This is a genomic window from Streptomyces sp. NRRL S-31, from assembly GCF_000718775.1.
Classification (GTDB): Bacteria; Actinomycetota; Actinomycetes; order Streptomycetales; family Streptomycetaceae; genus Streptomyces.
In genome coordinates this window covers 1-48311 of sequence record NZ_JOCB01000062.1, presented here as the reverse complement: position 1 = coordinate 48311, position 48311 = coordinate 1, and the positions used below count along the sequence as shown (strand labels likewise).

45 protein-coding genes and 2 pseudogenes are annotated in these 48311 nt (G+C 73.3%); 25 read left to right on the top strand and 22 right to left on the bottom strand.

The window, feature by feature from the left end; all coding sequences use genetic code 11:
- From IF37_RS45255 to IF37_RS0123670, 3 genes and pseudogenes are all read right to left on the bottom strand, one after another.
- Window positions 1–230 (bottom strand): annotated as a pseudogene (locus IF37_RS45255) (hypothetical protein); the annotation flags it as partial.
- Window positions 231–442: 212 nt separating this feature from the next.
- Complete coding sequence (locus IF37_RS0123675; protein ID WP_030745898.1) at window positions 443–895, bottom strand: DUF5709 domain-containing protein; 453 nt, start codon at window positions 893–895, stop codon at window positions 443–445.
- 419 nt (window positions 896–1314) lie between these two features.
- The gene (locus tag IF37_RS0123670) at window positions 1315–2064 is read right to left on the bottom strand and encodes a lytic polysaccharide monooxygenase (protein WP_030745895.1); all 750 of its coding nucleotides are present in this window, start codon (window positions 2062–2064) and stop codon (window positions 1315–1317) included.
- 624 nt (window positions 2065–2688) lie between these two features.
- On the opposite strand from IF37_RS0123670, the gene IF37_RS0123665 reads away from it, so the two are divergent.
- From IF37_RS0123665 to IF37_RS44550, 5 genes are all read left to right on the top strand, one after another.
- Window positions 2689–3117, top strand: coding sequence for a DoxX family protein (locus IF37_RS0123665; protein ID WP_030745893.1), 429 nt, complete (start codon window positions 2689–2691; stop codon window positions 3115–3117).
- Between the two features lie 263 nt (window positions 3118–3380).
- Window positions 3381–4904, top strand: a complete 1524-nt coding sequence (locus IF37_RS0123660) for a glycosyl hydrolase family 18 protein (RefSeq protein WP_030745890.1) — start codon at window positions 3381–3383, stop codon at window positions 4902–4904.
- A gap of 155 nt (window positions 4905–5059) precedes the next feature.
- Window positions 5060–5608 (top strand): putative immunity protein, encoded by a 549-nt coding sequence (locus IF37_RS0123655; protein ID WP_030745887.1) that lies wholly within the window; start codon window positions 5060–5062, stop codon window positions 5606–5608.
- 191 nt (window positions 5609–5799) lie between these two features.
- Entirely contained in the window at window positions 5800–6942 is a 1143-nt protein-coding gene (locus IF37_RS0123650; RefSeq protein WP_052845327.1) for an MFS transporter, read from the top strand.
- A gap of 184 nt (window positions 6943–7126) precedes the next feature.
- Window positions 7127–7282 (top strand): hypothetical protein, encoded by a 156-nt coding sequence (locus IF37_RS44550; RefSeq protein ID WP_158727378.1) that lies wholly within the window; start codon window positions 7127–7129, stop codon window positions 7280–7282.
- Window positions 7283–7617: 335 nt separating this feature from the next.
- Here the strand turns inward: IF37_RS44550 and IF37_RS0123640 are convergent, their stop codons facing one another.
- The gene (locus IF37_RS0123640) at window positions 7618–8106 is read right to left on the bottom strand and encodes an ATP-binding protein (RefSeq protein WP_037856942.1); all 489 of its coding nucleotides are present in this window, start codon (window positions 8104–8106) and stop codon (window positions 7618–7620) included.
- Window positions 8107–8265: 159 nt separating this feature from the next.
- On the opposite strand from IF37_RS0123640, the gene IF37_RS39630 reads away from it, so the two are divergent.
- Together IF37_RS39630 and IF37_RS0123630 are read left to right on the top strand one after the other, a co-directional pair.
- Window positions 8266–8643 (top strand): STAS domain-containing protein, encoded by a 378-nt coding sequence (locus IF37_RS39630; protein ID WP_106981837.1) that lies wholly within the window; start codon window positions 8266–8268, stop codon window positions 8641–8643.
- Window positions 8644–8732: 89 nt separating this feature from the next.
- Window positions 8733–9473, top strand: coding sequence for a class I SAM-dependent methyltransferase (locus IF37_RS0123630; RefSeq protein WP_030745875.1), 741 nt, complete (start codon window positions 8733–8735; stop codon window positions 9471–9473).
- 43 nt (window positions 9474–9516) lie between these two features.
- On the opposite strand, the gene IF37_RS0123625 is transcribed toward IF37_RS0123630, so the two are convergent.
- The 7 genes from IF37_RS0123625 to IF37_RS0123595 all read right to left on the bottom strand — a co-directional run bounded on the left by IF37_RS0123625 (window position 9517) and on the right by IF37_RS0123595 (window position 17524).
- Window positions 9517–10386: a LysR family transcriptional regulator gene (locus IF37_RS0123625; protein ID WP_030745871.1), complete on the bottom strand. Its 870-nt coding sequence runs from the start codon at window positions 10384–10386 to the stop codon at window positions 9517–9519.
- Between the two features lie 204 nt (window positions 10387–10590).
- Window positions 10591–11760: an XdhC family protein gene (locus tag IF37_RS0123620; protein WP_030745868.1), complete on the bottom strand. Its 1170-nt coding sequence runs from the start codon at window positions 11758–11760 to the stop codon at window positions 10591–10593.
- Between the two features lie 62 nt (window positions 11761–11822).
- Complete coding sequence (locus tag IF37_RS0123615; RefSeq protein WP_030745866.1) at window positions 11823–12815, bottom strand: amidohydrolase family protein; 993 nt, start codon at window positions 12813–12815, stop codon at window positions 11823–11825.
- A gap of 56 nt (window positions 12816–12871) precedes the next feature.
- A complete protein-coding gene (locus IF37_RS0123610; RefSeq protein ID WP_030745864.1) occupies window positions 12872–13354 on the bottom strand; it encodes a (2Fe-2S)-binding protein in 483 nt (160 codons plus the stop codon).
- Window positions 13351–14283 (bottom strand): xanthine dehydrogenase family protein subunit M, encoded by a 933-nt coding sequence (locus tag IF37_RS0123605; RefSeq protein WP_030745862.1) that lies wholly within the window; start codon window positions 14281–14283, stop codon window positions 13351–13353. The genes IF37_RS0123610 and IF37_RS0123605 overlap by 4 nt, the downstream gene beginning before the upstream one ends.
- Complete coding sequence (locus tag IF37_RS0123600; protein ID WP_173456968.1) at window positions 14280–16556, bottom strand: xanthine dehydrogenase family protein molybdopterin-binding subunit; 2277 nt, start codon at window positions 16554–16556, stop codon at window positions 14280–14282. The genes IF37_RS0123605 and IF37_RS0123600 overlap by 4 nt, the downstream gene beginning before the upstream one ends.
- A 131-nt stretch (window positions 16557–16687) precedes the next feature.
- Complete coding sequence (locus tag IF37_RS0123595) at window positions 16688–17524, bottom strand: alpha/beta fold hydrolase (protein ID WP_030745856.1); 837 nt, start codon at window positions 17522–17524, stop codon at window positions 16688–16690.
- Window positions 17525–18029: 505 nt separating this feature from the next.
- On the opposite strand from IF37_RS0123595, the gene IF37_RS0123590 reads away from it, so the two are divergent.
- Complete coding sequence (locus IF37_RS0123590; RefSeq protein WP_030745853.1) at window positions 18030–19274, top strand: MFS transporter; 1245 nt, start codon at window positions 18030–18032, stop codon at window positions 19272–19274.
- Between the two features lie 134 nt (window positions 19275–19408).
- Complete coding sequence (locus IF37_RS0123585) at window positions 19409–20323, top strand: GNAT family N-acetyltransferase (protein WP_030745850.1); 915 nt, start codon at window positions 19409–19411, stop codon at window positions 20321–20323.
- 61 nt (window positions 20324–20384) lie between these two features.
- Here IF37_RS0123585 and IF37_RS0123580 read toward each other — a convergent pair whose 3' ends face one another.
- The 7 genes from IF37_RS0123580 to IF37_RS0123550 all read right to left on the bottom strand — a co-directional run bounded on the left by IF37_RS0123580 (window position 20385) and on the right by IF37_RS0123550 (window position 27093).
- Window positions 20385–20681 (bottom strand): hypothetical protein, encoded by a 297-nt coding sequence (locus IF37_RS0123580; protein ID WP_030745847.1) that lies wholly within the window; start codon window positions 20679–20681, stop codon window positions 20385–20387.
- A gap of 138 nt (window positions 20682–20819) precedes the next feature.
- Window positions 20820–22010: a hypothetical protein gene (locus IF37_RS43760; protein WP_030745844.1), complete on the bottom strand. Its 1191-nt coding sequence runs from the start codon at window positions 22008–22010 to the stop codon at window positions 20820–20822.
- Entirely contained in the window at window positions 22000–23247 is a 1248-nt protein-coding gene (locus tag IF37_RS39625; protein WP_037856935.1) for a hypothetical protein, read from the bottom strand. The genes IF37_RS43760 and IF37_RS39625 overlap by 11 nt, the downstream gene beginning before the upstream one ends.
- Window positions 23244–25571 carry a radical SAM protein gene (locus IF37_RS0123565; RefSeq protein WP_079165847.1) on the bottom strand — a complete coding sequence of 776 codons (2328 nt, stop codon included), beginning with the start codon at window positions 25569–25571 and terminating at the stop codon, window positions 23244–23246. The genes IF37_RS39625 and IF37_RS0123565 overlap by 4 nt, the downstream gene beginning before the upstream one ends.
- Before the next feature lie 77 nt (window positions 25572–25648).
- Window positions 25649–25804 carry a hypothetical protein gene (locus tag IF37_RS44545; protein WP_158727377.1) on the bottom strand — a complete coding sequence of 52 codons (156 nt, stop codon included), beginning with the start codon at window positions 25802–25804 and terminating at the stop codon, window positions 25649–25651.
- Window positions 25801–26130, bottom strand: coding sequence for a PqqD family peptide modification chaperone (locus IF37_RS0123555; protein ID WP_158727376.1), 330 nt, complete (start codon window positions 26128–26130; stop codon window positions 25801–25803). The genes IF37_RS44545 and IF37_RS0123555 overlap by 4 nt, the downstream gene beginning before the upstream one ends.
- Before the next feature lie 3 nt (window positions 26131–26133).
- A complete protein-coding gene (locus IF37_RS0123550) occupies window positions 26134–27093 on the bottom strand; it encodes a radical SAM protein (protein WP_052845322.1) in 960 nt (319 codons plus the stop codon).
- 260 nt (window positions 27094–27353) lie between these two features.
- Between IF37_RS0123550 and IF37_RS0123545 the strand changes: the two genes are divergently transcribed.
- From IF37_RS0123545 to IF37_RS0123505, 9 genes are all read left to right on the top strand, one after another.
- Window positions 27354–28766 (top strand): bifunctional GNAT family N-acetyltransferase/class I SAM-dependent methyltransferase, encoded by a 1413-nt coding sequence (locus tag IF37_RS0123545; RefSeq protein ID WP_158727375.1) that lies wholly within the window; start codon window positions 27354–27356, stop codon window positions 28764–28766.
- Window positions 28767–29097: 331 nt separating this feature from the next.
- Complete coding sequence (locus IF37_RS0123540; protein ID WP_253915829.1) at window positions 29098–30372, top strand: geranylgeranyl reductase family protein; 1275 nt, start codon at window positions 29098–29100, stop codon at window positions 30370–30372.
- A gap of 76 nt (window positions 30373–30448) precedes the next feature.
- A complete protein-coding gene (locus tag IF37_RS0123535; protein WP_253915828.1) occupies window positions 30449–31165 on the top strand; it encodes a hypothetical protein in 717 nt (238 codons plus the stop codon).
- Window positions 31166–31556: 391 nt separating this feature from the next.
- Window positions 31557–32405 (top strand): STAS domain-containing protein, encoded by an 849-nt coding sequence (locus IF37_RS0123530; RefSeq protein ID WP_030745825.1) that lies wholly within the window; start codon window positions 31557–31559, stop codon window positions 32403–32405.
- Window positions 32402–32770, top strand: a complete 369-nt coding sequence (locus tag IF37_RS0123525; protein WP_030745822.1) for an STAS domain-containing protein — start codon at window positions 32402–32404, stop codon at window positions 32768–32770. Before IF37_RS0123530 ends, IF37_RS0123525 begins: the two co-directional genes overlap by 4 nt.
- A complete protein-coding gene (locus IF37_RS0123520) occupies window positions 32767–33186 on the top strand; it encodes an anti-sigma regulatory factor (RefSeq protein WP_030745819.1) in 420 nt (139 codons plus the stop codon). The genes IF37_RS0123525 and IF37_RS0123520 overlap by 4 nt, the downstream gene beginning before the upstream one ends.
- A complete protein-coding gene (locus tag IF37_RS0123515) occupies window positions 33174–34232 on the top strand; it encodes an ATP-binding protein (RefSeq protein WP_030745816.1) in 1059 nt (352 codons plus the stop codon). The genes IF37_RS0123520 and IF37_RS0123515 overlap by 13 nt, the downstream gene beginning before the upstream one ends.
- Before the next feature lie 10 nt (window positions 34233–34242).
- The gene (locus IF37_RS0123510) at window positions 34243–36120 is read left to right on the top strand and encodes an ATP-binding protein (RefSeq protein ID WP_030745813.1); all 1878 of its coding nucleotides are present in this window, start codon (window positions 34243–34245) and stop codon (window positions 36118–36120) included.
- On the top strand, window positions 36117–37733 hold the full coding sequence (locus tag IF37_RS0123505; RefSeq protein WP_030745810.1) for a fused response regulator/phosphatase: 1617 nt from the start codon (window positions 36117–36119) through the stop codon (window positions 37731–37733). The genes IF37_RS0123510 and IF37_RS0123505 overlap by 4 nt, the downstream gene beginning before the upstream one ends.
- Before the next feature lie 156 nt (window positions 37734–37889).
- Here the strand turns inward: IF37_RS0123505 and IF37_RS0123500 are convergent, their stop codons facing one another.
- On the bottom strand, window positions 37890–38216 hold the full coding sequence (locus tag IF37_RS0123500; RefSeq protein ID WP_030745798.1) for a hypothetical protein: 327 nt from the start codon (window positions 38214–38216) through the stop codon (window positions 37890–37892).
- Between the two features lie 303 nt (window positions 38217–38519).
- Here IF37_RS0123500 and IF37_RS0123495 point away from each other — a divergent pair, with 303 nt between their 5' ends.
- Complete coding sequence (locus IF37_RS0123495) at window positions 38520–39500, top strand: helix-turn-helix transcriptional regulator (RefSeq protein WP_037856934.1); 981 nt, start codon at window positions 38520–38522, stop codon at window positions 39498–39500.
- Here IF37_RS0123495 and IF37_RS42400 read toward each other — a convergent pair.
- Window positions 39484–40006 (bottom strand): annotated as a pseudogene (locus tag IF37_RS42400) (hypothetical protein). The gene IF37_RS0123495 and the pseudogene IF37_RS42400 overlap by 17 nt on opposite strands.
- Window positions 40007–40256: 250 nt before the next feature.
- Between IF37_RS42400 and IF37_RS0123480 the strand changes: the two are divergent.
- On the top strand, window positions 40257–40841 hold the full coding sequence (locus IF37_RS0123480; protein WP_030745793.1) for a sigma-70 family RNA polymerase sigma factor: 585 nt from the start codon (window positions 40257–40259) through the stop codon (window positions 40839–40841).
- On the top strand, window positions 40838–41587 hold the full coding sequence (locus tag IF37_RS0123475; RefSeq protein ID WP_030745790.1) for an anti-sigma factor: 750 nt from the start codon (window positions 40838–40840) through the stop codon (window positions 41585–41587). The genes IF37_RS0123480 and IF37_RS0123475 overlap by 4 nt, the downstream gene beginning before the upstream one ends.
- 73 nt (window positions 41588–41660) lie before the next feature.
- On the opposite strand, the gene IF37_RS0123470 is transcribed toward IF37_RS0123475, so the two are convergent.
- Both IF37_RS0123470 and IF37_RS0123465 read right to left on the bottom strand, forming a co-directional pair.
- Window positions 41661–42311 (bottom strand): fasciclin domain-containing protein, encoded by a 651-nt coding sequence (locus tag IF37_RS0123470; protein WP_030745787.1) that lies wholly within the window; start codon window positions 42309–42311, stop codon window positions 41661–41663.
- 98 nt (window positions 42312–42409) lie between these two features.
- Window positions 42410–44041, bottom strand: a complete 1632-nt coding sequence (locus IF37_RS0123465; RefSeq protein WP_052845320.1) for a molybdopterin-dependent oxidoreductase — start codon at window positions 44039–44041, stop codon at window positions 42410–42412.
- 420 nt (window positions 44042–44461) lie between these two features.
- Here IF37_RS0123465 and IF37_RS0123460 point away from each other — a divergent pair, with 420 nt between their 5' ends.
- From IF37_RS0123460 to IF37_RS39620, 4 genes are all read left to right on the top strand, one after another.
- The gene (locus IF37_RS0123460) at window positions 44462–44803 is read left to right on the top strand and encodes a CU044_2847 family protein (RefSeq protein WP_030745780.1); all 342 of its coding nucleotides are present in this window, start codon (window positions 44462–44464) and stop codon (window positions 44801–44803) included.
- Window positions 44800–46899: a trypsin-like peptidase domain-containing protein gene (locus IF37_RS0123455; protein ID WP_030745777.1), complete on the top strand. Its 2100-nt coding sequence runs from the start codon at window positions 44800–44802 to the stop codon at window positions 46897–46899. The genes IF37_RS0123460 and IF37_RS0123455 overlap by 4 nt, the downstream gene beginning before the upstream one ends.
- A 165-nt stretch (window positions 46900–47064) precedes the next feature.
- On the top strand, window positions 47065–48099 hold the full coding sequence (locus tag IF37_RS0123450; protein WP_030745775.1) for a MoxR family ATPase: 1035 nt from the start codon (window positions 47065–47067) through the stop codon (window positions 48097–48099).
- Window positions 48100–48104: 5 nt separating this feature from the next.
- The coding region (locus IF37_RS39620) for a hypothetical protein (RefSeq protein WP_216725853.1) at window positions 48105–48311 on the top strand (207 nt) is incomplete at its 3' end.

The following is a 48311-nucleotide window of genomic DNA, read 5'->3' as shown; positions in this document are numbered from 1 at the left end:
GCGCCGGTCGTGGCGAGACCCGTCAGGGCGAGGGAGCGCAGGCGGGCGAGGCGGCGGGTGGCGGTGAACGCGAGCATGGGGAAGGAACTCTCCTGGAGGACGTCGTTCGAGGCGCCGGCCGGATGTCCCGGTCGCGGCCCGCAGGGCGTCGCGGTCGAGGCCCTGTCTGCACGACGCCGCAGGAACGGTCCGGTGGTCCACACCGGGCTGTGCCCTGCGGCGTACGGCAACGACCACCATGGTTAGCGGCCCACCGAAAGCGGGGCAAGAGTGTGACCTACTACCCCAGGTAGGAGAAAATGCGCCAAACGGGCATATCGGGGCTTTCCCTGCTGGTCGGGGCCGTACACACCTACGAACCCGCCCAGGACGTGACACGCGCCCTATGGGGCACGTCACCCGTCCCGGTGCGACAGCGGCCCGTCTCGCGGGCGCGCGGACCTCAGTAGGACTCGGAGTCGGGGATCACGTGCATCGCCGCTTCCTCCGCCGAGGCCCCGGCTCCGTCCAGTCCCATGTCGGACGCGAACAGGTCGGACTCGGTGTTCTCGTGACTGCCTTCGTCCGGCGCCACGAGCCGGCCGGCGCGCTCGTCGCCCACCTCGTAGTCGATCAGCTCGCCGTCCGTGCCCCAGGTGTCGCCGAGCCCGTCGCCCTCCGGGACACCTATGTCGGGCACCTCCTCCGCGAGGCGCTCGTCCAGGCTTTCCCCTCGCCACCGCTCCGACGCCGTGACACCGGTGTGCTCAACGCCCCACGGTCTCTCCGGGGGCGAGTAGCCCTCGTCCAGAGCCTCGTCGCCGCCCCGGTAGTCCAGGGTGTCCGACGCGTCCAGCAGGCCGACGTCGTCCTGCACATCGGACCCGTCCGGCTGGTAGACGTCGTCACCCATCATCTCAGCAGTCAACTGCGCTCCATCGTCATCCGCCTGGAGGAATGGGGGCTGTCATCCCTCACCGCATCTTCGCCCCGCACCGGTGTCCTCTCGGAAGCGGTGACGCGTCCATATAACCCGCCCGGTGCCGCCGGTCAGCAGCACCCGGCACGATCTTGCACTTCTGGGCTACGGCAGGGCGCTTGCGGGACATCCCGGACGTCGGCTCCGGGCAGGTCACGGTCGAGGCCGGTGGCGTCGCAGCCGGGGTCGCAGCGGTTCGCTGTGACCGTGCCGGGGTCCAGGCGCCGGGCCGGCGGTTCAGCCGTTCGGTCGCGCGACCCGTTCAGGGGTTCGGTCGTGCAGCCGTTCAGCCGTTCGGTCGCGCAGGGGCCGGCGTGCGCTCCGGGGAGCGCACGCCGACGGGTCGGGTGCGTTGTCTAGCAGGCCCCGAGGTCTTCCCAGACGCCCCACTGGCCGGTGGTACCGGGCTTGTCGCCCGACACCCACCACTTGGCACGCCAGTTGTGGCCGCCGTAGGAGACGGTGTCACCGCCGTTGTAGACCCGTGCGGCGTCCCAGGCCGGCGTGGTGCAGGTGTCTCCGCCGCCGGTGCCACCACCCGTGCCACCGCCCGTGCCGCCACCCGTGCCACCGCCCGTGCCGCCACCGGTGCCGCCGATGTTGACGTCGACGCAGGAGTAGAAGGCGTTGCCGGTGTCCGCGATGTTCCAGACGGCGAGTACTTTCTGGCGGCCGGTGAAGCCGCCGAAGTTCACCTGCTGGCTGACGTCCGCCGCCGGCTGCTGGTTGCGGCCGTCGAACTCGGCGATCTTCTGCCCACCGATGAAGTACTGCCAGTTGGTGGTGGAGTGGCGGGCCGTGTTGTGCCAGGTGAACGTCGCCGTCGTGCCGACCGGCGTGACCTTCCACGCCTTGCTGTCGTTGTCGAGCTCGGCGTACTCCGCGTGGCCGCCGCTACAGCTTTGCAGTCCCTTCGGACCCTCGACGCTCTGCGGTTCGTACTTGATCTGGCCGCAGTCGACGACGCCCTCGGCGCACTGCTGCTGCCGGCTCGTGGGCAGCGTCACCCAGCCGTGGGCGCTGGCCGTGCTCGCCGGAAGGCTGACGGCGAGCACCGGGGCGACCAGCGCACCGATCGCGAAAGCCGCGCGTCTTTTTGTGTTCATGCCACGTCACTTCCTTCGGAATGTCGGAATGTGTCAGAACAGGCGCCCGTGAAGTCCGGCCGGACCGGTCGTGTCGCGTCGCGTGGTCCGCGCCGTCCGCGCACCCCGCCGGCCGGACGGGGTGCGCGGACACGTTGGCGACGCGGCGCGTGGGACACGCGCCGCGTCTTCGCGCGACCGACGCCACGGGGCAGGGCGACGGCCGGCACAGGTCTGGACCTGACGCCCACTAGGTCTAGACCATAGCCTCGGACCGGATTCGGTCAAGAGGCTGGACGAGGTGAACCGCCCGCCGCCGGCGCCCGCTTCGGCGACCGGGAAGGCCGGCTCCGGAAATCGTGTCGCGCACCGGACTTCTCCGCGCTATTGGTCTAGACAAGGCTGGCCGGATGGTTCACAGTTCGACTGCGCGTGCGTGCCACCGGACGACACCGGAACCGTTCACCCCGCCGCGCGGCACCCCACGGACGCGGCGGTCGCACCCCCTGCCGGAGCACCGCTCCGGCACCTCGCACCGACGCCGCCCGGGCCGGCACGCCCGCGTGCGCAACCCATCCTCGGCACCGCCTCCCCCCGCCACGGCGCAGCGCCAAGAGGTCGCCGCGCGAGAGAGGAGCACCTCCCATGGAAGCGCTGGAAAGAAGCAAGGAGCACGTGCTCGGGCTGTTCCGGATCGTCGTGGGACTGTTGTTCGCCTGCCATGGAGCCGCCACCCTGTTCGGCGTCCCGGGCGGTCCGCACGGCGCCGCGCCGCACTTCGCCGCATGGCCCGGCTGGTGGGCCGCGGCCATCCAACTGGTCGGCGGAATCCTGGTCCTGGGCGGTCTCGGCACTCGCGTCGCCGCCCTGCTGTGCTCGGGGTCCATGGCGTACGCCTACTTCGACGTGCACCAGGCCCAGGCGGCCCTGCCCATCGAGAACGGCGGCGAACCGGCGGCCATGTTCTGCTGGTCCTTCCTCCTCATCGCCGCCTTCGGACCGGGCCGGTGGGCACTGGCGTCCACGCTTCCTTCGCGGCGGCGGTCCGGTGCCGGGGCGACCGGGTCGGCGTGATCCCGGAACACTCCGACATCCGTCCGAGCGGAACACGCCGGCCCGCGCGTCGCCGGGGACTGACCTGGTGGGACGTTCGGCCGTGGTCCAGTCCGCCACCGGGTGCCCTGTACAGGGACAGGGCATCCGGGCGCGGGAAATTGGTCTAGTCCCTTCTTGGTCCAGACCATTGACCCGCTCCCGGGGCGGGCGCTATTCCAGTAGTCGGCAACGCCCTGTCCGTACACGGACATCGGCCACCCCCTCCAGACACCGGGACTGACATGAGACTCGTGCGTTCCTTCCGCGCGGCCCTCACCGCGGCCGCCACCACGGCGGCCGCGGTGGGCCTCGCCCTCACGGGAACCGGCACCGCCGAGGCCGCGACGCCACTGCCGAACCACGTCTTCGCCCCCTACTTCGAGGCCTGGACCGGCGAGAGCCCCGCCGCCCTGTCCGCCCAGTCGGGCGCCAAGCACCTGACGATGGCGTTCCTCCAGACCGCCTCCAAGGGCTCCTGCACGCCGTACTGGAACGGCGACACGAGCATGCCGATCGCCGCCTCGACCTTCGGCGCCGACATCAAGACGATCCAGGCAGGCGGCGGCGACGTCATCCCCTCGTTCGGGGGTTACACGGCCGACACCACGGGTACCGAGATCGCCGACAGCTGCACCGACGTCCAGCAGATCGCCGCCGCGTACGAGAAGGTCATCACCACCTACGACATCTCGCGGCTCGACATGGACATCGAGGTCGACTCGCTCGACAACACCGCCGGTATCGACCGCCGCAACAAGGCCATCAAACTGGTCCAGGACTGGGCGGCGGCAGGCGGGCGCAAGGTGGAGATCTCCTACACGCTGCCGACCACCACGCACGGTCTCGCGGACAACGGCGCGGCGCTGCTGCGCAACGCGGTGAGCAACGGCACCCGGATCGACGTCGTGAACCTCATGACGTTCGACTACTACGACAACCAGACCCACGACATGGCGAAGGACACCCAGACCGCCGCCCAGGGTCTGTACGACCTGCTCGCCCAGCTGTACCCGGCCAAGACCCCGGCCCAGCTGTGGAACATGGTCGGCGTCACCGAGATGCCGGGTGTCGACGACTTCGGCAAGGCGGAGACCTTCACGCTGGCAGGCGCCCGTACCGTGTACGACTGGGCGGTCGCCAAGGGCATCAACACCCTGTCCTTCTGGGCGTTGCAGCGGGACAACGGCGGCTGCCCGGGCGGAGCCGCCGCGGACAACTGCTCGGGCATCCAGCAGAACACGTGGGACTTCACGCACATCTTCGCGCCGTTCACCGGCGGCACCACCACCCCGTCCAACGACTTCTCGGTCGCGCTCACCCCGGCCTCCGGGACCGTGACGGCCGGCCAGTCCGCCACGGCCACCGTGAAGACGGCCGTGACGAAGGGTGACGCCCAGAGCGTGCAGCTCAGCGTGAGCGGGGCCCCGGCGGGCGTCACCGCCTCCCTCAGCCCCGCATCGGTCACCGCGGGCGGCAGCTCCACGCTCACCCTGGCCACCACCTCGGCCGCGGCCTCCGGCACCTACACGGTCACCGTGACCGGCGCGGGCGCCTCCGGCAGCCACTCGGCGACCTACTCCCTGACCGTCACCGGCGGCTCCGGCAGCCAGTGCACGGCCGCCCCGTGGGCCAAGGACAAGGTGTACACCGGCGGCCAGCAGGTCTCGTACAAGGGCCACAACTGGAAGGCCAAGTGGTGGACGACGGGCGAGGAGCCCGGCTCCACCGGTGAGTGGGGCGTCTGGCAGGACCTCGGCGCCTGCTGAACCGCCGTACCGTCACCGCCCGGACGGCCGGCCGACGGCGTGACCACGGGTGAGGCGGGGCCGGGGTCCTCTCGCGGGGCCCCGGCCGCACGCCGTGGTCGGTCCGGCCCGGCGGTCGGGTGTTCCGGTACCGCTCGGTCACCGACAATGGGCCCATGGCAGGGGAAGCGAGCGAGGTGGTCCTCGGCAAGCGGGACCTTCGTGCGGTCACCGCCTTCGCCGCGGCGTGCGCGGAGGAGGTGCTGGACGTGTTCGAGACCGATCAGCCGGGCGACTCGCGGCCTCGGGACGCCATCCGCACCGCGTGGGAGTTCGCCCGGGGCGGTGAGCGCGGGAAGTCGCTGCGTGACACCGCGTCGGCCGCCCTCAAGGCGGCGAAGGACGTGAGGACCGTGGCGGCGCGCGAGGCGGCGTGGGCGGCGATGTCCGCGGCGGGCGCCGCCTACCTGCATCCGCTGGCCAAGGCCACCCAGGTCAAGCACATTCTCGGGGCCGGGGCTCACGCGGCGAGGGCGGCCGAACTCCTCGCCGGCGACGACCCGGGCGTGGGCGCGGAACACCTCGAGCGGGCGGTGCGGCGTGCCACACCGGCCGTCGTCGACGTACTCCAACGCTTCCCGGCGGCGCCGGCCGGCGGCGGACGGGTCGGTGAGCTGATCCGCGTGCTGGACGCCGGCCTGCGTGCCCTCGCCCGCACCGACTGACGGAGTCCGTGCTCCTCCCCGGGCCGCTCGCGTATGGCGGGCGAATTCGGTTGCGGCGGGACCGGGCGGCCCGGTGGGGTACCTCCATGGACGGTGCCACGAACCAGACGCGGGCGACGGGAGCGGGACCCGGCCCCGCGGTCACGGGACGACCGGCTCCCTGGCGCGCACTGGCCGTGCTCGTGGCCCTGATGGTGGCGGCCTTCACCTTCAACACCGCGGAGAACCTGCCCGTCGGCCTCCTGGAGCCCCTCTCCGAAAGCCTCCGGGTGTCCCTGTCGGCGGCCGGTCTCCTGGTCACCGGCTACGGCGTGACGGTGGCCGTCGCGTCCGTGCCGCTGACCCACGCCGTGCGGGCCGTGCCCCGGCGCCATGTGCTGACGGGGCTGCTGGCCGCGCTCGTCGTATCCAGTCTGGGCGCGGCGCTGGCCACCTCCTACTGGCTCCTCCTCGGGGCGCGGCTGCTGACGGCGCTCGCCCAGGCGCTGTTCTGGGCCGTGCTGGGCCCGGTCGCGGTGGGCCTGTTCGCACGCGAGATCCGTGGGCGTGTGGTGGGGGCGCTGTCGGTCGCCGGTTCGCTCGCCCTGGTGCTGGGTGTTCCCGCCGGGACCTGGCTGGGCCGGCAGAGCGACTGGCGGCTGCCCGTCGCTCTGCCGGCGGCTTCGGGGCTGGTCTCCCTGCTGGTGATCGCCGTCCTGCTGCCGACCTCGCGGCCGGAGGAGGATCCGGCGGCCTACGGAGCGGGCCCCGACGCCCGCCGGTTCGCGACGGTGCTCGTGGCCGGGGCGCTGTCCGCTACCGGGGCGTTCACGGGGTACACCTACGTCGTGACGTTCCTGGGCGACGTGAGCGGGTTCTCCCCGAGCGCGGTCAGCGCCCTGTTGGTCGCTTTCGGTGTCGCCTGCCTGGTCGGCGTGGGCGTCACCGGTGCGTTGCTCGACCGCTTTCCGCGGGCCTCGCTGACCGCTGCCGTCGCCACGCAGGCCGTGGGCATGCTCGGCCTGTACGGGGCCGGCGCCGATCCGGTGGCGGCGGTGGTGTTCCTGGCGCTGATGGGCGGTGCGCTCGGTCCGGTGTTCATGACCACCCAGAACGCGGTGCTGCACTGCGCGCCGGGCCGCACGGACATCGCGCTCGCGGCCAACTCCGGTGCGTACAACGGCGGTATCGCGGCGGGCGCCGCGCTCGGCGGACTACTCCTGCCGCTGGGCGGCGTACGGGACACCTTCCTGGCCGGTGGGCTGCTGACCGCCGGTGCCTGCGCGGTGCTCCTCGGCGGGCGGCTGCCGCGTCCCGGACGTGACGCCCCCTCACCGGTCGACTCCGGCCCGTGAACCTCCGCCTGGTCGTCCTGTCGAATACCGCCGATGTCGGATGCCGGCGGGGAGTTCCCCTTATCCTTGTGCCTGGTCTTCCGCGGAGGTCCGCTCGCGCTTCACCACGAGGCGGCCGAGAGGTCCCTCGTCGTGGAGGCCCGGTCGACCGGCCGGGTATCTTCCGGACATCGCGGAGGGCCTGATGATGGAGGAAGCACCCGCCTCATCGGATGAGACGGACGAGAAGGAAGCCGCCGAACGGCGCCGGAAACGGCATCGGACGTGCGGGCAGATCCTGCTCGACTGGTCGCCGGTGCTGGCGCGACTCCTCACCATCGTGATGCAGCACCTCTCCTGACGGGGAGCGACGTGAGCAGGTCGTGGGGCGGGCGCGAATGAGCCCGGCCTTCTCGTAGGCGGCCGGGCTCACCGCTGTATCGCGCGGAGGGCCTCCGACCTGGGCTGCAACCCGGGGAAGGGGCCCTTCGGTGTGCAGCAGGGTCGCTACCACGCACTCCCGCGCATGCATTCCGATCGTACTCGAGTCGAGTCCTCCCGTACTCGAGGAGACCCAACGAGACCTCCGAGGAGACGCCAAGGAGACGCCAAGGAGACCCCAGAGGGCGCGCGGGGACTCGAGGCTCGAGGCGCATCCGCGCTGCCGGGATCTCCGGGTCACCCACCCGCGCCGTGTCACCGCGGCCGGTGTCCGGTGGTCGTACCGTCCGGGCCGTCCGGGTCGTCCAGCAGGGCGATGCGGGCGGTGACGCGTTTGCCGACCGGTTCGCGCCGGGCCTCGAAGCCCCGGGCGACCGCCTTGACGATCTCCAGACCGTGCTGCCCCACCCGGCCGGCGTCCGCCGGCCGGGCCACGGGCAGCACCGGGTCGGAGTCCCACACCATCACCTCGACCACGTCACCGACGACGCGCAGATCCAGCAGCGCCGGTCCCGGAGCGTGCCTGCGGGCGTTGGTGACCAGTTCGCTGACCACCAACTGCGTGACCTCGATGGCGCGCCGCGAGACCGGCAGCCCGTACTCGGCCTGCACACGGGTGAGGAAACCGGCGGCCAGACGGCGGGCCCGGGCGATGTCCGTGACGTCCCCGTCCAACGCCACCGTGGTCCGTATGGCCTGCTCGCCCGACGCAGTGCCGTCTTCTCCCACAGGCACCGACCCCACCACGGCCGCCTCCGCTACCTCGTCCACAATCACCCGCACATACCCCCGTGCGCGCGCGTCACTCCTCGGCGCCCTGTCGGGTTCGCCACACCGCGGCATATGCCGACCCGGGGGGCGCGACGCTGTGGAGCGAGGGGCGGGTGTGCCAGTATCACCGGCATGGCTGAAGGAGAAATGGTGAATGCCGAACACGCCGCGCGGCCGGCCGGGCTGTCGGCCGTCGCCACCGTCGCCGACGGCGGCGTCCGCGTGGTGACCCTGGCCGGGGAGATCGACCACCACACCGGCGACACGCTGCGCCAGGCGCTCGACGCCACCGGCGTGCGGCGGCCGCGCATCGTCGTGGACCTGGGCCAGGTCACCTTCATGGACTCCAGCGGCATCAACATCCTCATCGCCGCCCACCGCGCCCTGGCCGAGGCCGGCGGCTGGCTGCGGCTGGCCGCGCCCGGCGAGTCCGTGAGACGCATCCTGACCCTGGTCGGCGTCGACTCCGTCATCGACTGTCACGACACCCTGAGCGCGGCACTCGGCTGACGGACGTCGGCCGGGCGCCGCTTCGGCCGGGTGGCGGAGCGGGTAAAGGTGTCGACAGGGCCCCTCGGGGCCCGGCAGAGTGGCCGTCCGTGACGAGCAGTGAGCTGTGGACACGCGCGACCGCCGAACGCTACGACGTCGAGGAGAGCGAGATGTCCTCGGCCGCCGTCCTCGGACCGACCCTCGCCTTCCTCGCCGAACTCGCCGGAGACGGCCCGGCGCTGGAGTTCGCCATCGGCACCGGACGCGTGGGCGTGCCGCTCCGGGAACGCGGTGTGCCGGTGACGGGCATCGAACTGTCCGAACACATGACGGCGGTCCTGCGGCGCAAGGCCGACGAGGAAACGCTGCCGGTGACGGTGGGGGACATGGCCACCACCGTGGTCCCCGGCGCATTCACCCTGGTCTACCTCGTCTACAACACCATCACCAACCTGCTCACTCAGGACGAGCAGGTCGAGTGCTTCCGCAACGCCGCTCGGCACCTGCGGCCCGGCGGCCGGTTCGTCATCGAGCTGAACGTGCCACCGCTGCGGTTCCTGCCGCCCGGTCAGGTCGCGGTGCCGTTCGACGTCTCCGAGCGGCACCTCGGGTTCGACACCTTCGACCTGGTCGAGCAGGTACTCGAATCGCACCACCTCACCCGCGACGGTGACGACGGCCGCTACCGGCGCGGCAGTTCCCGGCACCGGTACGCCTGGCCCGCGGAGCTGGACCTGATGGCGCGGATCGCCGGGCTCGGGCTGGAACGCCGTGTCGCCGACTGGGACGGGACGCCGTTCACCCAGGACTCCGCGAAGCACGTCTCCGTGTGGCGCAAACCGGTGTGAAGCCGGTCATGGCCCTCGGGGCCCGCGGGCGGTCCGGCCGCGTTCAGGTGATGTGCCGCAGCAGCGCGGCGACCGCCGGCAGCGGCTCGCCGGGCGGCCGTACCACCATGATCTTCCAGTTCGGCGCGTGCCGGTCGAACCGGTACTGGGACAGGTCGGGGAAGCGGTCCGCGATGGACTGGGGCATGATGCAGACGCCCAGGTCGTTGCGGACGAGTTCCGCCGCCGCGCCGATGTCGTTCACCTCGAACGTCGTGCCGCGGTCGACGCCCGCGGCACGGAAGGCCCGGTCGACCGCGTAGCGGATGGCCCAGCCGGGGGTGAAGTCCACCAGGGGCAGCGGGGCGATGTCGGCGAGCCGGACCCGGCCGTTCGGTGTCGTCCCGGCGAGCACCCGCCGGGGTGCCGCCAGCAGCACCATCTCCTCGTGGGACAGCAGCCGGGTCTGGAGCCCGCGCTGCTGCTGGCGGTCCAGCGCCACCACGGCCAGGTCGACCGTGCCCTCGCGCAGTGCCTGCCGGATGTCGGCGACGGCCGCCTGGCGCAGTCGCACGACCACACCCGGGTGCTCCGCGCGCAGTGCGGCCAAGGCGTGGTGGAGTCCGGCCCATACGCCCTGCATCGTGCCGACGGTCACCCGGCCGCGCAGTTGCCCGCGTACGGCGTCGACGGCCTCCCGGGCCAGTTCGGCGGCCCGGAGTGCCGCGCGTGCGGCGGGGACGAACGCCTCGCCGGCCGGGGTGAGGGCGACGCGGTGCGTGGTGCGGTCGAAAAGGGGGGTGCCCAGTTCGCGTTCGAGGGCGCGGACCGTGCTGGACACGGCGGACTGGACCACGTGCAGCCGACGGGCCGCCGCCGTGAAACCGCCCGCGTCCGCCACCGAGACGACGACCTCCATCTGCCGTAGGTCCATGTTCCGCTCCCGGTCAAGCAGTGCTCCGTCCGGTGCGAAGGCGACGGGCGGGTTTCGGTCTCCTCCGCATCGTATGCGACGGGCGTCGCCGTCCGGATGCCGGATCGGGCCCGCCCCGCTGCCCCGCGTACGGGGAGTGCGGGTGGGCCGCCCCGGCCGTCCGGGCCGCGTGCCGACGCGCACGGGAACCGGACGGCACGCTGGTCAGACCGACGGGAGCCCCGCGCCCGCCCGCGCGGGCACGGGGCCGGTTCCGGCGGGGCGCCCCGGCACGACCACGCCGTGGCCGGTCGGGCGGATGGGTCCGTCGAGCAGGGAGAGGGAACGGCCACCGCGTCCGCTGCGCGCCGCGACGAGTTCCGCGGCGAAGGACACGGCGGTCTCCTGCGGCGTGGACGCGCCCAGGTCGAGGCCCATGGGCGCGTGCAGCCTCGCCAACGCCTCCGGTGACACGCCGGCCTCCGCCAGCTCGCGGATCCTTCGCGCCTGGGTGCGCCGGGAGCCGAGCGCGCCCACGTAGGCCAGCGGCCGGCCCAGTGCCTCGGCGAGGACGGGAACGTCGAACTTCGCGTCGTGCGTCATCACGCAGACCACGGTCCTGTCATCGGTACGCGTGCCGGCCAGGTACCGGTGCGGCCAGTCGACCACGACCTCGTCGGCGTGCGGGAAGCGCTCGGGTGTGGTGAAGGTGGCCCGGGCGTCGCACACGGTGACGTGGTAGCCGAGGAACGCGCCGATCCCGCTCACGGCGGCGGCGTGGGCGTCGGCCCCGAACACCAGCAGCCGTGGCTGCGGGGCCCATGCCTCGAACAAGACCTGGGGCTCGGCCCGCACACCGCTGTCGAAGGTCCGCACGGTGGTGGTGTCCTGGCCGAGCATCAGGCGCGCGTCGGCGAGGACGGCCAGGTCCAGAGCGGCGCTGCCGGTGCTGCCCAGGTGACCGTCCTCCCATACGGCGACGGCGCCGCCGGCCTGGCCACCGGCCTCCGGCATCACCCGGACCAGAACGACCGGACGCCGGGCCTCCGCGGCCAGGTGTGCGGCGGCGAGCACCCGCGCCGTGTCCTGCTCCACGGCCTGGACGAAGACGTCGATCTCGCCGCCGCACGTCAGTCCCACCGCGAACACGTCACCGGACGGCCCGAAGGAGACGAACCGCGGCTCCCCCGAGGCCAGGACCTCACGGGCCAGCTCGTAGACGGCGGCTTCGACGCAGCCCCCCGACACACTGCCGATGGCCGTGCCGTCGGCGTGGACGCACATCGCCGCTCCGGGTCGCAGCGGCGCGCTGCCCCGGACGGCGACGACGCTGGCGATGGCACAGGGGGCTCCGGCGGCCTGCCACTCCAGCACGTGGGGCGCCAGGTCTCGCATGGGTGTCTCCGATCTGCTGTCGGGTGTGGTCCCGGCCGGTCGCGGCCGACCGGCCGGGCGGGTCAGCGGGACCCGTCCGCCTGCTTCATACCGAGGAACCTGCGACCGTTCGCCTCGAGCGTCGCGGCGTCGATCCCGTGGGCGAGCACGTGTCCGACCGGGTCGGGCTGTGCCATGTCGAAGGGGTAGTCACTGCCGCAGACGATCCGGTCGGGCGAGGCGTGGGCGCGCAGCAGCGTCAGGACCTCGGGGTCGTGGGTGACGGTGTCGAAGTACAGGAGGGAGAAGGACTCCGCGGGCGGGCGGGTGCTCCCCCGGCGGACGTCGTCGCGCTGCCGCCAGCCGTGTCCCCACCGGCCCAGCAGCGCGGGGGCGCAGCCGCCGCCGTGCACGAAGCAGACGCGCAGGTCGGGCAGTTCCTCAAGGACGCCGCCCAGCACGACGGAGGCCACGGCGGTCGTGCTCTCCACCGGGTTGCCGATGAGGTTGACCAGGTAGTGGTGGTCCCATTCGGGGCGCGGCAGTTGCATCGGGTGCATCAGGACGGACAGGTCCAGTGCGGCGGCGACGCCGAGGATCTCCCGGAGCACGCCGCGGTCGTAGGAGCGGCCGTCCACCACGGGCGGTACGGCGATGCCCGCGATGCCGTCCGCGGCGGCGAGCCGGGTCAGCTCCCGTCGGGCGGCGTCCACGTCGTCCAGCCGGACGAGTCCGAGTCCGACGAGTGTGCCGTCCGCGCGGGCCACGGTGTCGGCGAGCTGTTCGTTGTAGGCGGCGACGTAGTCGTCCGCCTCGGCCGGGGCGTGGACAGGGAAGGCGAAGGGCGGTGCGGAGATGACCCGCGCGCCGAGCCCGGCCTTCAGGGTGTCGGCGACGATGGCGTCGGCGTCGGTCATCGCGGCGGTCGGGAACGACAAGGGGGCGTCCCCCAGGTAGAGTTCGCCGTCGCGGTCGTTCATGCCGCCGAGCGGGTTCCCGGGCGGGAGCGCGAGCAGGTCGCGCGGCAGCCAGTGGGCGTGGACGTCGATGACGCCGGGGCGGATGTCACCGTTCACGGAGTTCTCCTCGATCGGTTCGGCGAGCGGGTGCTCCCGTGCGGGGCCCGTCCATGTCAGGCATTGGCGTCCCGCTGTTCCCGGGCCGCGCGGGTGATGGCGCACCGGATGGGTTCGTAGCCGGTGCAACGGCAGATGTTGGAGCCGACCACGCTCTCGATCGCCTCGGGGTCGTCGGCGAGGTCGGGGTCGGCTTCGAGTGCTCCGGCGGCCACCATGAGGAAGCCCGGAGTGCAGAATCCGCACTGGAGCGCGTGCTCGGCCGAGAACGCCCGCTGCAACGGGTGGGGTTCGCCGTCGGGTCCGGCAAGACCTTCCACGGTGCGCACGGAGCTGCCGTCGCACTGCACGGCCAGCACGAGACAGGAGCGGACCGCCTTGCCGTCCATGAGGACGGAGCAGGCCCCGCAGATGCCGTGCTCGCATCCCAGGTGGGTACCGGTGAGCCCCAGGTCGTCGCGGAGCACGTCGGCGAGCAGGCGGCGGGGCTCCACGTCGAGGGCGTGGCGGGTGCCGTTCACATCGAGCGTGATCTTCATCGGTGTTCTCCCTCTCGTGCGGTGCGGCGGGCGTGCTGGTCGGCAGCCGCCTCCAGCAGTGTTCTGCCGACCAGGACGGCGATGGCCTGCCGCTTGTACTCCACGTCGGCGTACGGCTGGTCGACGGGCGCCGCGTCCTCCTGGGCGGCGATCCGGCCGGCCCGGGCGAAGGGGTGGCCGTCGGGAAGCCGGGGGCCGGCCGGGAGGGAGCCGGCCTGGGAACCGATCAGCGAGCGTTCGGCGGCGTGCGCCCGGACCGGGCGGTCCGCTGCGTTGACCAGGCCGATCCGGGCGTCGACGATCACGCCGTCGCGCACCGTGAGGGCCGCCGCGACGGCGATCTGCGCGAAGGTGAAGTGGGTACGCCGGTGCTCGATGAAGCCGACGCCGGTGTCCTCGCCGAGCAGGGGCAGACGTACGCCGGTGATGAGTTCCTGGGGCCGGCGCGCGGTGCGGTGGGGCCCGAGGAAGTAGTCGGCGGCAGGCAGGGAACGGGCGCCGTCGGGGCCGGTCACCTCCACGGTGGCGTCCAGGGCGACGCCGATGGCACACCATTCGGAGGCGGGGTGGCCCCAGCCGAAGCTGCCGGCCAGAGTGCCGCGGGACCGGATGGGCGGGTGGGCGATGTTGACCACGGCCCGGGACATCAGGGTGCCGAGCGGGCCCGGCACGGCGGTGGCCTTTTCGAACGCGGCGTGCCGGACGAGGGCGCCGACGCGCAGTTCGTCGCCCTCGACGCGCATGCCGTCGAGTTCCGGGATGCGGTTGATGTCGACGAGCAGCTCGGGCCGGATCCGTTGCAGGTGCATCTCCAGGATCAGGCTCTGGCCTCCGGCGATCACCTGGGCCTTGCGCCGGGTGTCGCCGAGGGCTTCGACGGCCTCGGCGACCGTGCGGGGCACGACGTAGTCGAAGGGTGCGGGTTTCACCGGGCGTGCTCCTGTTCCGTGGCGCGTGCGGCGCGCCAGACGCTGTCCGGGGTGAGCGGCATCTGCAACAGGTCGGGATCGGAGATCCCCAGGGCGTCGGCCACGGCGTTGACGATGGCGGCCGGGGTGCCGATGCAGCCCGATTCCCCGGCGCCCTTGGCGCCCAGCGGTGTGCTGGGGCTGGGGGTGCAGGTGTCCTTGATGGTGATGGGCGGTAGCTCCGCGAACGTCGGGAGCAGGTAGTCCAGGAATCCGCCGGCGAGGTGCGGGACGCCGTTGTCGTCGAACGTCATGCCCTCGTAGAGGGCCTGGCCGATGCCCTGCACCGCCGATCCGAACGCCTGTCCGTGCACCAGGGTGGGATTGAGGACCACTCCGCAGTCGTCCACGGCCACCAGCGCGAGGATCCGTACGCTGCCCAGTTCGGGATCCACCTCGGTGACCGCCACGTGCGCGCCGAAGGGGAACGCCATGCCGGCCTCGTACCGGTCCTCGACGCGCAACGGTCCCGTGGCCCGCACCAGGTCGCCCAGGTTCGCGGCCGCCGCACCGTCGGGAGCCGTGTGCAGGACGGTGCCGTCCGCCCACTCGGTCTCCTCCAGCGGCACGCCCCACAGACCCGCCGCGCGTGCGCGGGCCTCCTCGATCAGCAGGGCCGACACATGCTGGAACAGGGCGCCGGCGACCTGCGCCGACCGGCTGGCGAACGACCCGAGTCCCTCGGGCTGTTCGTCGGTGTCGCCCTCGACGAGACGGACCTGTGCCTCCGGGACGCCGAGGACCTTGGCGACCAGCGCGGGGAAGACCGTCTCGTGTCCCTGGCCGCTGGGCGCCGCTCCGCACCGGGCGGTGACGGTGCCGTCCTCCTCGACGGTGAGGCTGCCGAACTCGTGCAGGCCGCCCTTCTCGCCGCCGGAGCGCTCCACGTAGCAGGAGACGCCGATGCCCAGGGGGAGGGCGTCGGGATCGTGGCGGCGGCGGTCGCGCTCGGCACGCCACGTGTCGTAGCCGATCGTCTCCAGGGCCAGGTCCAGGGCGGCGGCGTAGTTCCCGCTGTCGTAGCGGCGTCCGGTCGGTGTCTCGTACGGGAAGGCGTCGGGCGGGATGAAGTTGCGCCGGCGCAGTTCGATGGGGTCCATGCCGAGCCGTCGGGCGAGCAGGTCCATCGTCCGTTCGATGGCGATCGCGGCCTCGGGGCGTCCGGCGCCCCGGTAGGGGTAGGTCACCATGGTGTTGGTGAGCACCGAGCGCAGCGTCGCGTGGACGCGGGGGGTGGTGTACGCGCCGGTCGCCATCCACGCCGTCTGCATCGGCAGTCCGACGCCGAGATGGGGATAGGCGCCGATGTCGGCGTCGATCTTCATCTCGTAGGCGAGGAGCTTGCCGTCGGCGTCGGCGGCGAGGCGCACGGTCTGGTCCTGGCCCCGGCCCCGGGTGGCGACGAGCATCGACTCCTTGCGGTCCTCGATCCAGCGGACCGGCCGCCCGAGCTTCACGGCGAGGTAGGCGACGACGACGAACTCGGGGAACGCGGCGCTCTTGGAGCCGAAGGCGCCCCCGGTGTCCGGGACGACGACCCGGATCCGGTCGACGGACCAGCCGAGCAGCGCGGCCAGCTCGCGGCGCAGCCGGTGCGGCATCTGGTGCCCCGAGTGGACGGTCAGCCGGTCCCCCTCGGGCACGGCGAGGATCGTGCGGCACTCCATGGGGCTGGGCATCAGCAGGTTCTGCCGGTAGGTGGCCTCGACGACGGCGTCCGCGTCCTCCCAGACGGAAGCGTCGATGGGCTCCCCGGCCTCGCCGGTCAGGGCGATGTTGCTCAGCCCGTCGAACAGGCGGACGGAGTCCTCCAGCGCGGCGGTCGGTGTCACCACCGCGGGGAGCGGGTCAATCGTGACGGTGACCTCGGCGGCCCCGTCCTCGGCCCGGTAGCGGTCCTCCCCGAGGACCACCGCCAGCGCCTCGCCCGGGTAGCGCACCCGCTCCTTCGCCAGGGCCGCCCACTCCCGGCCGGCGACGGCGTCGTCCGTGGAGAGCTTCGCCAGCAGGGTGTGCGGGACCAGGGGGAGATCCGGCAGATCGGCGGCCGACCACGCCCCGACCACGCCGGGTACGTCACGGGCGGCCGTACAGTCCACGGCACGTACCACGCCGTGCGCGACCTCGCTTCTCACGAAGGCCGCGTCGAGACACCCTGTTACATGGATATCTGCAACGTACCGCCCCCTCCCGGTGAGCAGCCGTTCGTCCTCGCGTCTGGTCCATTGCGCCACGCCAACCCCTCGTTCGTGTCTTTACGGGAGTGATCGATGTCTGTCAGCTGCTGGGAACTCTCGACCGCGTGGCCGAGTGGTGCACCCGGTCGGGGGCGTCCGGTGCGCGGCACCGGACGCCCCCGAGCGGACTACTTGGCCAGGAAGGCGAGGAGCGCGGTGTTCACCTCGTCCGCGTGCGTCCACAGCAGGCCGTGCGGGGCGCCCTCGATCTCCACGTAGTCGGCGGACGGCAGCGCCTTGTGGAACGGCCGCCCGGTGCCCTCGACCGGCAGGATCCGGTCGCCGGTCCCGTGCAGGATCAGGGCCGGGACGTCGATGGCCGGGATGTCGGCCCGGAAGTCGGTGTACCAGGTGGACGGCGCGGCGGCCGCGGCGAAGAAGCCGCCGTCGGCCGCGACGTCCCAGCTGTGGCGCACGGCTTCCTCGCTGATCCTGGTGCCGAGGTTCTCGTCCAGGTTGTAGAAGTCCTTGTAGAACTCCGTGTAGTAGGCGTAGCGGTCCGCCTTGACGGCCGCGACGACGCCGTCGAAGAACTCCTTCGGGGCGACGCCGTCGGGGTTGTCGTCGCTCTTGAGCAGGCAGGGCTCCAGCGAGGCCAGGAACGCGACCTTGGCGACGCGCTCGGAGCCGTAGGTGGAGACGTACCGGGCGACCTCGCCGGTGCCCATGGAGAAGCCGACCAGGACGGTGTCGCGCAGGTCGAGCGTCTCCATCACGGTGTTGAGGTCGGCCGCGAAGGTGTCGTAGTCGTAGCCGGTCGTCGGCTGGCTCGACTGTCCGAAGCCGCGGCGGTCGTAGGTGATGACACGGTAGCCCGCGTCCAGCAGTACGGCGGTCTGCCGCTCCCAGGAGTGGCCGTCGAGCGGGAAGCCGTGGATGAGAAGGACCGGCTGCCCGGTTCCGTGGTCCTCGTAGTAGAGGTCGATGCTGGTGGTGTTTTCCTGACCCACGGTGATGTAAGGCAAGGTCTCGTTCTCTCTTCCGGAGTTGCTGGCGCGCGCAGGATCACGCCGTCTCCCTGTGGGGAGGCCGCCGTGCGGCACCGGCTGCCGATCGGCCGTCGGTGTCCCCCCGCCTGCGCGGCGCGGGATGTCCCCACGGTAGGACGTACGCCCCGTCACTCCTTGACCCGGAGCGCACTGCGCGTTGCCTGGAAGCGACCGGTTTCCGCGCATGCACCGGGTGGCCGCGTGGCTGGCTACCGTGACGGCCGAGCCTCGTTTCCGCTGCCCGGCAGGGGTGGGGCGGCGTCACCGGCCTCGCCGAGGAGGACGGGAGCGCCGTTTCCCGTCCCTGCCGGGCATCTCCTTTCGAGATGACAGACATCGCGCACCATCGCGCCAGGTGAGGAAGGATCGAGGGCGATCCGACGCTGATGCCTGCGTGACGGCGACGAAGAAGCCGCCGGCACCCGCGAAGGCACTGCCCGTCCCTGCCGGTCTCCCGGCTCACCCCGTCAAGAAGGTCCTCATGTCCACCTCGTCCGATCTCCGCCCGCACAAGCCCGCGTCCCCGACGGCTCCGCACGGTGTCCCGGGCTGGCTGGTCGCCCTCCTGGCCGTCGCCTCCGGTATGACGGTCGCCAACCTCTACTACGCCCAGCCCCTGCTGTCCTCGCTGAGCGGTGTCTTCCACATCAGCACGGCCACCGCCGGCTCGCTGATCACGCTCACCCAGGTCGGCTACGTGATCGGCATGCTCTTCCTGGTCCCGCTCGGCGACCGGCTGGAGAAGCGCAACCTGATCACCGTCCTGCTGACGGTCACCACCCTCGCCCTCGTGGCGGCGGGCCTCGCCACCAGCTTCCCCGTCCTGCTGATCGCCTCGCTGGTCAGCGGAGCCACCTCGGTCGTCGCCCAGGTCCTGGTGCCCTTCGCCGCCGGCCTCGCCCCCGACCACGCCCGCGGCCGTATCGTCGGACGGGTGATGAGCGGTCTGCTCACCGGCATCCTGCTCTCCCGTACGGTGAGCAGCCTGGTCTCGGACGTCGCCGGCTGGCGAGTGGTCTTCCTCGGCTCCGCCGCGCTGATGGCGCTGCTCGCGGTGGCCCTGCGCGCGGCCCTGCCCCGGCACGCGCCGACCACGACCCTGCCGTACCACCACGTGCTGCGCTCCACCTTCCGGCTCGTGCGCACGCACCCGGCGCTGCTGCGCCGTGGTCTCTACCAGGCGGCGATGTTCGGCGCCTTCAGTGCCTTCTGGACCACGGTCTCCTTCGTCCTGACCGGTCCCCGCTTCCACTACTCCTCGATCGGGGTCGGCGTGTTCGCCCTGGTCGGCGCGGCCGGCGCGGCCGTGGCCCCGTTCGCCGGGCACTGGGCCGACCGCGGCCTCGTCCGCCCCATGACCGGCCTCGCCTTCGTGGTCGCCGCCCTCGCCTTCGCGCTCGCCGGGTTCGGCGGACACAGCGTCATAGCGATCGGCCTGGCCGCGATCCTGATCGACATGGCCGTCCAGACCACCCTGATCCTCGGCCAGCACACCGTCTACCAGCTCGACCCCGCCGCCCGTGCCCGCCTCAACAGCGCCTTCATCGCCATGTTCTTCGTCGGCGGCGCGATCGGCTCCCAGCTCGGCTCCGTCGTCTACCACTCCGGGGGCTGGACCGGCCTGACCATCCTCGGCGCCGTCCTCCCCCTCGCCGCCCTCCTCTACTGGACCACCGAGCGCAAGCAGCCGGCGGCGGCGGCGGAGCCGGCCACCGCCAGCCGGTGACACCGGTGGTCTCTCCGCGGCGTCGGCAGACGCCGCGGAGAGACCGGTGCAAAGGCCTTGGGCCCTGTCGTCGAACTCCCGCCTGCCTTCCGGGCGAAGGGCGGGAGTTCGACGACGGGGCCTAGGGTGAACCGGTGACGGAATTCAACGTTCTTGGTGACATCACGGCGTGGCAGCGGGAGTTCGAGCAGCGGCTGCGCGCCTCCTACACGGCGGCCGGACTGGGTCCGGCCGCCGTGGAGCGCATGCTGGGCGACGCGACGGCCGGCGTCGGTGACTGGACGGTCGCCGCGATCACCGACGCCGGGACCCGGGTGGGGCACGTCGCCGTGGTGGTGACCGGCGACGGCGACGCGCTGACGGGCCGGATCGGCGACCTCGGCGTGGACGCCCGGCACGCCGGCCGGGGGTACGAGGCGGCCGCCCGGGACTGGGCCGAGGAGTGGTGCGCGCGGCGCGGCGCACGCCGGCTGGAGATACGGCTCACCGAGCCGTCCGGCGAGCTGTTCGACGGGTACGTCGTCCACGGCCAGGTCAGGGCGCGGCGGGTCGGTTCCCCGCCGGAGCCGCCGCACGGCGTCACCGGGCGGCCGATGACGCGGGCCGAGTATCCCGGGTGGGCCGCCGCGGAGAAGGCCACGTACGTCGAGGGCATCGTGCGGGCGGGAGCCATGGACCGCGAGGAGGCCGTGCGCAAGGCCGACCGCGACTTCGGGAAGCTGCTTCCCGAGGGGCTGGCGACGCCCGACACCTCGTTGCTGGTGCTGGAGGCGGCGGGCGAGCCGATCGGTACCGGCTGGCTGAAGCACGGCCATCTCCCGGGTGTCACCTACGGCTACTCGCTCCACGTCGGGGAGGAGCACCGCGGCAAGGGCTACGGCCGGGCGGCGATGACGGCCGGCGAACGGGCGACGCTCGCGGCCGGCGACTCGGTGCTGATGTTCACCGTGTGGGGCGGCAACGAGGTGGCGATGAACCTGTACACCAGCGCCGGCTACCGGGTGGTCGAGGAGAGCCGTTCCACCGGTCTTCCCCGTTCGGCTTCCTGACGCGGGGGGGTCCCGGGGCCGTGGTCGCCGGCCCTGCGACGCCGACCGTACCGGCGGCCGGTCAGGGGGTGTCGCCGCAGTAGTGGAGGCGGCAGCTCACGCCCGGCCCCGGGGTGCGTGGTTCGCCGGGGCGCGGGTCGTACAGCGACCGGCCGCCCGGGAACCTCCCCAACTCGGTGGAGAGGGCGGCGCCGTCGTCGATCTCCTCCGGCCGCCAGCCGGTGATGTCCAGCAGGAGCCCGTCCAGCGGCCCGCCCACGAGCACGGCGTAGGTGCGGTGCGGGCGCGGGCCGGGGTCGGGGTCGTCGTGGTCGCGGCCGTAGACCCGGCCGCGCAGCAGCTGTTCGTCTCCGTTCATGCCGTCAGCTTCGCAGCCGCCACCGACAACGCGGCGGCGGAGTCGCCGTGCGCACCCGGACCGGCTCCGCGGGGCGGGCGCCCGCCGCGCGGAGCCGGTGAGGGCGGCGGCCGGCGCCGGCCGCGCGTCGGGGCGGGGTCAGGTGGGCTCCGGCGCGCGGGTCCGCAGGGCGAGCGGGACGGTGGCGAGGGCGGCGCAGAGGGCCACGGCACCGCCGACGGCGTAGGCCAGGGAGCTGGTGCCTTCGGCGAAGGGGGTCGCGACGACGATGCCGCAGATGACGGCGGTGTTGGCGCCCGCGACGAAGGTGCCGAAGGCGCGGGCGGCCTGTGCCGGGCCCGCCATGCGGTATATGGCGGCGCGCAGGGTGGTGTTGAAGACGGCGTTGGCGGCGCCGCCCACGACGAAGGCGGTCAGCAGCACGGTGGCGGTGGGGGCGAGGCCGCAGACCAGGTAGACGGCGCCGATCACCGAACCGGAGAGGGCGAGGCGGGCCACGGGGGGCGTCGAGGACAGCGGCCCGGCCAGGGCGCTGCCCGTCAGGATGCCGACGGCCCACGCGGCGGTGGCGAAGCCGAACACGGCGACGGCCGACCCGGGCATGTGCTCGCGGACCAGGAAGACGAACGCCACGTCGGTGCCCGCGGTGGCGGCGATGACCACGAACACCAGTCCCAGCGCCAGGAGCGAGCCGCCGGTCAGTCCGCCGCGCCCGGGCGCGGCGCCGGACCCGGCCTCGGGGTCGTCGGGGGCCGGTCCCACCGTGCGCACGGCCAGGCCGTACGCCGCCACCGCCAGGAACGTCGCCGCGTCGGCGAGCAGGGCGCCGCGCACCCCCAGGGCCGCGAACAGGGCCGAGCCCGCGAGCGGGCCCAGCACCATCGCCAGCGAGGAGGCCGACTGCCCGAGCCCGTAGGCCTTCTCGGGGACGTCGGTGTCCGCCAGGACCGGCAGGGCCGCGTTGACCACGGTGACGCTGACGGTGTTCACCGCCGCCAGCAGGGCCACGCAAGCGACGGTGGCCGCCGGCGGCAGGCCGGACGAGAGGACGACGGCGACGGCCGCCTGGGCGACGGACGCCGCGGCCAGCACGGGCCCCGGCCGGCGTCCCGCCAGCGCCCCGCCCACGGACCGGCCGAGCAGCACCCCGGGCAGCAGCCCGGCGATCTGGAGGACCGCGACGAAGTAGGCACCGGCGGAGGCCAGGTGGAAGGTGAGGGCGAAGACGGCGACCTCGTCGCCTCCGGCGGAGACCAGCAGGACGGCGAAGAGCAGGACCGCGCGCAGGCGGGTGCGGGAGGAGCCGCCGCGGGAGGTGCTAGCGGGCATCCCTGTCCAGGACGTCGATCGCGCGCCACGAGCGCAGCCGGTAGAGCACGGCGTCGACGATATCAGCGAAGTCCCCTCGCCCGTCCGTCTGTTCGCGTGCCAGCTCCGCCGGGGTGGTGATGTTTCCGCTGTTCACCCGGTCGAGGACGGCGGGCAGCGCGGGGTGGTCGGGCAGGCGGGCGAGGCGGCCGTTGGCCGCGACCAGCAGCCTGCCGTTGGAGCGCTGGTGGAGCACCGGGAAGCGGTGCAGCTGTACGGGCAGATCGTGCTCGACGGGTGCGACGTCGAGCGGGTCGGGGACGTGGCCGAAGCCGCGGGCGCTGAGCTTGCGCAGCCAGGTGGCCAGCAGCCGGTCGGCGATGTCGGCCCGGTCGACGCGGGCCAGGGCGGCGTCGAGCACGTCGGCGAGGGCCGCGGGCAGTTCCGTGCCGTCCGGGCGCAGGAGTCGGCCGTGCGGCGGGCGCGGGGTGGCGGCCAGCCGGGCCGTCACGGCGTCGGTGACGGCGTCGACCGGGTCGCCGTCGAAGAACAGGGCGATGTTGAAGGTGGCGGAGGCGGCGTCGGGGGAGGATCCGACGTGCCAGTACCGGGAGGGGAAGTAGCCCATCTCGGTGGTGCTGGCGCGCAGTACCTGCCCGGTGTGGCGTACGGCGGACCAGTCGGGGCGGTGCAGGGGCAGCCACTCGCCGTCGGAGGGCGGCCAGACGATGAGTTCCTTGGGCCCGGCGACGCCGAACATGAGGTTGGCGGCGTTGTCGCAGTGGATGCCGCCGCGTGTGCCTTCGTACCGGCCGAGGAAGATGTCGGTGTCGGCGTAGCCGGAGGGGAAGCCGCCGAGGGCGGTCCACAGGTCCTCGGTGAAGACCGCGGCCCGCTCCCACATCTCGAAGCTGGTGCGGTGCAGCCTGCTCAGCCCGATGCTCCACTCCGCGCCGCGGGTCTCGTCGTCCATGCGGGCGAGGAACCCGGCGATGGAGCCGTCCTCGGCGCGGGGCAGGTAGCGGGCCCGGTCGGGGTGCGGGTCGCGACCGCCGACCGACAGGCGCAGCAGCGGCCCGTCGCCGCGGTCCCCCGCGGCGGCCGCGGCGACGACGGCCCGGAAGAACCAGTCGCCGCCGAGGTCGAGGTCGGCCGGCGGCGGGCCCACGATGCCCGCCTCGCGTTCCCAGTAGCGCTCCAGGAACGCGCGCCAGTACCCGAGCCGGGTGCCGTCGGTGGTGGTCTGAACCGTGGTCATGCGTTGTCCCGTCCCGCTTCCACGCCGGATCCGGCTTCGGTCGTCACCGGGTCCTCCGCGCGGTACGCCTGGAGGAGTTCGACCCGGATCATGTCGGTCACCGCGTCCCAGTCGGCCGCGGTGGGCTGCCCGCCCTCGGCGTGGTCGAGCCACAGCAGGAAGGCGTGCACGTTGAGCACCACTTCACGCCCGGTCACCAGGCTGGTCATCCGCGCCCGGCCGGTCTCGGGGTCGACCCGCTCGCGCCAGCCGGGTGCGGCCCGTACCCGCAGCCCGGGGGCGGGGCCGGCGGGCAGCGGTGTGGCGTGGCGGTGGGGGTCGGCGAGGAACCCGAACGTCCAGAGGGTGCAGAGCACGTCGCGGGTGTCGTCGTCCCACGGGTCGGACCGGACGCCCTTGTCCAGGTCGGACAGGAGTCCGGCCCACCGGGCGGGCAGTCGCAGGATGCTGTCGGCTCCGGCGGCGTACAGCCCGACGGTGCCGGTGCCGTCGGACACCCGCCAGGTCACCCCGTCCGCCAGCCGCGGCGGGTCGCCGGGCGCGGGGGTGAACACGGCGGGCCGCGCGGCCGGGCGCCCGGGCGGCACCCCGGTGTCGAGGACGCAGCGCAGGAAGGCGTACTCCTCGGACTCCCCGATCAGGCCGCGGTGCTGCAACGGCGCCGTGCGGCCGGTGTCGGGCAGGGCGTCGGCCTCGGCGGCCAGCACCGCGGCCTCGGACCCGGTCAGGCCGGAGGCGGCGACGTAGTCCACGCTCAGCGCCACGTCCTCGTCGGGGCCGGGGTGCAGCACCGTGATCCCGAACCGCTCCGGGTGCTCGCCGACCGGGGAGAGCAGGTCGAGGATGAACGGCCCGTTGACGCTGGTGGAGTACGGCAGGCCGAACTCCTCCTTGGAGCGGCTGAGGGTCCGTTCCACGAAGGCGGCGGTGCGGCGGGCCTCCTCGGCCCTCTCGCCGGGGAACCCGGTGATGCAGAACAGGTGCACGGGTACGCCGGCGCGCAGCAGGGCCTCGATGTTGGGTTCGATGTGTTCGATCCTGGTGCCCTTGCGCATGAGGTCGAGCACCCGCTGGTTGTAGGACTCCAGGCCGAGGTCGAGCCTGCGGCAGCCGGAGGCGTGCAGCCGGGCGGCCAGGGCGTCGTCCAGTCCGGCGGCGAAGCGGGTCTCGCCGTACCAGTGCAGGCCGGCGTCGCGGCGCACCAGCTCGGCGCCGACCTCGCGCAGGGTCCGCTGGGTCATGATCTCGTCGACGAACATGAACGACGTCGAGCCGTGCCGTCGCGCCAGGTACTGCATCTCGTCGACGACGGCGGCGGCGTCGCGGTGGCGGTAGCGGTTGCTGGCGAACGGGATCGAGCAGAACGCGCAGTCCCAGGCACAGCTGCGCGAGGCCAGTACCGGCAGTACGGGGCCGGGGGCCAGGTAGGAGTCGAGGTCGTAGTCGTCGAAGTCGGGGGTGGGCAGGGTGGCCAGGTCGACGTCGCGGGCGGGGGCGAAGCGCAGCCGTCCGTCGGGGGTGAGCGAGCCGCGGCCGGGGACCGGACGGGTGCCGCCCTCGAAGAGGTTCTCGCACAGGGCGACGATCGCGTCCTCGCCCTCGTACAGGATGAAGTCGTCGACCAGGTCGAAGAACGGGTGCCGGTCGCGCCAGCGTCCGGCGATCCGGGTGATGTAGTTGCCGCCCATGACGATCCGCAGGTCCGGGCGGTGTTCCCGGACGAGTGCGGCCACCGTCATGGCGGGGATGAGCTGGGTGTCGGCCGACACCGAGATGCCCACCAGGCCCAGTTCGGGGTCGGTGAGCCGGGGCGGGAGGAGGGTCTCGAACGCCCAACGGTAGGGGTTGCGGTCCCGGTCGCGGGTCGCGGCCAGCACCGACGTGCTCGAGCGCTCGCTGTAGTGCTGGCGGTTGGACCGCAGGTCGCAGTGGAATCCGGCGAAGGCGGCGGAGTGGCACACCAGGGCGTTGCCGAGGGTGCGGGCCGCCCGCGTGAACGCGGTGTGGTCGCGCAGCCGGGCGGGGGCGTGGACGGTGGCCCAGGCGGCCTCGACGCCGTCGCACACCGAGGGCAGCAGCAGCCGGGCCTCGTCCACGGCGGCCGGGTCCAGGCCCAGTTCGTCCGCCCGGTCGTAGCGTGAGCGGAGGCCGGCCACCGTCTGGGCCGTCAGCATCCACCGCAGGTGGACGGCGCCGAGGTCGAAGGCGGTGACCGGCCACCCGTGGTCGCGCAGCGCGGCGGTGAGCAGTGGCACCGCCAGGTGCGGCGCGTAGACGTTCCACAGCGGCGGGTTCACCAGCAGCGTACGAGGACGACGTGCCATGGAACCTCCGCGTGCCTGGAGCGAAAGGGGGTTACCGTGCCCGGCGGGATCGTCGACCGCGCCGGGCGGCCGTCAGCTCAGGACTCGTCCTCCAGCGCGGACATGTCCTTGGGCTCGGGGAACAGCGCGTACTTGGAGGTCCGGACCTGGGGGTCCATCGTGGAGATCTCGGGACGCTCGTTGTCCTCGGCGGCGATCGCCTTGAGCTTTTCGATGTCGATGTGCTTGCTCATCGGTTCTTCACCTCCTTCCCTGCCGGCGGTTCTCCGGCTTCGGTGCTCGCGTGGACAAGGTTCTTCCGCTCCAGGTCTTCGATGCAGCCCAGGGTGGAGTCGAGGACGTCGTCGCGGCCGGGCATGATCTCCGCGATGGTCTCGGCGATCTCCGCGAGGGTGCGGCCGTCGCACAACTCCAGCACGAGCCAGGAATGGGAATTCAACCAGTGCAGGGCGGGCTTGTCCGGTGTGTAGGCCATAACCGCGTGCCAGGGTTCGAACGGCCTCAGTCGCAGCCGGGCGTTCTGTGTGTACACGGTCCGCTCGGGGGATTCTGTGGACACCGGTCACACCCCTGTCATGGTGGACGGCGCGCCGAACGGGAGATCGACGATCCGCTTCGGCAGCCGGGTCAGGTCGGTGCCGTTGTTCATGTGGGTGCAGTACGGGTCAGGCGCGTCCCAGGCTCCGCCGAACGCGTACGCGGTGGAGCGGCAGCCGCCGGAGCGGTTGCGGTCGTTGGCCGCGCATTCGGGGCACGCGTCCACGGCGCTCGCGGCGCGCACCTTCTTGTAGACGGGGTTGCGCCAGGTTTCCATGAACGAGGTTTCCCGGATATTGCCGTAGTTGGCGAAGTCGCGCAGGTACGGGCAGCCGATGCTGTTGCCGTAGGCGTCGACGGCGGCCATCTGCCAGCAGCAGTTGGGGTCGTTGGGGTGCCAGGACTGCATCAGCTGCACGCCGTCGGGCACCCGGATCGCCTCGAGGGCGGCCATCTGCCGGGGCAACGGCACCGACAGCCGGGCCCAGTTGCCGCGTGCCCGGCCCAGCGGATAGAGCCTGAGGACCCCGAGCTTCTCGGCGCCGGTGGCGGCCGTCAGGTCGGCCAGCGCCTGCAACTGGTCGATGTTGTGGCTGGTCAGGATGGTGGTGATGAAGGTGGTGACGCCGGCGTCGGCGAGCTGCCGGACCGCCTCGACCGCCCGGTCGAAGGCGCCGGGCAGGCCGACGAGCGTGTCGTGGGTGGCCGCGTCGCCGCCCTCGATGTCCACGCACACGACTCCCACGCCGGCCGCCTTGAGTCTGCGGGCCGTCTCGGCCGTCATCAGGGTGCCGTTGGTCCGGACCATGGTGAAGGCGTTGGGCGTGGCGTATTCGACCATGTCGAGGAAGTCCTCGCGCAGGAAAGGCTCGCCGCCCTCGAAGAACACGCTGATGACGTTACGGTCGAACATCTCCTGCATCGACCGGGTGATCTCGTCGAAGGTGAGTTCGGTTTCCGCCGGGTCGTGCACGTCGTAGGCCATTATGCTGTCGAGGTTGGTGCGCTTCGTGGGCTGTACCCAAAAGCTGAACGGCGCGGGCATTTGAATGACCATCGGATTGCTCCCGCGATTTGGGTCCGGTGTCGGTCGGTTCGAGTTCGGATTGCATTCGCGGCACGAGTAGCGGTACGGAAGCCTACGGGCGCTGTTGGCAACTGGCAACCACCCGAGTTAGGTTGACGGTTCACCACCGCTAAGTGCCAGATGCCGACCGAGGGAGAACGGTGACACTGCGCTTCACAGTGCCGAATGATCACCAACTGCTCGCCCTGACGTCCGACGACGGTCCCGCGCTCCAGGATCTGCTGGAGAGGTGCGACGATTACTCCCGCCTCAATTTCGGGATTCCGACCGGGGCGGCGGACGCGCAGAGCCAGTTCCTGGAGGGCCTCCAGCACGTGCCCGGGGAACGCAAGCACCTGCTGGGCTGCCGGGTCGACGGCCGGCTGGTCGCCGCGGCCGATCTGCTGGAGGGCTACCCCGACGCGCGGACGGCGGCGCTGGGCATGCTGGTGGTCGACCCGGAGTGGCGCGGGCGCGGCCTGGGCACCGGCATCCTGCTGGGCCTGGGCACGGAACTGGCCGGGCGCGGGGTGCGGCAGCTGCGGGTGGACTGCCATGTCGCCGAGAACACCCGGGCGGTGCCGTTGCTGGAGCGGCTCGGGTTCGCCGAGTCCTCCCGGGAGGAGATCGCGGTGGCCGCCGGGCAGACCCGGACCCGGGTGCTCTGGACGGCCGACGTGCCGTTGCGCCCGCGGTCCGAGGCGCCCGTGGCCGCCCGTTCCGACTACAGCCGCGCCGGGGCGCCGGTGCCGCGTCCCGTGCCGCCGCTGGACCGGCTGCTGGACCTGCCCGGCGTCACCGCGGTGGTCGAGCCGTACTACTTCGACTCCCCGCTCTTCGACGACTACGAACGCGACGTGGAGCGCCGCACCGGCGAGACCGACTGGGACCTGGCCGGTCTGGCCTCCGCCGTGGGCGACGGGGCGCGGGTGCTGGAGGTGGGCTGCGGGACGGGGCGCGCCCTGGTCCACCTGGCCGCCGTCACGACGGCGTCCCGGCTGGTGGGCATCGACACCTCCGGGCCCGCCCTGGAGCGCGCCCGGGCGCGGGCCGCGTCCGCCGGGGCCGACCGGGTGGAGTTCGTGGCGGGCGACTTCCTGGCCTACCGCCCGGACACCGCCTTCGACACGGTGCTGCTGGCCGACTGCACCCTCAACGGCTTCACCGAGGAGTCGGCCGTTGTCGGTCTGCTCACCCGTGCCCGTTCCCTGCTGGCGCCCGGCGGGCGCATCGCGGTGAGCGTCTTCGACGACGGCGCACCGGCCACGATGTCCCATCTGGACGGCCGGACGGTCGTGGACTCGTTCGCCGATCGCGACGGGAACCACCACATCGTCGTCTGGTCCATGCGCTTCGACGCGGACACCGCGCTGCTGCACCGGACGGCGGCCGTGCCCCGCTCCGCGCCGGTCCCGGGCGAGCCGGTGCGGTGCGTGATCTCGGACATGAACGACCGCATCTGGACGCCGTCGACGCTCGCGCCGCTGTTCGCGGCGGCGGGTCTGGCTGTCACCGGCAAGGAGCCGGCCACGCTCACCTCCGGCGCCGCCGATGGCGCCCCCATGGCCACGCTGGTCCTCGGCGCGGTCTGACCACGGGCGCGGGGCCGGCCGTCGGGGTGCTCGCGCGTGGGGCGGGGGCCGGGCGCCGCCGGCCCGGTTCGCGCCGGATCCGTACGCGTACGGCAGCGGGTTCCGTTCTCCGGCTGGCCGTCCGTCCGGACGGGCGACTTCCGTATCGGTGTCGTCCCGCGCGGCACCGGGAGCCGGCGGTCGGGGGCGGTTCGTCCCGGCCGCCTCCCCCGCCCGGCGCTCCGCGCGGTGGTGGACGGCGCACCGGTGCGTGACCAAAGCCGCGGGCGGGAGGTTGCACACGGCGGTCCCGCCTCCGACGGTGACCGTGCCGGTCGAGAAGGAGATGCCTGTGCCTGCCACTGTCCCTGAGGAAACCGCGGACGTCATCGTCGTCGGCGCGGGCCCGGCCGGCTCCACCGCCGCCTACTACCTGGCCGCGGCGGGCCATGACGTACTGCTGCTGGAGAAGGCGGCCTTCCCCCGGGACAAGATCTGCGGGGACGGGCTGACCCCCCGGGCGGTGAGGGAGCTGACCGCGATGGGTGTCGGCATCGACGGTGACGGCTGGGTGCGCACCCGGGGCCTCAGGGTCCACGGGGCCGGCGGCACGGTGCAGATGCCCTGGCCCTCGGTGGCCGCCTTCCCCGACTTCGGGCTCGTCCGGGCCCGTCAGGACTTCGACCAGCTCCTGGCCGGGCACGCCACGGCGGCCGGGGCCCGCCTGCGGGAGGGGACCAGGGTGACCGGGCCCGTCGTCGACGCCGCGACCGGCCGCGTCACCGGTGTGCTCGCCCAGCGTGACGGCGGCAGCCGCACATACCGGGCGCCGCTGGTCGTCGCCGCCGACGGCGCCTCCAGCCGACTGGCCGTCGCGCTGGGGCTGCACCAGCGCGCCGACCGGCCGATGGGCGTGGCCGTACGCCGCTATTACACCGCCCCCCACCGCAATGACGACCACCTCGAGGTCTGGCTCGACCTGGAAGCCCGCCGCCGCGGCGGCCGTACCTTCATGCCGTGCGGCTACGCGTGGGTCTTCCCCGTCGGCGACAGCACCTTCAACGTCGGGCTGGGCACCTTCCACGTGGGCCGCAAGCCCGACGTCGACCACCGGCGCATGTTCCAGGAGTGGACCCGCCGCCTGCCCGCGGCCTGGCAGTTCGACGAGGCGCACGCCGTCGGCCCGGTCCGCGGGGCGCCGCTGCCGGCCGGTTTCAACCGGCAGCCCCAGTACACGCGGGGGGTGCTGCTGACCGGGGACGCGGGCGGGATGATCAATCCGCTCAGCGGTGAGGGCATCGACTACGCCATGGCGTCCGGCCGCCTCTCCGCCGAGACCGTCGCCCGCGCGCTCGCCCAGCCGGCCGGCGACCGGCGCGAGGCGGTCCTGCGCTCCTACCCGCACGCCGTGCGCAGCGCCTACGGCAGCTACTTCACCCTCGGGCGGCTCATCGTCCAGGCCCTCAACCGGCCCGCGGTCATGCGGGCCGTCGCCACGGGCAGCATGCGCGTCCCCGCCGTACGCGCTCTGATGTTCAAGCTGTGGGCCAATCTGTCCGACCCGCACGGCAAGGACGCCCTCGACCGCGTCATCACCGCGCTCCAGCGCGTCGTGCCACCCGCGTGACCGTGTCCCCGGTGACCCGGCGGGCCCGTGCGTCGTCGGCCCGCTCCAAGGGCACGGACCCGTCCGGAGGAAGGCCATGGCGGAGCTGAGGCGGGAGCCGGACGTGGTGCTGCGGGTCAGGGGGGTGCGCAAGGCGTTCGGTTCCCGGCAGGTGCTGTGCGGGGCCGGCCTCACCGCGCGGGCCGGGCAGGTGGTGGGGTGGTCGGGGAGAACGGTGCTGGTGGGTTTCCTGATGTTCAGCACGGCCCGCCGCACCCGGGCGTTCGACCGCCGTCTGGCCGCGGCCGGTTACCCCCGCGCCGCGCTCATCGCGGCGAAGCTCACGGCCCTGCTCACCGCGGCCGTCCTCGTCAGCGCCTACGCCACCGGCTGGATGCTGCTCTTCTGGTCGCCCGTCCAGCCGCTGCTGCTCGGCGGCGCCGTGCCGGCGGTCGCCCTGGTGTACGGGGCCCTGGGCGCGTGTCTCGCCCTCTTCCTGCCCGGCGAGGTCGAGGGGCTGGTGACCATCATCACGGTCAGCATCATCGACCTCGCCCCGCAGAACCCCGTCGCCGCCACCACCGCCGACAGCCCCTTGGTCGGACTGCTCCCCAGCTACGGCTCCCTCCAGACCAGCCTCGCCGCCGGCTACACCCACCAGGCCACCCTGGCCCCGCTCACCCACAGCGCCGTGTGGCTCGTCGCCGCGGCCGGCACCAGCGCCGCCGCCTTCCTCAGCCACACCCGCACGTACGCCTCCCCCGGCCCGCGTACGCGGAACGGGGCACGGCACCACGGCGGGGGCCGCCGCTGAGACCCCGGGGCGCGCGCACCGCCGCGGCCGTCGGCCACACGGGACGACGCGTGGCGCGGGCGGTGTTCGTGGGGGCTCCGGACGCGGATTCCCGTACAGGGGTGTGAGAAGGCGAACCGGGGGCATGTGTGTCCGGTCGGTTCGCTCCGTGTGTGCCGGTGTGCGGCTGTGCTCGTGCACACGGTGTCGTCCTCCGGTTCCGCGCCGGCGGCTCTTTGCCGGGTGCCCGCCCCGCCGTTGTGCATTCACACCTGTACCGGCGGGGAGGGCGAGTGTCGTCCGCGCGGACGGCCCGTATACGCGATCGGGGACGGTCGAAGCAAACCGTCCGAAGTGATGATTTACCGTATGGTTTACCAGGCTTATACATAGAAGATTCGGTGGGGAAGACGTGACGACTGACAGCAGCTCCCAGCTTCTCGTCGAAGCACTGGACACGGGGCGCGACGTATTCCTCGCCCAGTGGGCCGGTACGGTCGGCGAAGAACTACAGGGCCGGCTGAGCACGGCCGAGTTGCGGCGGGAACTGGGTGAACTGTACGAAGCCATCGTGCGGGCCGTGTCCAGCGGCGGGCTGGACGGCCGGGCGGAACACTTCGGCGAGGTCCGCAGTCTGCTGATCGAGCTGTCCCGCACCCGGGCCCGGCAGGGTTTCACCCCCACCGAGACCGCCCGGAGCGTCTTCGCGCTGAAGGAGGTGCTGGAGCCGTCCCTCGCCGGCGACGAGCAGGGCACCCGGGTGTACCTCCAGTTCGCCCGACTGCTGGACGACCTCGGTCTGCTGACGACCGAGGCGTACGTCCGCACGCGTGAGGAGATCATCTCCGCGCAGGCCGAGCAGCTCCTGGAGCTGTCCACGCCGGTGGTCAAACTGTGGAACGGGATCGTGGGCGTACCTCTGGTCGGCACCCTGGACTCCGCCCGCACCCAGGTCGTCATGGAGAAGCTGCTCCAGACCCTGGTCGACAGCGACTCCACCCACGCCATCATCGACATCACGGGCGTCCCGACGGTGGACACCCAGGTCGCGCAGCACCTGCTGAAGACCGTGGTCGCCGCCCGCATGATGGGTGCGCAGTGCATCATATCGGGCATACGCCCGCAGATAGCCCAGACCATCGTCGCGCTCGGCATCGAGTTCGGCGACATCCCCACCAACGCCTCGCTCTCCGACGCGCTGCGCCGCGCGCTGAAGGAAGTCGCCGAGGACGCCCAGGACGAAGTGCGGGGCCTGCTGTGACCGACCGCGTACCCGTCCTGAAGATCGGTGAGGTCCTCCTCGTCTCCATCCAGACGGATCTGGAGGACCAGATGGTGCTGGACCTCCAGGAGGATCTGTCGCAACGCATCGTCGCGACCGGCGCCAAGGGCGTCATCATCGACATCTCCGCCCTGGAGATCGTCGACTCCTTCGTCGGTCGCATGCTCGCGACCAACGCCTCCATCTCCCGGGTCCTCGGGGCGGAGACCATCGTCGTCGGCATGCGGCCCGCCGTGGCGATGACGCTCGTCGAACTCGGCCTGTCCCTCACCGGTGTACGGACCGCTCTCAACCTCGAGCGCGGGATCACCCTCCTGCGCCGCATCAGCGCAGGCCGCGCATGAGGGACTACGGCGCCGCTGGTGCTTCGGCCGAGACCGTTTCGGTGGCGAACAGCAGCGACGTCGTCTCCGCCCGGCAGATGGTGCGCAACCTCGCCCAGCGCGGCGGCCTGTCCCTGGTCCACCAGACGAAGCTGGTCACCGCGGCGAGCGAGCTGGGGCGCAACATGCTGATCTACGGCGCGGGAGGTGTCGTCCGGGCAGCGGCCGTGCGGGACGGCGGCCGCTCCGGCGTCTTCGTCGAGTTCGCGGACCAGGGGCCGGGCATCGAGGACATCGAGCTGGCCATGACGGACGGCTGGACGTCGGGCAACGGCATGGGTCTCGGCCTCAGCGGCGCCAAGCGGCTCGTCGACGAGTTCGAGATCGAATCCGGGCCCGGGGGGACCACCGTGCGCATTGTGAAGTGGGGCAGGTGAACGGCGGAGTCGTCACCGAGGCCGGCGACGTGTGCTGGCTGCGCGCGGATGTCGCGCTCGCGGCGGCCGCGCGCCGGCACGCGGGTCAACTGGCCCGCGGCATCTGCCTCTCCGAGGAGCGGGTGTCGCAGGTCGAGCTGTGCGTCACCGAGATGGCGACCAATCTGCTCAAACACACCCGTGACGGCTCCGTCGCCCTGCGCGTGGTGCGCTTCGGCGGCCGGGCGGCCGTCGAGTGCCTGTCGCTGGACAGCGGACCCGGCATCGAGGACGTTCCGCTGGCGCTGCGTGACGGCACGTCCGCCGTCGGCACCCTCGGGATCGGCATGGGGGCCATCGGCCGGCTCGCGGACGTGTCCGGCATCCACTCCCTGCGCGGGCGCGGCACCGTCCTGTACGCCCGGTTCCACGCGGAGGACACCGCGCCCGAGCCGGACGCGCGGGTCGCCGCCGTGGACACCGGCGGGCTGACCCGTCCGATCAGCGGCGAGCAGGTCTGCGGTGACACCTGGGCCGTCCGCACGATGGGCGGCGCGGGCGACGACCGGCTGCTGCTGATGATGTGCGACGGGCTCGGGCACGGGCCGCTGGCGGCCCGGGTCGCCGACCGGGCGCGGGAGGCGTTCCGCGACAGCCGGCGTCCCGGCCCGTCCGGCGTCCTGGAGGACGTCCACGCCGGCCTGCGCGGAACGCGCGGGGCCGCTGTGGCGATCGCCCTGGTCGAACCCGCGGAGCAGCGGGTGCGCTTGAGCGGCGTCGGCAACATCTCGGCCCTGGTGACGGTGGCGGCCTCGCGTACCGCGCTGCTGTCCATGCCGGGCATCGTCGGGGCGCACCTGCCCCGGCTGCGCACGTTCGACGCCGAGTTCCCGCCCGGTGCCGCTCTCGTCCTGCACTCCGACGGCGTGAGCGACCGGTGGAAGCCGGGAGACTTCCCCGGTCTGTTCGCACAGGACCCCACCCTGGTGGCCGCGCAGATCCTCAACCAGGCCGCGGTCCGCAGGGACGACGCCGGCATCGTCGTCGCCGCGCACAGGCGGGCATGAGCGGGCGGTCATGAGGCAGGGGTCCGCCGTCCACGAGTTGATCACGATCGCGCTCCACGAGGGGAGCGACGTGGTCATCCTGCGCAGGTGCACGCAGTCGGTGTGCCGGGCCACGGGGCTGACGGGCAGCCCCCTGGTCCGGCTGACCACGGTCGTCAGCGAGGCCGGCGAACATCTGCTGGGCGCCTCGGGTCTCACCGCGCGACTGTCCCTGGAGGTCACCGACGTGGTGCGGGTGACGGTGCGCTTCGGCTGGCGGGAGGTGCGCCGGCCGGCGTCGGCCCTGCTGAGCGCCGCGACCCGGCTGCTCGACGCGGCGCGCCTGCTCTCCCCCGGGGACGGCGGTCCGCACGAGCTGCTCCTCGCGCAGCGCACGCCGGCCCCCGTCTCGTCCGCCGGTGAGCTGGCCGTACAGGCGCGCGTGAAGCTCACCGGGGCCGGTACGGCGGCGGATCTGATCGACGCGCTGCGCACGCAGAACCACCAGTTGCTGACAGCGCTGGAGGAGTCGCAGCGGCAGCAGGAGGAACTCCAGCGGCTCAACGCCGAGCTGGAGGAGACCAACGCCGGAGTCATGGCGCTGTACTCGGAGCTGACGAGTGAGTTGCAGGCGACCAACAGCGGTGTGGTGGCCCTCTACGCGGAACTGGAGGAGAAGACCCGGCAGCTGGAACTGGCGCACGAGTACAAGACGCGCTTCTGGGCCAACGTCAGTCACGAGCTGCGCTCGCCGGTGAACTCCGTCATCGCGCTGGCCCGGCTGCTGGACTCGGGCACGGACCCGCTGACCGAGGAGCAGCGCCGGCAGGTGGCGCTGGTCCAGGCCTCGGGCAGTACCCTGCTGGCCCTCGTCGACGAGTTGCTCGACGTCGCCAAGGCGGAGTCCGGCCGGCTGGAGCCGCACTTCGCCGAGGTCGATCTGCGGGCGCTGCTCTACCAGTTGCGCGGCACGCTCCAGGGCACCACGCAGCCCGGTGTGCGGCTGCGGATTCCGGAGGGTGTCGGGCTCGGACTCCTGGTGACCGACGAGGTCATGCTGACCAGGGTGCTGCGCAACGTGTTGTCCAACGCCCTGAAGTTCACCGTCGAGGGCTCGGTGACCCTGGACATCACCGAGGCGTCCGACGAGGGCGGCTCCCGCTTCGTCTTCCGCGTCCAGGACACCGGCGTCGGTATCGCGGCCGAGGAACTCGACCGGGTCTTCGAGGAGTTCTACCAGGTGCGGGGGCCGCACCAGCGCGGGCGCGCGGGTACCGGTCTCGGGCTGCCCTACGCCCGCAGGCTCACGGAGCTGCTGGGCGGCCGGCTGACGCTGGACAGCGAGATCGGCCGCGGCACCGGGGTGACCGTCGAGATCCCGGCCTCCGCCGACCGGCCGGCGGCGGAGACGGGGCACGCGGCGGCGACGGGCCGCGCGCGTCCGGTGGCGGGCTCGGTCGTGGTGGTCGACGACGACGAGGCGTTCGTCGCGGCGGTCCGTCCGCTGCTGGACGAGGTCGCCGGGTCCGTCACCTTCCTCGGCGACGGCGCCCACGCCGTCGCCACCGTCGAGCGGGAGCGGCCGGACGCCGTTCTCCTCGACCTCAACATGCCCGGTGTGGACGGGTACGAGGTGTACCGGCTGCTGGCCGCGCATCCCGCGACCGCGCGGACACCCGTGGTCGTGCTGACCGCGCTGGACGTCGCCGACGTGGACCGTTCGCGGCTCGCCCGGGTCCGGGCGGTCCTGAACAAGTCCCGTCTGACCGCCGCGGATCTGGCCGGCGCCCTGTCCGGGTCGGCGGCACCGGCCGCGACGCAGCCGCCCGCCGCCGATCCGCCGCTCCCGGCCACGGTGCCGCCGCACCGCGCCGATCCGTTGTCGTCCACGGCCGAGGAACGTCGATGACTCACCCCGCTGACACCGATCACCGTCCCGCGCACGTCCTGGTGGTGGACGACGCGCCCACGAACCGCTACGTCGTGGCCACCGTCCTGCGCCGGGCGGGCCACACGGTCACCGAGGCCGAGGACGGCACGCGGGCGCTCGAACTGCTGCGCTCCGGCGGTCCGGCGCCGGAGGTCGCCATCGTCGACGTACGGCTGCCCGACATGACCGGCTTCGAGGTGTGCGAGCACATCAAGAGCGATCCGGCCACCGCCGCCGTGCCCGTCATCAACATCTCGGCCTCGGCCATCACCGTCAACGACCGGGCCCAGGGGCTGTACCGCGGGGCCGACGCCTACCTCGTGGAGCCGGTGGCGCCCGAGGAACTCCTCGCCACGGTGACCGCGACCCTGCGCTACGCCCGCGCCCGCCGCCGCGCCGAGCTGCTGGCGGACCGGCTGCGCCTGCTCAACCGCTTCACCCTCGCGCTGCACGGCGCCGGTGACGCCCACGAACTGGTGCGGGTGACCGCCGAAGCCGCCGCGGCCATCTTCCGGTGCCGGGCGGCCGCCTGGCTCACCACGCCCCGGGGCAACCCCCTCATGGCACACACCTGGCAGGACCAGGAAGGCCCGGCCCGCCCCGCCGAGGTGCAGGTGCACGCCGCTTCGGCCTGGACCCGGCGGGGCCGCCAGGCCGGGGCCCGGTCCGGCCGGGACGGCGGGCCGGACCTGCCCTGCCTGCCGCCCGACCTGAAGGATCCGAGCCTGCGGCGGACCGCGGTCGGCCCGGCCAAGACCGACCGTCCGCCGGTCGTCATCGTGACCCCGGCGGACGCGGTCACGACCCCGGACGACGAGCAACTGCTCACCCAGCTCACCCAGGCCGGCACCCTGGCGCTGGAGGCGCTGCGCAGCTACGACGAGGAGCACACGCTGGCCCTCACCCTGCAACGCGGCTTCCTGCCGGAGAGGCTGCCGCGGACCGCGCGCGCCGACCTGGCCGTGCGCTATCTGCCGGCGAGCGAACGCACCGAGATCGGCGGTGACTTCTACGAGGCCATCAGCACGCCGGCCGGCCTGGTCGTGGCCGTCGGCGACGTCGCCGGTCACTCGCTCGACGCCGCCATGGTCATGGGCCAGGTACGCCACGCGCTGCGCGCCTACGCCGCCGAGGGCCACCCGCCCCAGGCGATCCTCACCCGGCTCGACCATCTGCTGACGTCCGTGGAGCCCGGTGCCACGGTCACCCTCTGCGTCATCCTGATCGAGTCGGACACGGACACCCTCCACGTGGCCAACGCCGGGCACCTGCCGCCCCTGCTGCGCCATCCCGACGGCACCACGTCCTACGTGTACGAGCACGGCCCGCTGCTGGGCCTGGGGCTGCCGCACCCGCCCGCCAGGGAGATCACCGCCGCGCCCGGCACCCTCGTCCTGCTGGTCACCGACGGTCTGATCGAGCGCCGGCACGAAGACCTCCGGATCTCCCTCGGGACCCTCGCCGAAGTGGTCTCCTCGACGTCCGCGGACCCGGAGGAGACGTGCACCCGGCTGCTGGACCGGCTGCCGCCGGACGGCAACGACGACGTGGCGCTGATGGTCGTACGCCTGAACGCGGCGCGGCACGGCTGACCGCGCCTCTCCCCTCACGGGGCGGACGGAAGCCCACGGCGGGAAGAGCCGACGCTCCCCCGCGGTCGTCGTGCGGGGGAGCGTCGGCATGCCCGGCGATGTCTCCGGCGGTCTGGTCCGCGCCTTCAGCGGCCCGCCGGCCGCCCGCCGGAGGTGTCAGCACTCATAGGCGTATTCCGCCCTGCCCTTGGTCGAGTCCCAGGTGAAGGTGGCGGACCTGCCGGCGCCGATGCTCTTGCAGGCGGGGTCCCAGTCCCAGTCGACGGAGACGGTGGCGTTGATCGTGTGAGTGCAGATGTTCTTGACCTGCGCCCTGCCGTTGGCGTTGCTGGTCAGCGAGGCACACCCCGCGTACGGCTCGGCCGAAGCGGTCCCGGAGGGGGCGGGGGTGACGGCCACCGCGGACGCGGTGCCGGTCGCGGCGAGCATTCCCGCGGCGACCGCCGTGGCCAGGGACGTCAGGATGGTGCGAGTACGTGACATGGTCCGATGCCTCTCTTCGTCGAAGCCTCCCGCTCGGGAGGCCGGCTCGTTGGGCCGCTTCGAACCCTGCCGACCACGGCCTCCCCCGGACAACGGGAACGGGCGGTCCCGGACAGCCTCTCCGTTGTCCGCGCAGGTCACCGCCGTGTCCGGGGCGAGTCCCGGACAGGACCGTGCGCCGGGCGAGCCGTCGACCGCCGCACGGCACGTGCCGTGCGCGCCTGCCGCGGTGCGTTCCGGACGGCCGGGCATGGCGGAATCCGCCGTTGTCCCCCGTGGCGGGGCCACAGCAAGATGCGGTCCATGGGGGAGCTGCCACCGCACGAGGACCTGTCACCGTCCGGCGCCCGGGACGCCGCCGGCTTCATCGCGGCGATGCGACGGCTCAAGGAGCGTTCGGGGCTGACCTTCCGCGAGTTGGAGGAGCGGGCCGCCCGCCGGGGGGACGTCCTGGCGCGCAGTACGCTCGCCGACGTACTGCGCCGGACGAGCCTGCCGCGTCCGGAGGTCCTGGCCGCGTTCGTCCGCGCCTGCGGGGACGGCGAGCGGGTCGACGCCTGGCTGAACGCCAGGGAACGGCTCGCCGCCGCACGCCCGGCCGCCGAGCCCGCCCCGGCCCACGGCCTCGGCCCCCAGACCGCCCCGGCCCGCGACCCCGGGACCGGTGGCCCACCACGGACCGGGACGGCCGCGACCGCCCGGCCCCGACGGCGGCCCGGGGCCCGCACGGTCGCCGGCGCGATCACGCTCACCGTCGCGGTGCTGGCCCTGGTCGCCTGGGCGCTGCTCCCCGACGGCTCCGGGACCCCGGACGGACCGGTCTCCTCCGCCGCCCCCTCCCTCACCCCCGCCGGCGGCTGGGTCACCATCCGCCCCGCCCGCACGCCAGAGCTCTGCGTGACCGACGGACGCGACCGCGCCGGCGCCTACGGCAGCGCCGTGGCGGTCCAGCTCCCCTGTGCCCGGGCGACCGTGCCGCGCACGTACCTGGAACCGACGGGTGAGGGGCTGTACCGCATCCAATGGCACCATCCGCAGCACGGGAAGGGGTGCCTGACCATCATGGGCGCGGACCAGATCAAGGGCATGCTCGAACCCCGCCGGGACTGCGCGCAGGGCACCCTCTTCCGGCTGGAACCCGCCGCCGGGGCCTTCCGGTTGCGGCCTTCCACCGGCGCCGGGTGCGTCGGCATCGCCGGTGACGACACCACCGCGGGCGCCGAGGCGATCGAGGAGCGCTGCACGGGCGCGGCGGATCAGCGGTTCCTCATCCGGGCGGGCTGACGGCGCCCCGTGCGGCGCCGCGCCAGGCCGAGACGCCCACGGCCAGCAGCCAGCAGCCAGCAGCCAGCAGCCAGCAGCCGAGGATCGCGCCCATCAGCGCCGTGGCCAGGAAGAGCGCCGGCATGAGGCGTGAGATCGAGCCGTAGAGGACGTAGGTGCCGCTGACCGTGACCGTCGGGTCGATCGGCCGGTCGGCGGCGATGACCGCGCCCGCTTCCAGGCCGCTGGAGACGAGGGTGACCGTCGCGTAGACCAGGCCGGTGGCGAAAGCCGTCGTGGCGGCCCACTCGTGGGCCGGACCCGACGAGCTTGACCAGTTCCCGGAAGACGGTCACGAACACGATCAGCGACGCGAGCGCGACGATTCCGATCAGCAGCCTCGCCAGGGCGTTCGCGTCCGGTGGCGGGCCCGAGTAGACGAAGTACAGGGGTACTTCGACGATGAGGGCGGTCGCGGTCGCGATGCCCGCGATGCCCGTCAGGCGTCGTGCGAAGGTCTCGTTCATGGGTCGTTCCCCCGGTGGTGTGGTCCGTCCGCCGTGCGGCGGATCCGCTCCGGCTGGTTCGCCGGCCGCGCCGATCCTGCCGTGCACGGCGCCCGGTGTCCCTGGGCCTGGCACCCGGGTGCGGGTTGGCCCTAGCGCCACCCGTCCGGGACGCCCCCGTGCTTTCCCGGTGCCCCGACCCATCCGGAGGGCGTCCGGTACCGGATCACACGGGAGTGTTCCGACGTGTCGAAGTCATGAGGGGACAGTTGTGAAGGAAGCCGTATTCATCGGCCGGAAGCCCTCGCCCGGGCCCGATCTGGAGCAGGTGCTCCGCGAGGTGGCGCTGGGCGACCACGAGGCGTTCGCCGCGCTGTACGACGCGGTGGTCGGCTCGGTGCTCGGTGTCGTCCGCGCGGTACTGCGCGACCGGGCGCAGTCGGAGGAGGTGGCGCAGGACGTGCTGGTCGAGGTCTGGCGCACGGCCCCCCGCTACCGGTCCGAGCGCGGCTCGGCGCTGAACTGGATCCTGACCGTGGCGCACCAGCGGGCGGTGGACCGGGTCAGGTCGGTGCAGGCGTCCACGGCGCGCGACACCAGGGTCGCCCTGCTGGACCGGACGCCCGCGTACGACGAGGTGACCGAACAGGTCGAGACCCGGCTGGAACGGGAGCAGGTGCGGCGCTGCCTGCGCACCCTGACCGAGTTGCAGCGCCAGTCCGTCACCCTGGCCTACTACCGGGGGCTCACCTACCGTCAGGTGGCCGAGGCGCTCGGGCTGCCGTTGGGCACGGTCAAGACGCGGCTGCGGGACGGTCTCATCCGCCTGCGCGACTGCCTGGGGGTGACCGCGTGACCGCCACCGACCCGCACGGCCTCACCGGAGCCTACGCGCTGCACGCGCTGGACGACGACGAGCGTGCCGCCTTCGAACACCACCTGGCCGGGTGCCCGGCCTGCGCGCGGGAGAGCGCGGAGTTCACGGCCACCGCGGCCCGTCTGGCGGCCGCCGCCGCGGTCACCGCCCGCCCGGCCATGCGCGAGCGGGTGCTGCACCGCGTCACGGAGGTGCGGCAGGTCCACGCGGGCGCCGTCCCGGCGCGGCGGGTACGCATGCCCTCGCCCCGGTGGCGTACGCCGGCCCGCTGGACGGTGGCCGCGTGCGTGGCCGCCGCGGCCGTGTTCGGCGGCACCGCCGTGTGGCAGTACGAACGGGCCCGCGACGCCCGCCAGCAGACCGCCCGGGCCGAGCGGAGCGTGGCGGAGCTGGCCGGTGTGCTGGCGGCTCCCGACGCCCGGAGCCGCTCGACTCGGGTGGCGGGGGGCGCGGGCACCCTGGTGGTCTCGCCCGGGCGCGACCGGGCCGTGTTCGTCGCCTCCCGGCTGGCGGCGCCCCCGGCCGGAAAGGTCTACCAGTTGTGGTTCGCGGACGGCACGGTGATGCGCCCGGCGGGACTGCTGGACCCGGGCCGCGGCAGCCAGGCGGTGCTCATGACCGGAGCGGTCGGCGGGGCCTCGGGCGTCGGTGTCACCGTGGAGCCGGCCGGCGGGTCCCGGCGGCCGACCTCCGCCCCGCTGGTCGTGCTGGACATGCCTGCGTGAGGCGGGGCGGGGCCGGCCTCCACGGCCGTTCCCCGCCCCGCTCGCGCGCACCGCCGCGATACGGCCCGGGGTGTCAGTTCCCGGGCATCAGGACGGTGTCGATGATGTAGACGGTGGCGTTGGCGGTCCTGACATCGCCGCAGACGACCCGGGCGCCGGCGACGGTGTACGACTCGCCCGAGCCGCTGGTGCGCAGCCGGGACTTCTCCAGGGTCTCGAAGGAGCCGGCGCGCAGGTCCCCGGGCGTCAGCTTCCGGCCGACGACGTGGTGGGTGAGGATCTTCGTCAGCTCGTCCTTGTCGGCGAGGACCTGGTCCAGGGTCGCCTTCGGGATCTTCTTGAAGGCGTCGTCGGTCGGTGCGAACACCGTGATGTCCCGGGCGTTGTTGAGCGTGTCGACGAGGCCGGCCTCGCGCACCGCGCCGACGAGCGTGGACAGGGCCGGGTTGTGCGAGGCAGCGGTGGCCACCGGGTCCTTGGCCATGCCGGCGAAGGAGCCGGCGCCGTTCTTCGGCACGCCGGAGCAGGCGGGACCGAACGGCTGGTCCATGGCGGCGGCGTCACCGCCCGTGCCGCCGCCGTTTCGCGGGGCGGACGCCTTGGACGGCGAGTCCGACGTTCCCGGGTCGCCGCCGTCGCCGTCGGAGCACGCGCTCAGCGCCAGCGGCAGGACCGCCGCAGCGGCGAGGGTGACGGCGAGACGGCGGGTACGGAAGGTGTTCATCGTGATCCTCCTGTGGGAAGCGCAGCGGGTGCTGCGGTCATGGGGTGCCGGGCGCACGGCGGTCACGGGGAGCCGCCCGTACGGGCCCGCGCGGGTGGTCACTCGACGGTGACGACCACGCTGTGCCGGCCGGTGGCGCCGTCGGGGACGGTGCGGGTGCGGCGTTCGGTCTGGAGCTGTCCGGCGCGGTCGGTGGCGCGCACCGTGAGGGTGTGCCGTCCCGCGGTGGCCCGCCAGGGAAGGGACCACTGCCGCCAGGTGTCCCGGGTGTCCTCGGCGGCCAGGCGGGCCCGCCGCCAGGGGCCGTCGTCGACCCGGACCTCGACCCGGGCGATGCCACGGCGCTGGGCCCACGCGACTCCGGCGATCAGCACGGTGCCGGCCCGGGGGCGGGCGAACGGCTTGGGCGTGTCGATCCGGGACTGGGTCCTGACCGGGGCCCTGCGGGCCCAGCCGCGCGCGACCCAGTACGGGTCGTAGGCGTCGAACGTGGTCAGTTCGAGTTCTCTGATCCACTTGCAGGCTGAGACGTAGCCGTACAGACCGGGTACGACCATCCGTACCGGGAAGCCGTGGGCGAAGGGCAGCGGCTCACCGTTCATGCCCACGGCGAGCATGGCGTCCCGCCCGTCCAGTACGTCCTCCACCGGCGTGCCGAAGGTCATGCCGTCCACGGAACGGGCCACCAGTTGGTCGGCCGGACCGCCCCGGGACGGCGGGACGACGCCGCACTCGGCCAGCAGGTCGGCCAGCCGGACGCCGAGGAAGCGGGCGGTGCCGACGTAGGGGCCGCCGACCTCGTTCGACACGCAGGTCAAGGTGATGTTCCGCTCGATCAGCTCGCGGCCCAGCAGGTCGTCGAAGGAGTGCACGGCCGGGCGGCGCACGCCCACACCGTGGATACGCAGCCGCCAGGCCGTCGCGTCCACCCTCGGCACCGCCAGGGCGGTGTCCACTCGGTAGAACGCGTGGTTGGGGGTGATGAAGGGGCTGAGACCGGGCACGGGCGGCCCGGCGGTCTCCGGTACCGGCGGGGCGGCGGACCCGGGCCGGGGCAGCACCACCCGTTCGCGGGAAGCCTCCGCGTCCCTGCCGCGCAGCCCGTTCAGCCACCGGCCCGCACCGGCCGCGCCCGCCGAGGCGACGGCGGCGGCGGACGCGGCGGCGACGAAGCCCCGGCGGTCCCATCCCGGCGCCGGTCCGGACGGGTCGACGGATGGCTCCGCGGGGTCTGCCGGCCCCTCGTCTCCCTGCGGGCGTGCTGCCTCCAGCCGGCCCGCCAGGACGTACAGGAGCAGCGCTCCGGCGGCGGCTCCGGCGGCCGACGGCACGGCATCGGCCCAGCCGGCCGCGTCGGGGCGGCTCGTGGCGGCCAGCGCGCCGACGGCGCCGAGGAACAGCACCCCGCCGGACCCGGCACGCCTGTGCCGGGTCGCCAGTACGCCGAGTCCCAGCGCCAGCAGGGTCAGGAGCCCCAGGATGCCGAGCTGGAGCACGAGCTTGTCGTCGGTGCCGAACCGGCGGATCGCCCAGTCCTTGACCACCGCGGGGGTGCGGTCGACGGCCGCGCCGCCCACCGCGATCACGGGGGCCGACCGCGGCCCTGCCCCCACGGCCGCGAACTCGGCCACCGCCAGCGCGGCGCAGCCCGCCAGGACGCCGCTCACGGCGCCGAGCACCGCGCGCGGCAGTCCCCGCGGCCCCGGCCGGTCCTTCTCGTCGTCACTCACGCGGGGAATCCGGGGCCGCCGCACACCCGGATTGGCCACTCACCCGATCAAGTGAAGCGGCGCGGTCGCACCCGTCCGGCGGCCGTTCGGCAACGGATGGCCAGACCCACACCGGCCGTTCGGCGACGGACGGGCAGTCGTCCCGTGGGCATACGGCGACGGACGGGCAGTCGTACGGCGACGGAGGGTCAGTCGTCCCGCGGACGTCGCTCGGGCCGGGACGCCCGGGGCCGTCCACGCCGGGTGTCGGTCCGGTCGTAGGGAGGTGTCGGTCCGGTCGTGGGGTGGTGTCGGCCAGGTCGTCGGGCGGTGGTGGTCGGGTCGTCGGGCGGTGGTGGTCGGGGAACGCACTGCCTCTCGTGCTGTCGCCGTCCGAGCGGTAATCTGATCAGCCGTCAACACACGGGGGAGGTGTGTGTCATGGGGGACCAGGTCGTACCGATCACACTGCCGGACGGCACCACGGTGCGGGCCCGGGTGACGCGACTGGTCGAGGCCGGGGACGACGCCTACGACACCCGGTGGGAGGACGTCGGCCTCTGGGACGAGGTCACCACCAGGGTCGAGGGCCTGAAGAGCGTGGTCACCGGTGTCGCCGCGTCCGTTCGGGAGGCCGCCGCCGCGGTGGGACCGGACGAGTGGAGCGTCACCTTCGGCGTCGAGGTCTCCGCCAAACCCGGCAGGGCGGTGGCGCTCCTCGCCGACGGCGAGGCCAAGGGCAATCTCTCGGTCACGCTCACCTGGCGGGACTCCGGCCGGTGACCACCGCTGCCGGGAACGGGGAGGCCGCCGGCAGAGAACACCTCGACGAGCTGCGGCGCCTGGCCCGCGAGGCCACCGTGGGCATCCGGGGGCTCCCCGGTAGCGAGGGTGTCCGGCCGCGGGGCTGGGGCAGCGGCTTCCTGATCGCCCCCGGCTGGGTGCTGACCTGCGCGCACGTCCTGGTGCACGCGGACGGCCGGCGCCGGGGCACCGGGGACGGCGAGGAACTGGGCGTGGTGCACGGCGGCCGGACCTACCGCGCCAGGCTCGCCTACCACCTCGCCGGACCCACGGCCGAGGTGCAGGCCCGCTGGACGGACGGCGCGGAGGAACCCTCGGTGCCGTCGGCGCTGGCGATCCGGCCGGACCTCGCCCTGGTGCGGCTGGTGGAGGAGATCCCCGGGCAGCCGTGCGTGTGGCTGACCGACCGGTCCGGGGTGCCGGTGGCCGGGGCTCATCTGTTCGGCCGCCAGGACGGCGCCTCCCCCGGCGCCGAGCACTGGAACACCAGTTGCCGCCTGGTCGGGCAGGAGCACGAGCAGCTCCTGCTGGACGCGGACGCCCGGGTGCCGCGGGGGGTGTCCGGGGGCCCGCTGGTTGACCTGGAACTGGGCGAGGTGTCCGGTGTGATCAAGGCCCGCAGCGACACGGGCACCACCGTGCTCGCCGTACCGGTCTCGGCGCTGCGCGCCCTCGCCCCCGCCCACCATGTCCCCGGCGCCCCCGACGACCTGGGCCCGCACCCCTACGAGACGCTGCTGCGGCTGCACGACCGCTGGCACGCCGACCGGCAGCGGGCCGGCCAGGGCGCCGAGCGGACCTGGGCCGATGTGCAACTGGCCCTGCCGGCCGCGGCGGGCCGCCGGCGGACCGTGCTCGACCGGCTGCGGGTCCTGGACCTGCTGGCGGCGCTGCCCACGCCCCGCCCGGCGGTCGTCGACCGGATCACGGCACAGGCGCTCGGCACGCCCGGCAGGACGTTCAGTCCGCCGCTGCTCACCTGGCGGGACGGCCAGGGCGTGCTGCACGAGCCGGACCCGGTGCGTGAGCTGCGGGTGTTCCTGCACTTCGCGCTGCTGATCACCGCCGAACTGGACCGGACCCTGCGGGGCGGCGGCGACACGGAGGGCGCCCGGCGCGTCGAGGCGCTGCGCGACTGGGCGCTGTGGCGCGCGGGCGAGCTGAGACCGGAGGACCGTGAGGTGCTCGGCGCGGCGGTGCAGGCCCTGCCGTCGGCGGTGCTGGTGGAGTTCCTGCCGGTGCCCTACGACGACGGCGGTCCGGTCTTCGACTGGGCCATCAGCCTCGGCTACGGCGGCGGCCGCTGGACACCGGCCGTGGCCGGGGACGATCCCTGGGGGCTGTCCTTCGAGCGGGCCGTGTGGAAGGTGGAACGCCATCTGCTCGACGCGCTGGCGGACGCCGACGGTCCGGGCGGCTCCCCCACCCGGCTCGAAGTGGCCCTGCCCCCGGAACGGCTGGGCACCGCGGTGCACGACTGGCTCGCCGCCCGCGGTGCGCCGGTCGGTCTCGGCCGGCCCGTGGTGGTGCGGGACGCGACCCGCCGGGACGGCGGTGACGCCGCCTGGCCGGGCGGCCTCGACGACGGCGTCCACCACCGGTGGCACGACCGCTGGCGCCGGGTGACGCGCGCCCGCGGGCTGCGCACGCTGCGCCTGGTCGGCAACGGGGCGGTGCCCGGTCCGGAGGCACTGCACGGGCAGCCCGCCGGTACGGTCCCCGTGCTGTGCCTGGCGATCGACTCGGGCGCCGGTTCGGAGGTCGCGTCGGACGTGCTGGAGAGCGGCTACCCGGTCGCCGTGTGGTCGGTGGGGGGACATCTGCCGGGTCCGTGCGGAAAGGAGTGCGACACCTTCCACGCACGGGTGTCGGATCTGCTCGGGCCCCGCGGCGGACGTCCGCCGGAATCCGTGACCGTGCGTCAACTGCCCGAACTGCTGATGGAGTTGAGGCGTGGTGCGACGGACGTAGACACCGAGGCCGAATGGGCCGGGCAGGTGGTGCTGCTCTATGACGATCCCACCGATCCGCTGCCTCCGTCCGCTCCGCCGCGAGTAGAATTCCCACCTTCGTGAGGCCGGGGACGTCCGGGCGGGGGGAGTCGTCAGCACGGCCGCGAATGGGTACCGTCTTGGTGTCGCGTCCCGCTCGGCGCCATGGCGGGGGGACGGGATCGCGCCACCGTTCCGACCTGCCACGACCCGCCGGACCGCCGTACCGCCGGAAACGAGGAGAGCGACGTGAGCGAGTGGCTGATCTACCGTGGGGCGGGCGTCCCGCACGATGGGATCGCTGAGCTTCCGCCTCCGCCGCCCTGGCGGGACTTCGACGGTGCCCCTCCGGTATCGCCCGCCCCGCCCCTGGACGCCGCCTCGAGACGGCGCCTCGGGGTGCGCGACCGCCAGGGCGCCCTGCACCGCCCCGGCACCCGGGAGCAGGAACTGGTCAACGCGGCCCTGTACCTGCGCCGCCCGCTGCTGGTGACCGGCGAGCCCGGCAGCGGCAAGAGCACCCTGGCCCACTCGGTCGCCTACGAACTGGGGCTGGGCCGGGTCATCACCTGGCCCATCGTCAGCCGCACCACGCTGCGCGACGGGCTCTACCAGTACGACGCGCTCGGCCGGTTGCAGGACCTCCAGATCGAACGCAGCCTGCCGTTCCCGCCCGGCCGCGCCGAGACGGACTCCCCGCGCGCCCAGGACATCGGCACGTACATCCGGCTGGGCCCGCTGGGCACCGCCCTGCTGCCCTCGGCGCGGCCCCGGGTGCTGCTCATCGACGAGCTGGACAAGAGCGACATCGACCTGCCGAACGACCTGCTGAACGTGCTGGAGGACGGCGAGTACGTCATCCCGGAGCTGGAGCGGATCGCGGAGCGGGCGCCCGAGGTCGACGTACGGTGCGACGACGGTACGACGGTGACGGTGCGCGGCGGCAAGGTGCGCTGCCGGGCGTTCCCCTTCGTGGTCCTCACCAGCAACGGGGAACGGGACTTCCCCGCCCCCCTGCTGCGCCGCTGCATCCACCTCCGGCTCGACCGCCCCGACAAGGAGCAGCTGGCCGGCATGGTGCGGGCGCACTTCGGGGAGGACGCCGCCGGTCGCTACGAGTCGCTGATCGACGCGTTCCTGTCCCGCTCGCCCGGTGACGTGCGCGCGGTGGACCAACTGCTGAACGCCATCCACCTGATCGACGAGGCGGGCTGGACGGACGAGGAGGAGACCCGCGAGCGGCTCACGGCCGAACTGCTGCGCCCCCTCGACCGGACCCGGTGACGTCCGTGCCCGGCAGCGCCGCGGGAGACGACTACCGGCCGCTGTCCGACCTGGTGGCCCGCTTGACGTCGGTCGGGGTGTCCCTGGACGACCGGGGCCTGGCCGACGCCCTGTGGCTGGCCGCCTGCCTCCCACCGCGCCCGGCACCGGCCCGCGGCGCCGACGGCGGCGGCGGTCACCGCGACGGCGGCGGCCCGGGCACGCCCCGCACG

Coding starts and splice junctions, on each gene's coding strand:
- IF37_RS39630 (WP_106981837.1), top strand. CDS start 8,266: ATGGCTGAAGGAGAAATGGTGAATGCCGAACACGCCGCGCGGCCGGCC.
- IF37_RS0123470 (WP_030745787.1), bottom strand. CDS start 42,311: ATGAACACCTTCCGTACCCGCCGTCTCGCCGTCACCCTCGCCGCTGCG.
- IF37_RS0123550 (WP_052845322.1), bottom strand. CDS start 27,093: ATGGCCTACGACGTGCACGACCCGGCGGAAACCGAACTCACCTTCGAC.
- IF37_RS0123670 (WP_030745895.1), bottom strand. CDS start 2,064: ATGAACACAAAAAGACGCGCGGCTTTCGCGATCGGTGCGCTGGTCGCC.
- IF37_RS0123650 (WP_052845327.1), top strand. CDS start 5,800: ATGGTGGCGGCCTTCACCTTCAACACCGCGGAGAACCTGCCCGTCGGC.
- IF37_RS0123520 (WP_030745819.1), top strand. CDS start 32,767: ATGAGGGACTACGGCGCCGCTGGTGCTTCGGCCGAGACCGTTTCGGTG.
- IF37_RS0123565 (WP_079165847.1), bottom strand. CDS start 25,571: ATGGCACGTCGTCCTCGTACGCTGCTGGTGAACCCGCCGCTGTGGAAC.
- IF37_RS0123610 (WP_030745864.1), bottom strand. CDS start 13,354: ATGAAGATCACGCTCGATGTGAACGGCACCCGCCACGCCCTCGACGTG.
- IF37_RS0123675 (WP_030745898.1), bottom strand. CDS start 895: ATGATGGGTGACGACGTCTACCAGCCGGACGGGTCCGATGTGCAGGAC.
- IF37_RS0123500 (WP_030745798.1), bottom strand. CDS start 38,216: ATGTCACGTACTCGCACCATCCTGACGTCCCTGGCCACGGCGGTCGCC.
- IF37_RS0123655 (WP_030745887.1), top strand. CDS start 5,060: ATGGCAGGGGAAGCGAGCGAGGTGGTCCTCGGCAAGCGGGACCTTCGT.
- IF37_RS0123590 (WP_030745853.1), top strand. CDS start 18,030: ATGTCCACCTCGTCCGATCTCCGCCCGCACAAGCCCGCGTCCCCGACG.
- IF37_RS0123535 (WP_253915828.1), top strand. CDS start 30,449: ATGGCGGAGCTGAGGCGGGAGCCGGACGTGGTGCTGCGGGTCAGGGGG.
- IF37_RS0123625 (WP_030745871.1), bottom strand. CDS start 10,386: ATGGACCTACGGCAGATGGAGGTCGTCGTCTCGGTGGCGGACGCGGGC.
- IF37_RS0123620 (WP_030745868.1), bottom strand. CDS start 11,760: ATGCGAGACCTGGCGCCCCACGTGCTGGAGTGGCAGGCCGCCGGAGCC.
- IF37_RS0123460 (WP_030745780.1), top strand. CDS start 44,462: ATGGGGGACCAGGTCGTACCGATCACACTGCCGGACGGCACCACGGTG.
- IF37_RS44545 (WP_158727377.1), bottom strand. CDS start 25,804: ATGAGCAAGCACATCGACATCGAAAAGCTCAAGGCGATCGCCGCCGAG.
- IF37_RS44550 (WP_158727378.1), top strand. CDS start 7,127: ATGATGGAGGAAGCACCCGCCTCATCGGATGAGACGGACGAGAAGGAA.
- IF37_RS0123505 (WP_030745810.1), top strand. CDS start 36,117: ATGACTCACCCCGCTGACACCGATCACCGTCCCGCGCACGTCCTGGTG.
- IF37_RS39625 (WP_037856935.1), bottom strand. CDS start 23,247: ATGACCACGGTTCAGACCACCACCGACGGCACCCGGCTCGGGTACTGG.
- IF37_RS0123510 (WP_030745813.1), top strand. CDS start 34,243: ATGAGGCAGGGGTCCGCCGTCCACGAGTTGATCACGATCGCGCTCCAC.
- IF37_RS0123665 (WP_030745893.1), top strand. CDS start 2,689: ATGGAAGCGCTGGAAAGAAGCAAGGAGCACGTGCTCGGGCTGTTCCGG.
- IF37_RS0123495 (WP_037856934.1), top strand. CDS start 38,520: ATGGGGGAGCTGCCACCGCACGAGGACCTGTCACCGTCCGGCGCCCGG.
- IF37_RS0123580 (WP_030745847.1), bottom strand. CDS start 20,681: ATGAACGGAGACGAACAGCTGCTGCGCGGCCGGGTCTACGGCCGCGAC.
- IF37_RS43760 (WP_030745844.1), bottom strand. CDS start 22,010: ATGCCCGCTAGCACCTCCCGCGGCGGCTCCTCCCGCACCCGCCTGCGC.
- IF37_RS0123660 (WP_030745890.1), top strand. CDS start 3,381: ATGAGACTCGTGCGTTCCTTCCGCGCGGCCCTCACCGCGGCCGCCACC.